The 50763-nt window shown below is 63.0% G+C and carries 56 protein-coding genes and 2 pseudogenes; 28 read left to right on the plus strand and 30 right to left on the minus strand.

Annotated features, from left to right (window positions below; translation table 11 throughout):
• Positions 1-10 precede the first annotated feature (10 nt).
• The 8 genes from CMO28_RS01690 to istA all read right to left on the minus strand — a co-directional run bounded on the left by CMO28_RS01690 (position 11) and on the right by istA (position 15116).
• On the minus strand, positions 11-1702 hold the full coding sequence (locus CMO28_RS01690; RefSeq protein WP_296708628.1) for an ATP-dependent nuclease: 1692 nt from the start codon (positions 1700-1702) through the stop codon (positions 11-13).
• Positions 1703-1809: 107 nt separating this feature from the next.
• The gene (locus CMO28_RS01695; protein WP_296708631.1) at positions 1810-3348 is read right to left on the minus strand and encodes a Fic family protein; all 1539 of its coding nucleotides are present in this window, start codon (positions 3346-3348) and stop codon (positions 1810-1812) included.
• 254 nt (positions 3349-3602) lie between these two features.
• Entirely contained in the window at positions 3603-6299 is a 2697-nt protein-coding gene (locus CMO28_RS01700) for an AAA family ATPase (RefSeq protein WP_296708634.1), read from the minus strand.
• 99 nt (positions 6300-6398) lie between these two features.
• Entirely contained in the window at positions 6399-9110 is a 2712-nt protein-coding gene (locus CMO28_RS01705; protein ID WP_296708636.1) for an AAA family ATPase, read from the minus strand.
• Positions 9107-10249 (minus strand): metallophosphoesterase family protein, encoded by a 1143-nt coding sequence (locus CMO28_RS01710; RefSeq protein WP_296708639.1) that lies wholly within the window; start codon positions 10247-10249, stop codon positions 9107-9109. The genes CMO28_RS01705 and CMO28_RS01710 overlap by 4 nt, the downstream gene beginning before the upstream one ends.
• Before the next feature lie 6 nt (positions 10250-10255).
• The gene (locus CMO28_RS01715) at positions 10256-12691 is read right to left on the minus strand and encodes a DEAD/DEAH box helicase family protein (RefSeq protein WP_296708642.1); all 2436 of its coding nucleotides are present in this window, start codon (positions 12689-12691) and stop codon (positions 10256-10258) included.
• 164 nt (positions 12692-12855) lie between these two features.
• A complete protein-coding gene (gene istB, locus CMO28_RS01720; protein WP_296707843.1) occupies positions 12856-13626 on the minus strand; it encodes an IS21-like element helper ATPase IstB in 771 nt (256 codons plus the stop codon).
• Complete coding sequence (gene istA / locus CMO28_RS01725) at positions 13623-15116, minus strand: IS21 family transposase (RefSeq protein WP_296708644.1); 1494 nt, start codon at positions 15114-15116, stop codon at positions 13623-13625. Before istA ends, istB begins: the two co-directional genes overlap by 4 nt.
• Positions 15117-15607: 491 nt before the next feature.
• On the opposite strand from istA, the gene CMO28_RS01730 reads away from it, so the two are divergent.
• Both CMO28_RS01730 and CMO28_RS29840 read left to right on the plus strand, forming a co-directional pair.
• Positions 15608-15931 carry a DUF736 domain-containing protein gene (locus tag CMO28_RS01730; RefSeq protein ID WP_296708647.1) on the plus strand — a complete coding sequence of 108 codons (324 nt, stop codon included), beginning with the start codon at positions 15608-15610 and terminating at the stop codon, positions 15929-15931.
• Positions 15932-16173: 242 nt separating this feature from the next.
• Positions 16174-16306, plus strand: a pseudogene (locus CMO28_RS29840) (glutaredoxin); the annotation flags it as partial.
• A 33-nt stretch (positions 16307-16339) separates the two neighbouring features.
• Here the strand turns inward: CMO28_RS29840 and CMO28_RS01735 are convergent.
• Complete coding sequence (locus CMO28_RS01735; protein ID WP_296708650.1) at positions 16340-16750, minus strand: c-type cytochrome; 411 nt, start codon at positions 16748-16750, stop codon at positions 16340-16342.
• 166 nt (positions 16751-16916) lie between these two features.
• Between CMO28_RS01735 and CMO28_RS01740 the strand changes: the two genes are divergently transcribed.
• From CMO28_RS01740 to CMO28_RS01775, 8 genes are all read left to right on the plus strand, one after another.
• Positions 16917-17282 (plus strand): hypothetical protein, encoded by a 366-nt coding sequence (locus tag CMO28_RS01740; protein ID WP_296708654.1) that lies wholly within the window; start codon positions 16917-16919, stop codon positions 17280-17282.
• A 72-nt stretch (positions 17283-17354) separates the two neighbouring features.
• Complete coding sequence (locus CMO28_RS01745; protein WP_296708655.1) at positions 17355-18881, plus strand: multicopper oxidase family protein; 1527 nt, start codon at positions 17355-17357, stop codon at positions 18879-18881.
• 123 nt (positions 18882-19004) lie between these two features.
• A complete protein-coding gene (locus CMO28_RS01750; protein WP_296708656.1) occupies positions 19005-19133 on the plus strand; it encodes a hypothetical protein in 129 nt (42 codons plus the stop codon).
• Positions 19134-19149: 16 nt separating this feature from the next.
• On the plus strand, positions 19150-19536 hold the full coding sequence (locus CMO28_RS01755) for a DUF302 domain-containing protein (RefSeq protein WP_296708659.1): 387 nt from the start codon (positions 19150-19152) through the stop codon (positions 19534-19536).
• A gap of 1 nt (position 19537) precedes the next feature.
• A complete protein-coding gene (locus CMO28_RS01760) occupies positions 19538-20212 on the plus strand; it encodes a TVP38/TMEM64 family protein (protein ID WP_296708662.1) in 675 nt (224 codons plus the stop codon).
• Positions 20209-21519, plus strand: coding sequence for an APC family permease (locus tag CMO28_RS01765; protein WP_296708667.1), 1311 nt, complete (start codon positions 20209-20211; stop codon positions 21517-21519). Before CMO28_RS01760 ends, CMO28_RS01765 begins: the two co-directional genes overlap by 4 nt.
• 67 nt (positions 21520-21586) lie before the next feature.
• The gene (locus tag CMO28_RS01770) at positions 21587-23920 is read left to right on the plus strand and encodes a heavy metal translocating P-type ATPase (protein ID WP_296708669.1); all 2334 of its coding nucleotides are present in this window, start codon (positions 21587-21589) and stop codon (positions 23918-23920) included.
• A 36-nt stretch (positions 23921-23956) separates the two neighbouring features.
• A complete protein-coding gene (locus CMO28_RS01775; protein WP_296708672.1) occupies positions 23957-24436 on the plus strand; it encodes a DUF411 domain-containing protein in 480 nt (159 codons plus the stop codon).
• Between the two features lie 405 nt (positions 24437-24841).
• Here the strand turns inward: CMO28_RS01775 and CMO28_RS01780 are convergent, their stop codons facing one another.
• Positions 24842-25060: a helix-turn-helix domain-containing protein gene (locus tag CMO28_RS01780; protein ID WP_296708675.1), complete on the minus strand. Its 219-nt coding sequence runs from the start codon at positions 25058-25060 to the stop codon at positions 24842-24844.
• A gap of 155 nt (positions 25061-25215) precedes the next feature.
• On the opposite strand from CMO28_RS01780, the pseudogene CMO28_RS01785 reads away from it, so the two are divergent.
• The 15 genes and pseudogenes from CMO28_RS01785 (at position 25216) to CMO28_RS01855 (ending at position 36004) form a co-directional block, all read left to right on the plus strand.
• Positions 25216-25474 (plus strand): annotated as a pseudogene (locus CMO28_RS01785) (hypothetical protein).
• A 125-nt stretch (positions 25475-25599) separates the two neighbouring features.
• On the plus strand, positions 25600-25863 hold the full coding sequence (locus CMO28_RS01790) for a DNA -binding domain-containing protein (protein ID WP_173189748.1): 264 nt from the start codon (positions 25600-25602) through the stop codon (positions 25861-25863).
• A 124-nt stretch (positions 25864-25987) separates the two neighbouring features.
• Positions 25988-26323 carry a transcriptional regulator domain-containing protein gene (locus CMO28_RS01795; protein WP_296708681.1) on the plus strand — a complete coding sequence of 112 codons (336 nt, stop codon included), beginning with the start codon at positions 25988-25990 and terminating at the stop codon, positions 26321-26323.
• Positions 26274-26744 (plus strand): DUF2285 domain-containing protein, encoded by a 471-nt coding sequence (locus CMO28_RS01800; RefSeq protein WP_296708684.1) that lies wholly within the window; start codon positions 26274-26276, stop codon positions 26742-26744. Before CMO28_RS01795 ends, CMO28_RS01800 begins: the two co-directional genes overlap by 50 nt.
• 193 nt (positions 26745-26937) lie before the next feature.
• Positions 26938-27219 carry a helix-turn-helix transcriptional regulator gene (locus CMO28_RS01805; protein WP_173189750.1) on the plus strand — a complete coding sequence of 94 codons (282 nt, stop codon included), beginning with the start codon at positions 26938-26940 and terminating at the stop codon, positions 27217-27219.
• An 18-nt stretch (positions 27220-27237) separates the two neighbouring features.
• Positions 27238-28365 carry a replication initiator protein A gene (locus CMO28_RS01810; protein ID WP_296708691.1) on the plus strand — a complete coding sequence of 376 codons (1128 nt, stop codon included), beginning with the start codon at positions 27238-27240 and terminating at the stop codon, positions 28363-28365.
• Entirely contained in the window at positions 28362-29015 is a 654-nt protein-coding gene (gene parA / locus CMO28_RS01815) for a ParA family partition ATPase (RefSeq protein WP_296708695.1), read from the plus strand. Before CMO28_RS01810 ends, parA begins: the two co-directional genes overlap by 4 nt.
• Positions 29012-29263: a hypothetical protein gene (locus CMO28_RS01820; RefSeq protein WP_296708697.1), complete on the plus strand. Its 252-nt coding sequence runs from the start codon at positions 29012-29014 to the stop codon at positions 29261-29263. Before parA ends, CMO28_RS01820 begins: the two co-directional genes overlap by 4 nt.
• Complete coding sequence (locus tag CMO28_RS01825; RefSeq protein WP_296708700.1) at positions 29260-29781, plus strand: DUF2840 domain-containing protein; 522 nt, start codon at positions 29260-29262, stop codon at positions 29779-29781. The genes CMO28_RS01820 and CMO28_RS01825 overlap by 4 nt, the downstream gene beginning before the upstream one ends.
• A complete protein-coding gene (locus CMO28_RS01830) occupies positions 29778-30323 on the plus strand; it encodes a S26 family signal peptidase (protein ID WP_296708702.1) in 546 nt (181 codons plus the stop codon). Before CMO28_RS01825 ends, CMO28_RS01830 begins: the two co-directional genes overlap by 4 nt.
• 47 nt (positions 30324-30370) lie before the next feature.
• A complete protein-coding gene (locus CMO28_RS01835; protein WP_296708705.1) occupies positions 30371-30706 on the plus strand; it encodes a DUF736 domain-containing protein in 336 nt (111 codons plus the stop codon).
• 3 nt (positions 30707-30709) lie between these two features.
• Entirely contained in the window at positions 30710-31477 is a 768-nt protein-coding gene (locus tag CMO28_RS01840) for a lytic transglycosylase domain-containing protein (RefSeq protein WP_296708707.1), read from the plus strand.
• 243 nt (positions 31478-31720) lie between these two features.
• On the plus strand, positions 31721-33460 hold the full coding sequence (locus tag CMO28_RS01845; RefSeq protein ID WP_296708708.1) for a relaxase/mobilization nuclease domain-containing protein: 1740 nt from the start codon (positions 31721-31723) through the stop codon (positions 33458-33460).
• A gap of 123 nt (positions 33461-33583) precedes the next feature.
• The gene (locus CMO28_RS01850; RefSeq protein WP_296708711.1) at positions 33584-35569 is read left to right on the plus strand and encodes a conjugal transfer protein TraG; all 1986 of its coding nucleotides are present in this window, start codon (positions 33584-33586) and stop codon (positions 35567-35569) included.
• 3 nt (positions 35570-35572) lie between these two features.
• Positions 35573-36004, plus strand: coding sequence for a CopG family transcriptional regulator (locus CMO28_RS01855; RefSeq protein ID WP_296708714.1), 432 nt, complete (start codon positions 35573-35575; stop codon positions 36002-36004).
• Between the two features lie 178 nt (positions 36005-36182).
• Here the strand turns inward: CMO28_RS01855 and merA are convergent, their stop codons facing one another.
• From merA to CMO28_RS01875, 4 genes are read right to left on the minus strand one after another with little or no spacing between them, the layout of a single operon-like run.
• Positions 36183-37613, minus strand: coding sequence for a mercury(II) reductase (gene merA / locus CMO28_RS01860; protein ID WP_296708717.1), 1431 nt, complete (start codon positions 37611-37613; stop codon positions 36183-36185).
• A 1-nt stretch (position 37614) separates the two neighbouring features.
• Positions 37615-37863: a mercury resistance system transport protein MerF gene (gene merF / locus CMO28_RS01865; protein WP_296708718.1), complete on the minus strand. Its 249-nt coding sequence runs from the start codon at positions 37861-37863 to the stop codon at positions 37615-37617.
• 5 nt (positions 37864-37868) lie between these two features.
• Entirely contained in the window at positions 37869-38201 is a 333-nt protein-coding gene (locus CMO28_RS01870; protein WP_296708721.1) for a heavy-metal-associated domain-containing protein, read from the minus strand.
• A gap of 10 nt (positions 38202-38211) precedes the next feature.
• Positions 38212-38610: a mercuric transporter MerT family protein gene (locus CMO28_RS01875; RefSeq protein WP_296708724.1), complete on the minus strand. Its 399-nt coding sequence runs from the start codon at positions 38608-38610 to the stop codon at positions 38212-38214.
• 76 nt (positions 38611-38686) lie between these two features.
• On the opposite strand from CMO28_RS01875, the gene CMO28_RS01880 reads away from it, so the two are divergent.
• Positions 38687-39100, plus strand: coding sequence for a MerR family transcriptional regulator (locus CMO28_RS01880; protein WP_296708727.1), 414 nt, complete (start codon positions 38687-38689; stop codon positions 39098-39100).
• Positions 39100-39426 (plus strand): YnfA family protein, encoded by a 327-nt coding sequence (locus CMO28_RS01885; RefSeq protein ID WP_296708770.1) that lies wholly within the window; start codon positions 39100-39102, stop codon positions 39424-39426. The genes CMO28_RS01880 and CMO28_RS01885 overlap by 1 nt, the downstream gene beginning before the upstream one ends.
• Positions 39427-39471: 45 nt before the next feature.
• Here CMO28_RS01885 and CMO28_RS01890 read toward each other — a convergent pair whose 3' ends face one another.
• The 16 genes from CMO28_RS01890 to CMO28_RS01965 all read right to left on the minus strand — a co-directional run bounded on the left by CMO28_RS01890 (position 39472) and on the right by CMO28_RS01965 (position 49235).
• Positions 39472-39675: a hypothetical protein gene (locus CMO28_RS01890; protein WP_296708729.1), complete on the minus strand. Its 204-nt coding sequence runs from the start codon at positions 39673-39675 to the stop codon at positions 39472-39474.
• An 84-nt stretch (positions 39676-39759) separates the two neighbouring features.
• Entirely contained in the window at positions 39760-40500 is a 741-nt protein-coding gene (locus tag CMO28_RS01895; RefSeq protein WP_296708732.1) for a cytochrome c biogenesis CcdA family protein, read from the minus strand.
• A 33-nt stretch (positions 40501-40533) separates the two neighbouring features.
• Positions 40534-41331 (minus strand): DsbA family protein, encoded by a 798-nt coding sequence (locus CMO28_RS01900; RefSeq protein ID WP_296708735.1) that lies wholly within the window; start codon positions 41329-41331, stop codon positions 40534-40536.
• 19 nt (positions 41332-41350) lie between these two features.
• A complete protein-coding gene (locus CMO28_RS01905; RefSeq protein WP_296708738.1) occupies positions 41351-41974 on the minus strand; it encodes a hypothetical protein in 624 nt (207 codons plus the stop codon).
• Positions 41971-42423 carry a copper chaperone PCu(A)C gene (locus CMO28_RS01910; protein ID WP_296708741.1) on the minus strand — a complete coding sequence of 151 codons (453 nt, stop codon included), beginning with the start codon at positions 42421-42423 and terminating at the stop codon, positions 41971-41973. The genes CMO28_RS01905 and CMO28_RS01910 overlap by 4 nt, the downstream gene beginning before the upstream one ends.
• A gap of 194 nt (positions 42424-42617) precedes the next feature.
• Positions 42618-42896, minus strand: a complete 279-nt coding sequence (locus CMO28_RS01915) for a hypothetical protein (RefSeq protein ID WP_296708744.1) — start codon at positions 42894-42896, stop codon at positions 42618-42620.
• Positions 42889-43314 (minus strand): hypothetical protein, encoded by a 426-nt coding sequence (locus CMO28_RS01920; protein ID WP_296708746.1) that lies wholly within the window; start codon positions 43312-43314, stop codon positions 42889-42891. Before CMO28_RS01920 ends, CMO28_RS01915 begins: the two co-directional genes overlap by 8 nt.
• A 13-nt stretch (positions 43315-43327) precedes the next feature.
• Positions 43328-43930 (minus strand): TlpA family protein disulfide reductase, encoded by a 603-nt coding sequence (locus tag CMO28_RS01925; protein WP_296708749.1) that lies wholly within the window; start codon positions 43928-43930, stop codon positions 43328-43330.
• Positions 43927-44532 (minus strand): DsbE family thiol:disulfide interchange protein, encoded by a 606-nt coding sequence (locus CMO28_RS01930; protein WP_296708752.1) that lies wholly within the window; start codon positions 44530-44532, stop codon positions 43927-43929. The genes CMO28_RS01925 and CMO28_RS01930 overlap by 4 nt, the downstream gene beginning before the upstream one ends.
• Entirely contained in the window at positions 44529-45014 is a 486-nt protein-coding gene (locus CMO28_RS01935; RefSeq protein WP_296708754.1) for a c-type cytochrome, read from the minus strand. The genes CMO28_RS01930 and CMO28_RS01935 overlap by 4 nt, the downstream gene beginning before the upstream one ends.
• On the minus strand, positions 45011-45145 hold the full coding sequence (locus CMO28_RS01940; protein WP_296708756.1) for a hypothetical protein: 135 nt from the start codon (positions 45143-45145) through the stop codon (positions 45011-45013). The genes CMO28_RS01935 and CMO28_RS01940 overlap by 4 nt, the downstream gene beginning before the upstream one ends.
• 4 nt (positions 45146-45149) lie before the next feature.
• On the minus strand, positions 45150-45635 hold the full coding sequence (locus CMO28_RS01945) for a DUF411 domain-containing protein (RefSeq protein ID WP_296708758.1): 486 nt from the start codon (positions 45633-45635) through the stop codon (positions 45150-45152).
• A gap of 11 nt (positions 45636-45646) precedes the next feature.
• Entirely contained in the window at positions 45647-46597 is a 951-nt protein-coding gene (locus CMO28_RS01950) for a WD40/YVTN/BNR-like repeat-containing protein (protein WP_296708760.1), read from the minus strand.
• A 2-nt stretch (positions 46598-46599) separates the two neighbouring features.
• Positions 46600-47310: a c-type cytochrome gene (locus CMO28_RS01955; protein ID WP_296708762.1), complete on the minus strand. Its 711-nt coding sequence runs from the start codon at positions 47308-47310 to the stop codon at positions 46600-46602.
• Positions 47307-48788 (minus strand): multicopper oxidase family protein, encoded by a 1482-nt coding sequence (locus CMO28_RS01960; protein WP_296708766.1) that lies wholly within the window; start codon positions 48786-48788, stop codon positions 47307-47309. Before CMO28_RS01960 ends, CMO28_RS01955 begins: the two co-directional genes overlap by 4 nt.
• Positions 48789-48920: 132 nt before the next feature.
• Positions 48921-49235: a hypothetical protein gene (locus CMO28_RS01965; RefSeq protein ID WP_296708769.1), complete on the minus strand. Its 315-nt coding sequence runs from the start codon at positions 49233-49235 to the stop codon at positions 48921-48923.
• A gap of 341 nt (positions 49236-49576) precedes the next feature.
• Here CMO28_RS01965 and trbB point away from each other — a divergent pair, with 341 nt between their 5' ends.
• Complete coding sequence (trbB, locus tag CMO28_RS01970) at positions 49577-50602, plus strand: P-type conjugative transfer ATPase TrbB (protein WP_296708772.1); 1026 nt, start codon at positions 49577-49579, stop codon at positions 50600-50602.
• Positions 50603-50763: the final 161 nt, after the last annotated feature.

Consider the following 50763-nt stretch of genomic DNA (forward strand, 5'->3'; position numbering starts at 1 on the left):
TCTGGTCGGGCTACGCCCTCCCGACGTTCCCCGAATGCGCCGCCAAGTGGCCTACTTTTGCGCCGCCCAATGGCCTGGTTTTGCTCCGCCGTTGACACTCGTGGGCCAGTTCGCCCATGACCTGCCTGAGAAGAGGGCTCTCCGGCCAGGCGGCCGGATCGGTGCCCAGGTCTTGAGCTATGACGCGTGGCTCTTTTATGACGCAATCGATGATCGTGGCGTGGTCAAGCGTCCTGTGACTGTCCGCGATGGTCGTCAGAAGACCGGGAATGTGCGTCCAGGGCAGATCATGGAAAAGCTGCCGTTCCGTCGAATTACCGGCGTCCCATTGGCAAACGTGGATTGCCGCCGCGCGCAATCGAGCCACTTCGGCACCGCTAAGTTGGTCCTGCGCGTCGTTATCGCAGAAGGCCGCTGTGCGGTAGCCGAGCGCGTGAAGCTTCGGACAAACGACCTTTATCTGGCCGCCGCTGCCGGCGTTGAAATACGAAGTGGCCAGGCTCCAGACAGGTGTGCTGCCGCCTTTGAAACGATACTGGTCGTAGGCACGGAGACAGCCCATTTCCGTAGGGCCTTCGCAGGCCACGATCTTGCTGCCGAGAAACGCTTCGGCATTGTTGCGGACCGGTCCCTGGATGGCGGGCACGACCGCAAGGCTGTCGAGACTGACCGTTCCAGCCGCATCGCGCCGGCAAACGTACAGTTCGTCCTTGGCAACATCCAGTTCCCTTATGACGACCGGTGAATGCGTGGTCGTGAAAATCTGCTGCCCCGTATTTTGCAGCCTGTAGATCAATCCCCTGATGCGGTGCGGCTCAAGGCCGACCTCGATTTCATCGATCAGCGAAATGTTCTTGCCGCCATGCAGCTTCATCTGCATGGCGGCAGCGACGAGCTTTTTGGTCCCGCTGCCTTTGTTGCGCACCGGGACATTGTCCTCGTGTAAAGAAAGAGCCCCGGCCGTCATGGACCGGCGCTGAATGTCGATCTTTGGCGAAAGCCCCGTCAGCTTGACGCCGGCATCACCGGATTCCTGCTTGATCGTGTCGGCCACGCCCTGGCACTCAGCGATACTCTCATGGCCCGAGATATCGCCCTGACGCATCTCGCGGGCCAAGCCGGAAAGCAAGGCGCCGAGATTGCCCTCGTTATCCGCGCTGAGGCGCGTCAGAATGGTGTTACGGCCCCACGTAAAGTGATAGTCGGAATACGTATCAAGGCGGCTCAGTCCCAAGGCACCGCGGTCGGCAGCATAAAGCGACTTTCTTTCAGTGGCCTCGCCTTCATCGCGTCCTTTGACGACAAACCACTTCGGTTCAAGGCTCCTGTCGACGCGCAGGGAAACAGAAACAGCGACTGGGCCGCCTTCCTGCGGCTCAGCCAGTGGCCCCGTATAATCGAGGCCGCACTTATACTGTGCGAATTTGCTTTCCTGAAAGAATTTGCGGATGCCGGGCTGCGTCTCGTCCCAATCCGTCAGCGTGACCTGGACAACAATGTCCTGATCGACATCCTGAGCGAAGAAGTCGGAGTCTTCGAATGACAGCGACGTGCGGGGCGAAAGAGCATAATCAAACGCTGTCAGGATCGTGGTTTTGCAGGTGTCGCCCGGCCCGATGATGCAGCAAAAATCACCCTTTACATGCCAGGAAAGGGATTTGATGCCGCGGAAGTTCCTGATCTCAATATGTCTGATTCTCAACGATCAGCCTTTCTTGTTAGGTCAACATACGCTCCTTAACACCTGCTGAATACGATCATTAGCGTGGTTACTTTACTCTTGTTTACCGCACGATTCTCACCACACATCTATGCCGCCTGCTCCAGTGACCACTGCACCCGCTCGGCCACGAACTGCGCGAACGGCGCGATATCCTGATCGATGCTGGCGCTCTCCAGCGCTGCCAAGTAGGCGTCCCGGTCCTCAACCCGGATGACGGTCCACGGATAACCGCCCGAGGCGAGCATCGCATTCATAACAAAGCGCGCCATACGGCCGTTGCCGTCCGGATACGGATGGATATAACCGAACAGCCAGTGCCCAAGCACCGCGCGCACGGCCGGTTCGCGCTCCTGCTCCAGCAGATCGAACAGGGCCGGCATGGCATCACGAACGGCTTCATGCCGCGGCGGCACATGACGCGAGCCCCGCAGATAGACCGCATCGTTGCGATAGCCGGCCAGGGCTGACGGCGCGATCAGGCCCGCCGCCACACAGGGCTGAAACAGCTCACCATACCAGTCGCGGTGCGCGGTGCGCACCAGCGCGCCCGCTGCGCCGCCGCCAATAATCTCGCCGACCGCCGACCGCACAAGCCGGAACGCCTGCCAGTAGCCGCGCGCGGCGAGCGCATCACGGCTCTGCCGGTCGGCGTCGTGATTTTCAGGGTCCCAGTCGCCCGCCCTCACCTGCTCAATCAGCTCCGGCGTAACGCGGTAACCCTCGATCGACAGCGAGTGATAGGCATCGTTCTGATAGATGTCGTCAACAAAGGACAGATACGCTTTGGTGTCTTTCGGCAGGCCGGGCGCGTCCGGAAACGCCGCCCGCACCGGCTCACGCATGGTTTCCCACAGCGATTGCAGCCGCCCGACAATCGGCGCCTGCGCCCGGCTCAGCGTGCCGAACGCCTGCTCCGCCTCGAATGGATCGGATTCACGCACGGCGTAACCGGCGCGTTTCATGACACGCACTATCTCGTCGGCTACCTCAGCGCGGCCGATCCGGCGAAAGGCGCCGGCCAGCCGACCGGCCACGACGGAATGCCCGCCGTCGAGCAGCCGACCCAGAATATCGGACGCATCGCGGATGCCGGAGAGTACGACCTGCGCCTCGACCGGATAGCGCTCAAAAAACGCTTCCGGCACGCGGACCAGGGCCGCTTCCGGCACGAAGAGCCGCAGCCCGTCCCGCGTCACAAGATCGGCATCCGGCGGCATCTCCTTCTGCCGCAGATCGTACAAAGACGTGCCGAACAACAGATCGACCGTGTTGTTGGCACCCTTGGGCGTATAGATGATGACCTGCTGCGGGATGACGGTGTTTTCGGCATGGAGTAGCAGGGACTGCTCGGGCGACAGGTGCCAGTCCGCCGCGAAACGAAAGCTGCAATAGGCCGCGCAGAACTCCCAGAACGAGGCGAACCACGGCGTCGTATCGCCGGGATCGGCATCCGGGCTGGACGAAATCAGCCAGCCCTTCATCACCTCGCGCAGGAAGCCGCTGCCGACCAGCCGCTCGCGGTGAACGCGCGTCAGCTCGCCGGAGCGGAAGACCCGCCGTCCGTCTTTCTGAAGCTTCTGAAGCTGCGCCAGCGACGCCGCGAGTTTCTCATTCGGTGTGACCATACCGGCCCATCCACGCACTGATACAAGTTAATCATGCCGCACGATCACAAGTATACAATGATTTACCATCACAAGTCAATGACGCTGTGCGATTACACGTAAATCGTGCCGTACCGTCGCAAGTCCATGACGCGAAAGCCAAAGGCATTACCGTACGCCCGAGCGGACCAAAACGGCTTGGGGGTTAGGTGGCGTTTGGGCCGCTGAAAGCTTGGCGAAGCCGTGGTTCGACACGACAGGCCGATCTGTTGCTCCTAAAGGAGGACCGGTTCCGGGCCTTCCTCATACGCCCGCGCTTTTCTCAGCTTTCTCCGGCGTTCGTTTGCCGCGTCGAAAAACCCTTTCAGTTCATCAAAGTCACCACGGATATGTTCCGGCTCGGGAAGTTCGGGGGGCAGGTCTTCTGCTGGATCATGGCCTGAATAGTGGGAACAGCGCTTCATGCCCTCAAAGATTACCGGATAGTCGGATTCAGGATTGATGCAGGCTTCTCCGAGGCGCTGCGTCATGATCTCCGGGCGAAAGCGCTGAACAACCCGATTGAACAGGATATCTTCTACGACGCGCTCCCATGTGTCGCGCATTTGCGTATAGAGGCCGACAACAGGCGAACGAAATTTTTCGTCGGCATGATCGTACCCGGCGTCGATCAATGCCTGAAGGTCCCGATCGATCTCTTGTAGCCGCTCAGGAACGCTTTTCATCTGACGCGGTTTGCGTGAATCGTCAATGATACCAAACTGGTCATTGCCTAAACTGCTCATCCACTCGTTGTGACAGGCAATCCGAGCACGCCGGGTTTCCGTCCGCAGCATGTGGTGAAAAAGTATGTTGTGCGTAAACACAATGACTTGCCGCCCCTTCGCTGCCTCTTCGGCCAGCCGTTCGGCAACGGCCTGCATGCGCGTATGGTCCAGGGAAGAAACGGGATCATCGACAATGATGCCGTGATTGTGACCGAGTTCTCCCAGCTCGGCTAGAAAACAGGCGAGCGCCAGGGCACGTTGCTCCCCTTCGCTCAGCACGTCGCTGTTATTGGCAATGCGCTGCTGCGCGGTCAGGGCGACCTCGACGACGCTCTCGGCGGCATCGCCGCGATCTGCCAGGTTCAGTGGAATATGCGTGAGCCGCAATGTCTTCAACTCGTTATCTAATGCGGTTTTGAGTGCGGGGGTCAGGATTTCGCGGCGCCGATCGGTGATACGGCGGGTGATAGCCGTAAGCCGGCATTCACTGCGGCATGTACCTAGGCGGTGGCGCTCTTCAAGCTTGTTCCGTCGTTCGACAATGATTTCGATTTCTTCGCTCAGACGTTTCTGGTCGGACAGTTCGGCGTGCCGCACCCTGAGCTTGGCGATGGCGTTCTCGTCCCGCTCTACGTCTTCTAATTGGGCTATTTCCTGCTCAAGACGGACGATGTCGTCATCAATGAGCTGCGCCGGGGAAGCGGGTAACGGCTCCAGGGTGTCCAACTCGTCATAGGTGCTCTCCCTCAGGATTCTTTTGACGGTTTCCAGCCTCTCCCCGGCCTTTTCAATAAAGGCAGAGATAACGGTCGCATTTTGCTTTGTGGCATCGCTCAAGTCTGCGTATCCGGCGAGCAGCGTGTCTATTTCACGTTTCCCTCTCAGGGTGAGCGCCAAAACCGTTCCTCGAAGATCCTCGAAGATGCGTGCGGCGGCGGCGCTTTCCTCAGCCGCGCGTCCTGCAATATAGCTGTCGAACGCGGTCATCCGCTGGACGGCTTCCTCGTCCAATTCTTGCTGGCACAGAACGCAAATTCCACCGGTCGCAAGCTGTGGCGGGTCCTTGTCGGTAAAGACCGATGTCGCGAAATCGCGGGCATATATAAGCATCTGCCGCCAAACTTCCGATCCCAGTTCGGGAATCGGCTGATCGCGAAACATGTCTTTTGCTGCCGCTTCGGCGGCCGTCGCCTTCGTTTGCGCGTCCTGCTGTTTGCTGCGGATATCCAGAATCGCGGGATCGCCAACATTATTGACGGCTTTCGAGACTTCTTCTTTGATGGTTTCAAGGGCTTGCTTCGCAGTAGTCCGCAGCCGCATCAAGGCAGCCGGATCATTGCTCAGCGTTTCCGCTACGCGGTCGAGTTCGGCCTGTTTTTCTTCCGTCCATGATCCGAGTGCACGCAACTCCTGTTCGCTTGGAAGCTGGTCGAGAGCGGTCGTTGTAACGAGCTTGGCAATGACCGCGTGAACGGTCGTTCCTTCCGTATAGCCGGTCGGCAAGGGCGTGTTGACAGCGGCATTTGCCGTCGCCTCCCGCTCTCTGAATCCTTGATCGAGGGCGCGGCACCCAAGCCCGAGCTTGTTCAACAGATCGAGTTCGTATGGCAGAAACTCGATCTTCCGCTTCTTGTCCACATAGACTCTGGCACTCGCCGTGTCGAAAACGGAGATACGGGCCAGTTCTGCCGGGGGCTGTGCGTCACCCGCCCAAATCATGTCCTGCTTTGGCTGATCGTCATCTCCGACGCGGAATGCCACTGCGATCTCTGGCGCTTCGCCCTGGTTCTCGTCATAAACATTGCCGCGGAGTTCGCCGGGACTTAATGAACGGCACAACTGCTTTGTGATACGGCAGTACCCGCTCTTTCCGGAAGCATTGGCACCGTAGATAAGTGTGACACCGTTAACGGCGAACCGCAGCGGCGGCTGGTCGCCGGCCAAACGATCAACACGTTGAACTGGGCCAAGTGAGGCGAGTACGGTTTTTGGCTGATTGCTGGCCGCCTCGCTTAGATGCCCTGCTGCAAGGGGGACCGGCGCGGGCACATTCTCAACAGGTAAGCCGGCAGAATTCTCGATCTGAAGCCGCAATTCCAAAAGGTCATTATCTGTGAGGTCGCCCGATTGTGCGAGCCGGCGCAAGGCATCCTGCTGCCATTCGGGCCGATTGGCCGTCCATTCAAGCAATTGCTCAAATGCCATCGGATCGCTCCCCATGTGCGGTGCATAATTCGACGACAAAAATCAGGTTTGGGGTAAAGACTGAAGAACTTTTCACGACTCAATACCCCTCTTTCATAATCACGCCGATACCAGTTCTTCGCTGGTTCCAGGCTGTAACGACAACTGGCGCCCCCCGAGCTCTTCAAACAGTTGCTCCCTGCACGTAAAAATAACCACCTGGACGTTCCGGGCCGCCATATTGAGGATGTCAAACATGCGGCTCATCCGCCGGTCGTCCGAGAACACAAGCGCATCATCGAGAATGACGGTTGCCGGATGACCCTGTTCGACCAGCATTTCTGCAAATGCGAGCCGGATCAGAACGGCAATCTGTTCTTGGGTTCCCATGCTGAGATGATGAAAGGCTTCCTCATAGCCCGCGTCTCTGACCACGCCGACGATGCGCAAATTTTCGTCAATTGTGATTTCCGCGCCCGGAAACAGAAGCTGCAGGTAGGGCCGGACGCGATTGAGCACCGGCGACAGATACCGTTCCTTGGCGTCCTGCTCAGCGGCGCGCAGCGTTGACAGCAAAAGGCTGAGAACCTGCACCTCGCATTCAGACCGGCGCCGTTCTTCCTCGCAAAATTCCAGCTCTCGCGCTTTTTGCTGAATGGCCTCATCAAGGCCGACGCCTTCCAGCGCTTCCACATGCGACCGGAGTCCGGCGATCTTCTCCTTGAGATTGCCGCGCTTTTCGCGCCTGTCCTGGATGGCCTTGTCAAGGCGGGCGATGCGGGCCTCCAACTGCGGAACTGTTTCGTCCGTACGCTGGGCCTCCAGCGTCGCGACGGCGGCCTCCTGTTCAGACAGCTCGGCCTGCGCAGCGTCTATGTTTTTCTGAAGCTGATCGTCAGAAAGCTCATTTTCCGCGCCCGTAAGCTGGCGGCGAAGCGTTTCGAGTCGTTCCGTGCCGTCATCATACCGTGCCTTGACAGTGCCGAGTTCGGTTTGAAGCTGGCCTAAATTGTCCTCCGGACCGCCAAGCGCAGCTCGCGCGCTATTTACAGAGCCGCGCGCCTCGTCGGCCTGCTCAACAGCGTCCCGTAGCGCGGATTCGGCTTCGGCATGCTCCGGCAATTCCTCGATGTCGAGTTCATCCATCTCCCGCGCCAGGATTTTTCGGAGACCATCGATATAGTCGGAAAGCGCCTGCGCTCCCGCATCATGATCGTCTGTGGCTGGGGCATGCAGTTCTGCCTCCTGCCGGGCTAACTCTGCCGCCTGCAATAGCTTTCCGCGCCGGGTGTATTGATTTTCAGCGTCATTCACATTCTTGGCGCCACCCGCCTGCAGCGCCTCCTTCAGCCTGGCTTTCGCGTCGCGCTGTTGATTGAGTAACTTGTTTCGATCCTGAATGACCGGCTCGATTGTAATCCGTCCACGGTCGGGAATCGCGATCGTCATCGGCTCAATGGCCTGCACCGAACGCTGCCCGGCCGGCAGCGCCCGGCCGTCGATTTCGATGCCCGACATTTCGTCCGGGCTCATATCGAAAGCGATCCGGGTGGCGGCGGCGCTCAGGCGGCTTTCGATTGTTCCAAGCCCTTTCGCCGCGCTACGGATCGCCTCTATGACATCGTCCGTAACCAGAATTGCGGCCGCGCTCTGCTGGGCTTCGCGCTGCCGCTTTTCGGCCGCCTGCGCTTTGGCGAGGCGGCTCTCCAGCTCACGAATCCGGACGTGCCTATCCACGGCATCCATCGTACGGCGCTGTCGTGAAACGACTTCATCAGCCGCAGTGACCGCGGCCTCGGCTTCACGCACTCCGGTCCGCGATGTCTCCAGTTGCGCACGGGCGTCCTTTTCCTGCCGGCGCACATCTTCCAGCCGCTGACGGGCCCGATCAACGGCCTCTTCTTCAGCGGCAATAGTGTCCTTCAGGCCGGCACGTTCCGTTTGCACCTTTTCGGCCTGTTCAAGATTACGCTTCTTCAGTTCCAGGTCACTGGCCGCCGCTGCAATGCGCCCTTCCAGCTCGGCGAGCTGCCCGTGCCTCTTGCGCGCTTTGGCAAGTTCGGTCTGATCGACCTGATCGCGGTCACCGGTCAACAGGCGCGTCAGCGTTTCCTGCGCTTCTTCAAGGTCATCAAGCGTTTTGGCCAGGTCCTGCCGGCGAGTGCTTAAGCCGTCAAGTTCGCTTTGAAGCGTTTCGGCGTTCTCGATTAGGTCCCTATACGCACCACGCGGGCGGCCGTTGCCCGCAGTGACCAGTTCGCCAAGCTGCTTCTCGATTGCCTGCGGCAAGGCCCGTCCGCGCCGGCCGCCGAGGACGGTGCCGACTTCCGCTTCAAGGGCGCTGTGCAGGTTCGATCGCGCACTTTCGGGAAGATCAAGCGCACCGAAGGACTGCCCCTGCTGGACCCACAGGACATTCCACATGCCGAGCGTTTCCGCCTTTGCACCCGTCTTGCCGGCTTCGTCAAAACCAAGGAGACTGCGCAGCATTTCCTCGGCGGCATCGCCTTCAAGCGTGCGCCCGTCCGGACATGACAGGCGGGCATAGGGCTTTTTCACAAACCGCTTCGTTACCCGGTACACGCCGTCATCCAGCTCAAATGCCAGTTCGACAACCGGCCCGGCCTGGTTGCGGTCATTCTGCAAAGCGACGATCGGTTGGGCCTTTGAGCTGTATTTCTCAAAGAGCGCCGCGCGCAACGCATCAAGCAAGGTCGATTTACCCATTTCATTAGGGCCGACCACGACATTCAAGTCGTCCTCGATATCGTCAAGCCGCGTCGGCACCGTGAATTTCTTGAACTGGTTGAGAGCAAGGGAGCGCAGTTTCATCGCTGCCCCGCATCAAGCTTCATGTGCTCGATATAGAGCCGTTGCAGCGCTTCGGCGGCGATGCCGCGCTCGGCGTCGTCACCCTCTTCGGTCAATCGCTGGAGTTCGTCGGCGGCGGCGCGGACAAATCCACCCCGATCAATCTGATCAAGGTCCTCGGGTGTGGGACGCGGGAACAGGCGGCGGTCATCAACACGCATAAAGCAGAACGCCGCCGAGACACCGTCAACGATTTGCTCCTGGAAATACCGGCGATCCTCAAGGGACAACGCGCCCTCAACCGCCAGATGGATCAGCACGCGGTCAAGGTCGCCATCGACGCCCCGCAGCTTTTCAGCAAGATGGTCGATATCGGCCCTACTGCCGATCTGCTCCGCGAGGCGCTCCCACGTATAGTGGCCGGTCGCCAGCGGGGTCACCTTCGGCGCCGTTCCCGGTCCCTCTATTTCAATAAGAAGGGCCTGACCGCCGTCGATCACATCAAAGGCGTCCGATTCCGGCGTGCCGCTGTACCAACAGCGGTCATTGATTTTCTTCTGCCCGTGCCAGTCGCCAAGGGCGAGATAAGACAGGCCGGCCCGCGCGGGGCGGTCCGGGGCGATATAGTTGGGCACATCCTTGTCGTCAGACCCGAAGCCGGTGATGGTGCCGTGGGCAAGCCCTACGCGCACCAACTCGTCAGACAGGTCCGCGTCATCCATATAAGCGGTTGGGTCTTCCAGCATGCGCCGATGGTGCAGTGGCGCCGGTAAAAGCGCGAACGAGTCATCCCCAAAGATTGCAGGCTCCGGCGCGGCATGAATATGCACATTGCCGGGCAGGCCCTTGCGCCGGAGCTGGTCCCAAAGCCCGTTCGGACGGTAATGATCGTGATTGCCCGGCATCAGGTGCCAGTGCACGCCGTCAAAATTGCGCATGCGTTCAAGGGGCTGGTTGAGCGAACGCGGCGACAAGGCTTCCATGTCATAGACATCGCCGGCGACGAGTACGTGCTGCGCGCCCTTCTCCGCAGCCAGTTCGCCAAGGCGCGTGATCGCCCGCAAACGCGCGTCCTGAAGCAGTCCCATCGTCACGTTATCGACAAAGCGGAACACCTTCCCGATTTGCCAGTCCGACGTATGTATGAGGCGCAGCGTCATTCCGTCTTATTCATCCTTGTACTGGCGGAAATTCGCGACAAGGTCGGCGAAGGATTTGGGGCTGTAGCTCGTGAAACCCTCTTCGTCCACGAAGACGAAGTCATAGTTCACGTCCGACTGCACCCGGTTGATATCCTCACACCATTGCCTGAGGCGCGCGGTCTTCAAAGGCACGTCGAGATCTTCCTGACCCTTGGTTTCGACAATGACGATGTTTTTGTCATCGAGCTTGACGAGAAAGTCGGGATAGTAATTCGAGATATTGCCGTCAGCGTTTACGTAGTCGAGTTTGAAGTGGACCGCGAGATAGTTCTTCGCGTAGGACACCACGTCGGGGCAGTTTTCCAGGAAGCTCGCGAACTGAAGCTCAAGATGGCTGTCGCCTATGACACGGTTGAACACGCTCTTTTTCGGAATGAGATAGCCCTGGTCCTTCACGACGAAAGGCCGCGTCTGGCGCAGCTTGATCGTGTCACGGATTTCGGCATCGCCCTTGTCCCGCACGGTCAGGGCGTTGATGGTCTTCTTGAAGGTTTCGATCAGTGTTTTGGTCGCTGCAAGTTCCGACAGATTGCGCAGCGTGTTGGGATGTTCAAGATCGACGGCCTGGTCGAATAATTCCGACTGCACGAACGTCTTGATCTTACCGAACAGTACGTCATAGCCACTGACCAGCCGCAGTTCCTTCATTACGGTCTGGGCAAAATAGCCAAGGACACTCCGGTAGTCGGCTGCGCCCGCCGTATCGAGGATCGTTGTGTGGGTGACCTCGCCGGTGGTGATGTCCTTGAAGACGATCTCCCGCTGCTCTTCCTCACTGAATTGCCGGTAGGGCACTCGCTCGTGCCCCATGGCGCTGATATCCAAATCGGCAAGATTCTTGTATTCACGGTAAATGCGGGGCGTAAGCACCGGTATCTCGATGTCCAGCGCGTCGAGGTCCTTCTTGTCGTTCTCGCTGTCGATCTCGACGACAAGCGGTGTCTTTGGCTTTGTCCCTTCACCCATCGCAGTGCGTTCAAGTTCCACGCCCTCGGCCTGGATAGATTCCACAAAATCCATGAACGCGTCCGTGCCGACGACGCTGACATATTCTTCCAGTCCGCCGGGATACATCTTGCGCAGACCGCGACCGAGAGTCTGTTCGGGCAGGATATTGCTCTTGGCTGAATAGGCACGCAGGCCGACAATGGTGGTGACGTTGCGCACGTCCCAGCCTTCCTTGAGCATAAGCACCGAGACGATCGCCTTGTAGGGGCTGTCGGGTTCGTCGATCCTGTTGGACTGCTCGCGCAGCTTATCCAGCTCTTCCTTCGCCTTGCCGGTCTGCGCCTCGGAAATCTCACCGTTGTTCTTGGTGTGGATGACCAGAACAGCGTCCTTCAGATCAGGATAGCCGCCTTCCAGATACTCGGCCACGTCGTCGCAGTTCTTGGTGTCGTCGGTCATCACGAACAGGATGGCTTTCTTGCCCAGCTTCTCATGCTCGGCATACGCCTTGCGCCACTCGATCACACCAAGATCGATATAGTCGGCGTACTTCTCGGTATATTTGGCGCTCTGCCGTTCGGACAATTTGGCCCGGCTGGCGGCGTCCGGCAGGACCGGGTGCTTGACCACATTCTGCGAGATCGCCTCGACCAGCGGATAGTCGGACACGGTCTGTACGAAGATGGCACCATTGTTATGCTTGGGCGTAGCCGTAACATCGACTTGCAGCGCAAGCGCCCCGCCCTTCTGCAAGAGCCTGTTGTGGATGTCCTCAATGGATTTGAACCAGGCCAGCTTCGAGTCATGGATGTGATGCGCCTCGTCGTTGAGCACCATCAGCTCGTCTATGTCGCGCACGATCATGCCAAGGTCCACGCTCGAATCCGTGGTCGCTCCCGTCGGACGCTTGCCGAAGAAATAATCCATTGTGTTCTCATCGTCAGGCGACGGCGGGATATCGTCGCCTGAATAGACGCGGTGGATATTGGTCAGGAATATGTTGCCGGTGGGCTGGGTGACGCGCACCTCATCCTGCTTGTGCAGGGTGAGCTGAAAATCATCCCGCCAGTTCTGCCCGTCAAAACCGTTGTCGGGCAAAACCGGATCGTCGAAGAAGATGCGCAACCCTTGAAAATCGTGATAGATGCGATCCAGCACGATGATGTTGGGGGCGATCACAAGGAAATTGCGCGAGAGCCTGGACTCCGGCTCATAGAGCTTGTGAAAGAAACTCCATGCCAGCGCGAGGCTCATCACCTTGGTTTTGCCGGTGCCGGTCGCCATCTTGAGGACAAAACGCCGCCACGTCTCATCGAACATGCCCGCCGACACTGCGCCGGAGCTGTCGAAGCGCATGAGGTCGAATTTGTCCTTCACGCCGACAACGTCATAAAGATAGATAATCGTCTCCAGCGCTTCGCGCTGTGCGAAGAAATACTGGAACTCGGCCATCGTGCCGTCGGTCTGCGGCAGCAGGTGCGGCTCCTTGAACCTGTCAACGGCGGAGCAAAACCAGGCCATTGGGCGGCGCAAAAGTAGGCCACTTGGCGGCGCATTCGGGGAACGTCGGGAGGGCGTAGCCCGACCAGAGTTTCCCGAATGCGGCGTCGGCGTTCTTATGGGGTGACGGCGTCGGTTTTTCGGGCCCTGCTTTGCGCGAGGCGATAGCTGTCGCCATTCATCTCGAGGATGCTGACGTGGTGGGTCAGGCGGTCAAGGAGCGCGCCTGTGAGGCGCTCGGACCCGAAGGTTTCGGTCCATTCGTCGAAGGGCAGATTGCTGGTGATCAGCGTCGATCCGCGTTCGTAACGCTGGGAGACCAGTTCGAACAGCAGCTCCGCTCCGGTCTTTGACAGCGGCACAAAGCCCAACTCGTCGATGATGAGCAGCTTGTAGCCGGCCATCTGCTTCTGGAAGCGCAGTAAGCGGCGTTCGTCGCGCGCCTCCATCATCTCGCTGACGAGCGCGGCGGCCGTGGTGAAGCCCACGGACAATCCCTTCTGGCAGGCCGCCAGCCCGAGACCGATCGCAACATGGGTCTTGCCCGTGCCGCTGGGCCCGAGCGCGATGACGTTCTCGCGCCTTTCGATCCATTCGCAGCGCGCCAGTTCCAGCACCAGCATCTTGTTGAGCTTCGGGATGGCGGCGAAGTCGAAGCTGTCGAGGCTCTTGGCGGCCGGGAACTTCGCAGCCTTGATGCGGCGCTCGACCATCCTGCGTTCCCGGTCGATCAGTTCCAGCTCGACCAGCCTGGCAAGATAGCGAACATGATCCACGCCCTCGACCGCGCATTGCCGGGCAAGCTTCTGGTGCTCGCGCAGGAAGGTCGGCAGCTTCAAGGTCTTGAGGTGATGAGCGAGCAGGAGTTCGGGAGCATCGCTGCTCATGCCGGTTCCTCCTCACGGTCCAGCAGGCGCATATAGGCCTTGGCCGACGTCTTCTCGACAGTGGCTCTGGGCAGATAGGGATAGATGTCGAGGTCCAGCCTGGGCGGCCTGCGCTCGGCCCGGCACAGGACGAGGTGCTTCACGGCATCGAAGCTGATGGCGCCCAGATGCAGCGCCTGCTTCACGGCTGCGTGCAGGTCGGCCAGATCGAAGCTTTCCATCAGGCGCAGCACCTGCACATAGGCGCGCCGGCCCTGTTTGCCCATCCGCGCCTCCATGAGACGGCGCAGTGTCGTGAACGCCTCCGGCAGTTCCCAGCCCTGCAAGGGGGCCGCCTGGTCGAGCGCGTTGATCTTCTGCTCGATCAGCGGCAGGTAATGCAGCGGATCGAAGACAACCTCTTCGCGCGCATAGCTGCGCGGATGGCGGGCAATGATCTCCCCGCCGCAGCCGATCACCACCGCGTCGACATAGCCACGGATCCAGACGTCCTGGTGGCCGAAGGCGACCGGAACGGAGTAGTCGTTGGTTCTGTAGCGCACCAGCGCCTGCGAAGTGACCCGACCGCTGGCCTGGTCGCAGGCCTCGAAGGGCGATGCCGGCAGCGGGCGCATCGCCGCCAGATCGCGCAGCAAGCGTTCGCCGATCGTCTCGCTCTCGCCGCGCAGCCGGTCACCCTGGCGCTTGCGGCACTGCTCCTCGAGCCACAGGTTGAACGCGTCCCACGATGCAAAGCGCGGGATCGGCACCATGAAGTTGCGCCGCGCATAGCCGACCAGTCCTTCGACGCTGCCCTTGTCATTGCCCTTGCCGGGCCGGCCATAGCGGTCCCGGATCAGGTAGTGGGACAGAAAGCCGCTGAACAGCGCCGCCCGCTTGCGCGTGCCGTCGGGCAGAATCTTCGCCACCAGGCAGCGGTCGTTGTCGTAGACGATCGACTGCGGCACAGCCCCGAAGAAGGCGAAGGCATGGATATGGCCGTCCACCCACGCTTCGGCCACCGCCGCAGGATAGGCGTGAACATAGCACGCATCGCTGTGCGGCAGATCGAGCACGAAGAAGTGCGCCTTCTGCTCCACGCCGCCGATCACCACAGTCGCCTCGCCGAAATCGGCCTGCGCATGGCCTGGCGGATGCGCCAGCGGCACGAACATCTCCTGGCCGCGCCGCGCCCGGTCGCGCATGTAGTCCTTGATGATCGTGTAGCCGCCGGTAAACCCATGTTCGTCACGAAGGCGATCAAAAACGCGCTTGGCCGTATGACGCTGCTTGCGCGGGACCGCACGGTCCGCCTCAAGCCACTGATCGATGATCGGGATGAACGCGTCCAGCTTCGGGCGTCGCACCGGAGCCTGCCGCCGATAGCCGGGCGGAACCGAATACGCCATCATCTTGCGAACCGTGTCGCGCGATATGCCAAAATGCCTTGCTGCCTCGCGTTGGCTCATGCCCCTGTCGCAAGCCACGCGAACCTTCAGATATAATTCCACGGTGTAGATCCCTCGTCCCTCCCTGCGCCACGCAGAAAAGGGAAAAGTGGACGACTTTTACGCCGCCCGCAGCGGGACTATCCCGCCGCTACCGTGGTCGACTTTCTCACCGCCGTTCTCATACGAAGCGAACTGGCCTGCAGGGCAGCAGACGATTTGTGTCCCTTCGCCGGCCAAGAGATTGAGCGCACGGTGTCGCCACTGTCTCCTTGAACGATCCCCGAGAGCCGACCGCTCCAAACGGCCTCTTCAATGGGCTGATCTGGCCGAAGACCGGCTGCGCCTCGATCGCCTATGGCGCAATGGCGCCCGTCNNGTTTCTTCCCCTGCCGGCTNCGCCGNCATTCCTCGCGAGNCAAGAANCCCGCCGGATCGCCATCCTNCGCTGACGCTGCGGTCGCANGCGATGCGCCGTCGATCGCCTCCGGCCTGCCGATCGCCATCGAGGCCGCATGGTGCGGGCTCGAACTCAAGATCAAGGAGACTGATTCATGGCGACCATCGGCACCTTCAAGAAGTCCGGCAACGAATACACCGGCGAAATCGTCACCCTCAACGTCCAGGCCAAGAACGTTCGCATCGTCCCGGAGACCAACCAGACCAGCGAGAACGCTCCCAGCCACCGGGTCCTGGTCGGCCGCGCCGAAATCGGGGCCGCCTGGTCCAAGCAGTCGAACGAGGGCCGCGATTATCTCGGCCTCAAGCTCGACGATCCGAGCTTCACCGCCCCGATCTACGCCAACCTCTTCAACGACGAGGACGGCGACGGCTACAGCCTCATCTGGTCCCGCCCCAGCCGCCGCAATGGCGACTGAACCCGCGCGAGTCCCGCCCGGCAACACCGGGCGGGGCCAACGCCGCCGAGAACGACTAGAATAGATCGGGTATTTGGCATGCTATTTCTGGCTGCCTTTGAACGGACGGACCTTGTAAGAGGGCCGGCGATTTCGCGAAACTTCTGCCGCTGCGCCTCTGGATCGCTTGAGGATGGCTTCCGCGACACAGTCGTCGGCACGATTCTGCAGGATAAGTACCTCCACTTGGGCCAAAGCGGAGTGCGGTTTCGGTCTTCAAGGCGGTCTACATCGAAAAGCGCGATGCGCCGGGTCGGCGGATCGAGCAACGTGCCGCTCGGCTTCTTCTCCCTGACCGAGAACCTGATTATGATTGCCATGACGATCTGGATCGCTCTGCCTAGGGTAGCTCGCCGGTCAAGGCGAGAGTCAGTTCGCCTGCGACACGTTCTCCTGGTAGGCCCGTTCGCGTTCCGGCCATGTGCTCTTGATGAAGTCGAGAACGGCGCGGATCTCCGCGTCGCTCAACACGTCTGCGAAGCCGGGCATGTCACTCTCGTATCCGCCACCGACGATGGCGGCGGTACCCTCCTTGACGATGCGGAACAGGACCTCGTCGGGATGGTGCCACGTATGGCCGGTCTCGTCATGCGGCGGTGCGGGCGATCGGCCGGAGGGAAGCTGTGTACGCCAGTCGGGCTGGCCCTCCAGATCAGCGCCGTGGCAGGCGGCGCACTGATCTGCATAGATCTGCCGTCCTTGCGCGATGACCTCTGCCGACGCGACGGAGTTGGATGCGGTACCGGCATGAAGCCAGCCGGTAAAGATCGCAAGGATCACGCCTCCGACAACCAGGCCGATCCCGGCAGTATTTCGGAGAGTTTTTCCCAAGACGTCTATCCCCGATCACTGCGAAATATCAGTCGCGTCCCGCCGAGACCACGTTGTGCCAGCGGTGAGGCGCGCCACGGCAATAGACATTCTCGTGAGCAATGCCTATCTTTGAATGATGATCGCCCGTCTCGTCACCATGCTAGCCATACTTGCGATCACCGTGGTGACAACGGTGGCCCCTGTGCATGCGGCGCGCATGAACATGAAATTCAGTCCGGAGCACGCGATCCATGTCGGCGAGATGATGCACTCTCCCGGCCTTGCCCAGCCGGTTTGTGAAGGTGAACAGCACTGTGGATCGGCCGATGCCGGGATGTGCGAGTTCGTCTGCGCGGGTCTTTCGGCCTTCCTGACATCGCCAGTCGGAGAAGCTGGACACGCCTACGGTCCCGTCAGCCATGACTTCCCGTTCGAGGCAAGCCACGTCGGCCATCCACCAGGACTGAACGAACGACCTCCCAAGTTCCGTCTCCTCTGATCGCGCCGGGGCCGACGCCCGCGGCGTCCCATCGGCATTGATGAACGGGACGGATGTCCCGAGGAGACGACCATGAACACCCTGTCGCGACGCGGCTTTCTCGCCGCAAGTGCTGCCGCCATTGGTGCGGCACATATGCCCCGTCTTGCCTTCGCGCAGACCGTGGCCCCAATCAGCCTCTCCGCTGCAACCCGGACGCTCGACATTAACGGGCGCGCGGCCACGGTCTTCGGTCTTGCCGGTCCCGGCGGTCAGGGGCTTGTCCTCGACCCCGGCCAGAAGTTCCGTGTCGATCTGACCAACGATCTCGACGTGGGCACGATAATCCACTGGCACGGCCAGATTCCGCCAAATGCTCAGGATGGTGTGCCCGACATGCCGATGCCGCTACTCGCGGCGGGCGAGACTCGATCCTATGATTTCGAGGCGCGGCCGGGCACACACTGGATGCACAGCCACGTACCTACCCAGGAAATGCAGCTGCTGGCCGCGCCGCTGATCGTGCGCTCGCAAGAGGATATCGTCGCCGACCGGCAAGAGGTCGTGATGTTCCTGCATGACTTCTCCTTCAGGGCCCCCGAGGAAGTGCTGGCGGAGATTAGCGGGGGTCATGTCGGCGATGGCGCCGGTCCCTCTGCGCTGCCCGATCAAGGTGCGCCCATGGAAGGCATGGGGGCGATGCAGGGCATGAATCATGGTGCCATGGGGCACGGCGCCATGGGCGGCATGCCGATGGGCAACATGTCCGGTATGGGCGGGATGATGGGCGGCATGGCCATGGACCTGAACGATTACGACTGGGACGCCTATCTCGCCAACGACCGGACCCTTTCGGACCCCGAGGTGGTGCAGGTCGAGCATGGCGGGGGCATCCTGCTTCGGGTCATCAATGCCGCCGCGGCGACAGCGTTCTGGATCGAAACCGGTGGAGTAGAGGCGCGACTGGTCGCGGTGGACGGGCACGCCGTCCAGCCTGTCCCGGGCACGCGGTTCGGGCTGGCGATGGGCCAGCGGCTGGACATCGAGATCGACCTGCCGAACGAAGGTGGCGCCTGGCCGATCCTCGCCCTGCGCGAAGGCGCGCGGGAGCGCACCGGCCTGATCCTTGCCTCGCGGGGTGCCGAGGTCCGGCGCCTGGATGCCGTGGCGGAGTCCGAAGCACCCGCTTTCGACGCCGGTCTTGCGCAGGAGGCACGCCTCATTGCGCTGGATGCCTTGCCGGATCGACCTGTGGAACGCAGCCATGTTCTGATGCTTGGCGGCTCGATGCAGCCCTATGTCTGGACGATCAATGGGGCGATCTGGGGCCAGCACCAGCCGATCATCGCGCGCAGCGGCGAGCGGGTCGTTCTGTCGTTCCACAACATGTCGATGATGGCCCACCCGATGCATCTGCACGGGCATGTGTTCCAGGTCGTCGGCCTGAACGGGCGCCGCGTCGCCGGGGCCCTGCGCGACACGGTTCACGTGCCGCCGATGGCGATGGTCGATGTCGCCCTCGACGCCGGCGAGGCTGCGCGCTGGATGCTGCATTGCCATCACATGCCGCACCTTGCGACCGGCATGATGACCGAGTTCGCGGTCACGGCATCAGCCTGACCCAGGTGGGGCGTCCGGACAGGGCGCCCCGACGTGCCGGAACCGACCCCAGCTGTCCTGCCCCATGTTGTCGTGAGGGCCGATCAAAAGGCGTACCCTACGGGTGAAAATCAGGAGGATGAGATGATGAACTGGAACGACATGGGCTCCGGAATGGGTTTCGGAATGGGATTTGGCTGGCTCTTCGGCCTGCTGATCCTTGCACTGGTGGTTTTGGCGATAGCAGCGCTGGTCAAATATCTTCGGAAATAGAAGAAAGGACTTCTCAATGGCTTACACAATCAATCGCATGATCCCGGACACCGGCATCGACGATGTCGATGAGCGCGCGCGAGCAGCTCTGGCGGACCATGGCTTCGGTGTCCTGACCGAAATCGACGTCAAGGCGACGATGAAGAAGAAGCTCGATGTCGAGATGCCTGCCTATCGCATCCTCGGCGTCTGCAATCCGAAGATGGCGCATCAGGCCATCGGGATCGAGCCGCGTGTGGGCGCGATGCTGCCCTGCAACGTGATCCTGCGCGAAGTCGAGGGCGGCGTGGAGGTCAGCGCCATCGACCCGGTGGCATCGATGCAGGCGATCGACAACGCCGAACTGGCGGCGGTCGCCGGTGAGGTGCGCGACCTTCTGGCGAAGGCCGTCGCGGCCGTCTGAGATGGGCCTGCGCGCAATCATTCTCGTGGCGATGGCGATCCTCGGGATCGCCATGCTCGGTATCTGGCAGTTCGCGCCTGCAGTATTCGCCGATCTGCACGGCCTGATGGACGGCGAGCGCCTGGACATGCTTGTCGCGCGCGCGGGTCTCTGGGGGCCGATCCTTGTCGTCGCGCTCATGACCCTGGCGGTCGTCGCCAGCCCAATCCCGAGCGCGCCCATCGCGTTGGCCGCCGGGGCGGCCTACGGGCATCTATGGGGGACGGTGCAGGTCGTGATCGGCGCGGAACTCGGTGCGCTGATCGCGTTCGGCCTCGCGCGGGTTCTGGGGCATGATGTCCTGCGGCGCGTATTCGGTGACCGTGTCGATGGCGGGCTGCTCGGATCGCAGACCGCGTTGACCGCGACGGTGTTCGCCAGTCGCCTGATGCCCTTCGTGTCCTTCGACATGATCAGCTACGCCGCCGGGCTCAGCCGCCTGCACGCGTGGCGGTTCGCCCTCGCGACACTGGCCGGCATTGTCCCGGCAAGCTTCCTGCTCGCCCATTTCGGAGGGGAAGCGGTGAGCGGAGACCTCGGCCGGGCGACTTGGGCAGTTCTCGGCCTCGGCCTTGTGACGGGCTTGCCGCTGCTCTGGGTGGCGATGAGGAAAAGGCCGGAAAAGGAAAATCCATGACGAAAAGCGATTACGAGAGGAACAGCATTACCCTTCCTGGCGCGGTGGCCATGGGAACGGGTGTGATGATCGGCGCGGGCATCTTCGCCTTGACCGGACAGATCGCCGAGCTTGCCGGACCGCTCTTCCCGCTCTCATTCGTCGTGGGCGCCATCGTGACCGCCTTCAGCGCCTATACCTACATCAAGATGTCGAACGCCTATCCCTCTGCCGGCGGCATCGGGATGATCCTGAAGAAGGCCTACGGACCGACGACGGTCGCGGCGGGCGCCGCCCTACTGATGGCGCTGTCGATGGTCATCAACGAAAGCCTCGTCGCGCGTACCTTCGGCACCTACACGCTGCGGGCGTTCGGCAGCGATCCGGACAGCGTGCTGGTGCCAATCCTCGGCGTCGGGCTGATCGTCCTCGCCTGGCTCGTGAACGTCTCGGGCAGCCGGTCGGTCGGGCTGTTCTCCATCGTTATGGCTGTTCTCAAGGTGGGCGGCATCGCGCTGTTCGGGGCGGCCGGTCTGTGGGCCAGCGGCATCTCGTTCGAGGCGTCGGCCGGAGATTCTAGCGCAAGCGGGTTCGTCGCGTCGCTCGCGCTGTCCATCCTCGCCTTCAAGGGGTTCACGACCATCACCAACAGCGGCGCCGAGGTCACCGACCCGCACCGCAATGTGGGCCGGGCCATCGTCCTCGCCATCGCCATCTGCGTCGTCGTCTATCTGCTGGTCGCCTTCGCCGTCGGCTCCAGCCTGCCGCTCGACCGCATCGTGGCGGCGAAGGACTATGCGCTGGCTGAAGCGGCCCAGCCCGCCCTCGGGCAGACCGGCTTCTACCTGACGGTGGCGCTGGCGCTGGTGGCCACTGCCTCGGGTCTGATCGCCAGCGTGTTCGCAGTCTCGCGGATGCTGGCGATGCTGACGGACATGAAGATGATCCCACACAGCCATTTCGGGATGCCAGGCACGATCAAGGACCACACGCTGGTCTATACCGTCGTGATTGCGGGCTTCCTGACGATCTTCTTCGATCTCAGCCGCATCGCCTCGCTCGGAGCTTTCTTCTACCTCGTGATGGACATCATCATTCACTGGGGGGTCTACAGGCATCTCCGCCACGACATCGGGGCGCGGGGCTGGGTCCTGTTGACGGCGATTACGCTCGACGCTGTGGTTCTGAGCGCATTCGCCGCCATGAAGTGGCGGTCCGATCCGCTGATCGTCGTTCTTGCCCTCATCGGCATGGCGCTGGTGTTCCTTTTCGTGGGGGTGTTCCTGGCGCACAATCCGGTCCGGGAAGGCGCTCACGACCATCACTAAAATGGGCTTGAGCTTCCAACGAGTGGAAGCAGCAAGCTGAAACGAGAGACCGAAAGGCTGGCAGACCATGGAGCACGATCATCATCACGGGGCGCCTGACATCCCGGCGGGGACGGAGACGACGAAGGATCCGGTCTGCGGGATGACGGTCGCGGTCAAGCCGGACGGACGTCACGCCGAGTTCCAGGGCGAGACCTTCCATTTCTGCTCGGAGAAGTGCCAGACGAAGTTCAAGGCGGATCCGTGGTTCTATGCTTCCGGCCGCGCCGCCGGACAGAAGAAGGCTGTTCCGGCCAACGTCCAGTACACCTGTCCGATGCATCCCGAGATCGTTCGCGATGCGCCGGGTTCCTGCCCGATCTGCGGCATGGCGCTCGAGCCGATGGTGCCCTCGGACGAGCCCAGCGAGGAATTGACCGACTTCACCCGCCGAATGTGGATCTCGGCTGCCGCGGCGGTGCCGCTCATCATCCTGACGATGGGCGAACTGGTGGCGCTGCCGGTGCGCGACTGGATCGGGCACCAGACGGCCAGCTATCTGGAATTCGTGCTGGCCACGCCGATCATCCTCTGGGCGGCGCTGCCATTCTTCCGGCGCGGCTGGGATTCGATCGTGAACCGCAGTCCAAACATGTGGACCCTGATCAGCATCGGCGTTGCGGCGGCCTACCTTTACTCGATCGTCGCCACCTTCCTGCCGGGCGTGTTTCCGGAACAGTACCGGATGGGCCATGGCGTCGGCACCTACTTCGAGGCGGCGGTCGTGATCGTGGCGCTGGTCTTCGTGGGCCAGGTTCTCGAGCTGCGCGCCCGCGAGCGCACCGGCGACGCGATCCGCGCGCTTCTGGACCTCGCGCCGAAGACTGCGCGACGGATCCTGCCGGACGGCACCGAATACGACGCGCCGCTCGAGAACATCATGGAGGGCGATCGGCTTCGCGTGCGCCCGGGCGATGCCGTCCCTGTCGACGGCACCGTGATCGAGGGCCGCTCATCGCTCGATGAAAGCATGCTGACCGGCGAGTCTATGCCGGTCGAAAAAGGCCCGGGCGATGCAGTGACCGGCGCCACGATCAACAAGAACGGCTCCCTCGTGATCGAGGCCGGCAAAGTCGGGTCCGATACCGTGCTGGCGCAGATCGTGGCGATGGTGTCGAACGCGCGCCGGTCCCGCGCACCTATCCAGGGTTTGGCCGACCGGGTGTCGGCGGTGTTCGTGCCGACTGTGGTGGCCATCGCCATTGTCGCTTTCGTCGTCTGGCTGACCGTTGGCCCCGAGCCCGCGCTTGTCTTCGCCATCGCGTCTGCTGTGTCGGTGTTGATCATCGCCTGCCCCTGTGCGCTCGGGCTGGCTACGCCGATCTCGATCACCACGGCAGCGGGGCGCGGCGCACAAGCGGGTGTGCTGATCAAGGACGCCGAGGCGCTGGAACGCATGGCGGGGGTCGACACGCTGATCGTGGACAAGACCGGCACACTGACCATGGGCAAGCCGAAACTGACGGATACGGTCGCGCTTGGAGATCTGACCGAGACGGATCTGCTGTCGCTGGCCGCAGCTCTGGAGCGCGGCTCTGAACACCCGCTCGCCGAGGCGATCGTCGAGGGCGCCGAGGCGCAGGGTGCGCCGCGTCAAGAGGCCAAGGACTTCGAAGCAGTCACAGGCAAGGGCGTGCACGGCAGGGTTGGCGGCCGTGCCGTGGCGCTCGGCAATACGGCAATGATGAAGGAGATGGGGCTCGACTCCACGCAGGCCGAGGCAGAGGCCGACATCCTGCGGGCCGAGGGCAAGACGGCGATGTTCATCGCGCTCGATGGCGCGCTCGTCGGCATCGTGGCGGTCGCCGACCCGATAAAGGACTCGACGGCTCAGGCTATCCGCGAACTGCACGCGCAGGGGCTACGGGTGATCATGGCCACGGGCGACAATGAACGCACGGCGCAGGCGGTGGCGGGCAAGCTCGGCATCGACGAAGTGCGGGCGGGCATCCTGCCCGAGGCCAAGAAGGACCTGATCGACCAGTTGCGCCGCGACGGCCACAAGATCGCCATGGCGGGCGACGGGGTGAACGACGCGCCCGCGCTAGCCGCCGCCGATGTCGGCATCGCCATGGGCACCGGGGCCGATGTTGCGATGGAAAGCGCAGGCATCACCCTGCTGGGCGGTGACCTGATGGGCATCGTCCGCGCTCGGAAACTGGCCCGCGCCACCCTGCGCAACATCAAGCAGAACCTTTTCTTCGCCTTCGCCTACAACGCGCTTGGCGTCCCCATCGCGGCCGGGCTGCTCTACCCCGTTACCGGCCTTCTGCTTTCGCCGATGATCGCGGCGGCGGCGATGAGCCTGTCCTCCGTCTCGGTGATCACCAACGCCTTGCGGCTCAGACGGGTCGATCTCTGACTTGCCACACACATGCAATCTCGAAAGGAAAATCAGATGATCCAAGACAGTTTTTCCCGCCGCACGCTCCTGATCGGCGGAGCGGCAATGCTGGCTGCATCGCCCTTGGCGGCGCTGGCGCAAGGCGCCGGACCGGCAATCCATGTGATGAAGGATCCGAATTGTGGCTGCTGCTCGGCCTGGATCGAGATCCTGGAAAGTGATGGTTTCGCGGTCACGACCGAGCAGAGTGCCGGGACCGCGCTCATGCGCTACAAGCTGGACAGTGGCATCCCGCAGGAGATGGCCTCCTGCCATACTGCGCGGGTCGAGGGCTACATGATCGAGGGTCACGTCCCTGTGGCCGACATTCGCCGCCTGCTGGGCGAGCGCCCTGACGCAGTGGGCCTCGCGGTGCCCGGTATGCCCTATGGATCGCCCGGCATGGGGCCCGAGAACGAGCGCGAGGCCTACGACGTGTTCCTGATCCGTCGGAATGGCAGCACGGACGTCTTCTCCCACTACGCCGCCGCTTGAGTCCTGGGTCCGCCGGCTGGCCAGCGAAGGTTGCACAACGGCACAATGTCGTCGTTGTGCAACGAAGAACGACTGAAAGAGTCAACAATCCTGCGAAGTTGATCGCAACGGACGGATCTCGGGGCGCCGAGGCCACAAGAAGGCGATCACCGCGTTGGCGCGCAAAATCGCCGTGATCCTCCATCGCATGTGGATCGACGAAACGGACTTCGACTGGGTTCAATTCAGGTCGAGGCACCTCCCCGCAAGGGGACGGGGAACGGCGAGCGCGCATATACGACTTGACCGCCGAGGCCGAGGCCGAGGTGATGTCGCAAGTTAAATTGTCCCGCCGCTTCCGCTGATCCCATCCTGTGGCGGTCTTGTGCCGACACGAAGAGAAGCTGATCCTCGCGGGTGTGCCGCTCAAACCTTGTCGCCGGGCTCGACCAGATCGACGTGGCTGACGCCGAGGGCTTGGGCCAGTTCGTATAACGTGATCACAGTCGGATTCCTACGGCCGCGTTCCAGGCTGCTCAGGTACTGCTGGCTGAAACCGGAACGTGCTTCGACATCTTCCTGGGTCAGGCCTTTCTCCCGACGCAGGCGGGCGAAGTTCCGGCCGACCAGTTTGCGCATATCCATGCGCAGGAAGATCGCGATTTACATACTTTGAGTTTATCAACTATAGTATGTAAATGAACCGCTGGGGAGTGTGGGAAACCACGCTATCCGGTTGGTCCGAATAGAGAAGTCGTAGTTCTGGCGTGCGTATTCGTGACTGTAGGAGGTGATGATGCATGATCACCGCCCGACAGTCGCGGGCCGCGCGCGCTACTGGGTTGGACGCAGGAGACGCTCGCTGACAAGGCCCGAGTATCGCTGACCGCTTCCAAGCGCCTCGAATCGGAAAACGATCTGAGGGTGTACGAGAGCACGCGTGATCAGGTCCGCCGGGCCCTCGAAGCCAATGGCGTCGTTCTCCTCAACTCCGCCCGGGGCGAAGGGGTGATGATCGTTCATGCCGCGGCGAAGCAGGATCAGGAAACGACGGCCTGAAAAGAACCTGCCGAATGGTGTGGCGCCTGTCCCTCACAGCGATTTCGCGGTGCCTCTGCACAATCCTGGTGAGTTTGCGTTAACCATAGCCGGTTGCGGCGCCGCGCCGAGACACAGGAGTACACATGGGCAAAGTCGATTTCCTGGATGAGCCACCGAAGAGTGAGCACGTGACCGACTATGATCGCGACCATGTCGTGACCTACCTGCGATTGCTCGACGCCGAAGCGGACGCTGCACACTGGCGTGAAGTCGTTCGCGTCGTCTTCGGTCTCGACCCCGACAACCAACCCGAACGCGCCCTGCGGGTTCACGAATCCCATCTCGCTCGTGCGCGGTGGATGACGGAGAACGGTTACCGCGACCTCCTGCGGTCTGCCTACCACTAGACGCCCGAGGTGATGCACAGAGCGCATCGCCATATGCCGGTTGCCCCGCTATCCAGACGTCAACTTTGCCGCGATCTTCCATGGACATGCGGACCCACTGCACGGAGTCGGGGAGGAAATCGGCATGGTGGCGCAGGGGAATTGGCGGGACGCCGAAAAAAAATATCGATATCTGAAAGACCTGAACGCGGCTGAACTCGCTTGGGAATTTCTCCGGCGCAATTCCGACTACCAAAAGGAAGTCGCGGCCTCGGATCCATTGGATGATCGAGCCGTAGCGGCGCTGAACGCGCACTGGGGGTTGCGCTTTCCCGATACCTCCGGACCTGCCCGCCACGAACGCCGACATCTTCTGGAGCCCCGCTGTCGATCCGGCCGCAATCATTCTGACGCCGATAGTCGTACCCGGCTTGATTACGGCAACGATCTCCGTCGATCCGATCAGTGCCAGATCGGCTGAGGAAGGCCTCTATCTCCGCTTCGTCCTCGCCGGTGAGCGCTTCGCTGCCATTGCGCTCGACGGCAAAGCACCTCGCGGCCCCGTAGCCGTCCTCACGCCCGTCGATCCGCTTCTTCGTGATCGCGTCGACGCGCTGTACCGCTTCCGGGACGCTCTCGTTCATCATCGGGCGGCACCTGACGATCGCCTCACCGCCCAGCGCAAGCGCCATCTCATCGAAATGCTCCGGGCGATCGATGGTCGACGGGCAGGCGCCACATATCAGGACATCGCTGAGGACGTGTTCGGCGCAGAGCGCGACATCGCGATTTCGTGGAAGTCGATGCCGCTGCGCGACGTCGTGATGCGCCGGGTACGCACCGGCTTCGACCTTGTGGCTGGCGGCTATCGCACACTGCTCCACAAGCACCGAGCCCGATGACGCCAAAGTCCGGCGTAGCTTCCCGATAGGTCGAGCCTTGCCCCCGTTCCCTCCGACTTGATGCGACGTTCGAGAGGGTGTGAATCTTTTTCGACATCTTCGCACTCCCTCGCGCCGTTCCTCCTCCGCCACCGTGATCGCCATTCGCCGCTGAACCGCAGCGGTCACCGACTACCCCACGGAGGCCTTATCCATGCGAACCAATCACGCCGCACTGCCGCCGCGCTTCCTGCGCACCAAGGAAGCTGCTCAATTTCTCAGCCTCTCCGCCCGCACCCTGGAAAAGCACCGCACCTACGGAACCGGTCCAGCGTACCGAAAACTCGGTGGCCGCGTCGTCTATTCGGTCGATGACCTCGAAGCCTGGGCGGCGCGCGGCGCCGTGACGTCCACATCGGACCCGCGCGGGCGCGTGCTGCCCGCCAAGCCCCAGACGCTCCCCGACAGTCCGCAACCCGGCCGCCACGCGCGCTGAGCGCGAGCAGGTTCGTGAATGATGGCGCGACGCCGATCCCTGTCGGAGCGTGGACAGCTCGATCTGTTTCGGGCGCTTCCAGGTGACTTCGCGCCACGAGACGCGCAGGATCTCATGGCCTATCCCTTCTTCTCTCTGTCCAAGTCCCATCGCATCGCGCCGATCGATTTCACCGCCGGCGGCGTCACGATCCGCGTCGAGGCGGTGCCGGACCACGGCATGGCGACCATCTGGGATGCGGACATCCTCATCTGGGCCGCAAGTCAGATCGTCGAAGCCCGCGACGGTGGTTTCCGCACGTCGCGCCTGATGGCGGCGACGCCCTATGAAATCCTGACCTTCGTCGGCCGCGGCACCTCGATGCGCGACTACCAGCGTCTCAAGGCCGCGCTCGACCGTCTCCAGTCCACCACCGTTTCCACCTCGATCCGTCAGCCGAGCGAAGGCCGGCGTCATCGGTTCTCCTGGATCAACGAATGGCAGGAGCGCACCGACCGCCAAGGCCGACCGGACGGCATCGAGCTGATCGTGCCGGACTGGTTCTATCGCGCCGTGCTCGACGACGGGCTCGTGCTCACCATCGACCGCGCCTATTTCGGCCTGACGGGCGGGCTCGATCGCTGGCTCTATCGCCTGGTGCGCAAGCATGGTGGTCGCCAGCGCCGTGGCTGGCGCTTCGACTTCCGCCATCTCCACCATAAATCGGGCAGCCTGTCGCCCTACAAGCGCTTCGCCTTCGAGCTGCGCCATATCATCCGCCGCCAGCCGCTGCCGGGCTACACGCTCTTTCTCGAGGTCGAGGCGGGTGGTCGCACGCTGCTCGCCTTCGAGCCGACCCCGGCCTGTGGAAAGCCTGTGGACGGCGTCGTGCTATCGGGAACCCGCACTATCGTGCCATCAGGAACCCGAGGCCCGTGCTATCGGGAACCCAAACCCGATCTAAAGCACGGAGAGAAAACGGGAAATTGCCCCCGTAACTTAGAGTCTAACAAAGAATCTAACTCTGTAGAGGGCGCGCGCGATGTGGAAAACATCGCTCAAGACCCTGTGCCAGGTGCCTCGAAAGGGCGTGGCCCGAACGCTTCCGCGACGTCCTCAGGAACACCGACGCTGCCTCTCGACGATGGCTCGGGAGGCAAGCGATGATCGTCGCCTTGCTCAACCAGAAGGGCGGCACCGGTAAAACGACGCTCGCCCTGCATCTCGCCGGTGAATGGGCACGGCGCGGGAATCGCGTCACGCTGATCGACGCCGACCCGCAAGGCTCGGCCCTCGACTGGTCCGAGCAGCGCGCCCGTGAACACCTTCCGCGCCGCTTCGGCGTCGTCGGCCTGGCGCGCGACACGCTCCATCGCGAAGCGCCGGATCTGGCGCGCAACGCCGATCATGTCGTCATCGACGGCCCGCCGCGCGTAGCCGGATTGATGCGCTCGGCCTTGCTCGCCGCCGATCTCGTTCTCATTCCCGTGCAGCCGTCGCCGCTCGATGGCTGGGCGTCGGCGGAGATGCTGGCGCTCGTCAACGAGGCGCGCATCTATCGGCCCGAACTCGTCGCCCGCTTCGTCCTCAATCGCTGCGCGGCGCGCACCGTGCTCGCACGCGACACGGCTGAGGCGCTGGCCGATCACGATCCGCCGGTTCTCTCCGCCACCGTCGGACAGCGCATCGCCTTCGCAGCCGCCGCGCAGACCGGGCGCCTCGTCTCTGAAATCGACAATGCGGCAGCGGCCGCACGCGAGATCACCGCCCTGACCGATCAGATCGTCCGCATCGTCGCCGGAAAGGCGTCGCCATGAGCGACCGTCCGAACCGCCGCGCCTTCGCCGCCAGACCCGCCGATCCCGAGCAGTGGATCAAATCCGCCGATGCCGCCTCCCGCGATGGCAGGCCATCCGGCTACACCGCGCGCCTGACCATCGACATCACGCCCGAGCTGCGCGGCCGCATCAAGATCGCTGCGTTCCAGCGCGGCGTCACGGTCGCTGACATGCTGCGCGACCTGCTCGCGCGGGAATTTCCAGAAGACGAAGGAGACCCTTCATGACCGGCACCGCGGCCCCCCGCGTTGGCGGCGGCCCGATGCCGTCCGCCGACAGCCCCGATGCGCTCACCCATGTCGAACTGACCTGGATCGAGAAGCGGATCGAATACTGGATTCGCTTCGGTCGTGCGGCCGGCAAGCGGATCATCGACCGACGCCGGCGCGTCGTGTCCTTCCGGCCCGGCGCCATTTTCGCCTTCGTGCGATGGGCGGCCAACGACTACGGCACCGTCATCTCGCGCATTGACATCGTGCGTGCCATTGAGCCCGGCGCCGCCTATCAGACGCTGCCTTTCGTCCGCCCTGGCGGCGAAATCCTTCTCAAGATCGAAGGCTGGCCCAAGGTCGAAAAGGTGCTCCAGCACATCGACGCGGTGGAAGCCGCAGGGATCGATCCCTGCAACGCCGCCCCCGATCACTGGCTTCATGTCGCGCACCGGATGAGCGCCGGCCAGGAGCCGCGCGCCTACACGCAGCAGCGCCATCAGGCATGGCTCAAGCGGCGGAAGATCGAGCAATGACTCGCGTCGGCTATGTCAAGGCGACCTGTTTCGCTGTGGTGGCCGTTGCCGCGGCTGCCCTCGTTCCGACATCGCTCAAACTCGTCTGGAACGTGTCGGCCAGCGCGCCGATCGGGCTCTATCGGATCGAGCACGTCGAACGCCTCGAAGTGCCCGATCTAGTTGCGGTGATACCGCCCGAGCCGCTCGAGGACTTCATGGTCGAGCGCGGCTATATCGGCCGCGACGTGCCCATCCTGAAGCACGTCCTCGGCCTGCCGGGACAGCGCGTGTGCCGCACCGGCCGCACCATCACGGTCGACGGAATCGCAATGGGCGAGGCGCTCGACCGAGATCGGCGCGACCGCCCGCTGCCGGTCTGGAGCGGCTGCCGCGTCGTCGCGGCCGACGAGCTCTTCCTCATGAACTGGCAAGTCCCCGACAGTCTCGACGGTCGCTACTTCGGCCCGCTTCCGGCCACGACCGTCATCGGTCGGGCCATCCCCCTCTACACCGACGAGGACGGCCAAGGCCGCTTCGTCTGGCGCGCGCCGACGCGGTGACGACGCACGCCTTCCTGCAACCTCATCGCATCCAGAAGGAGGTTTTCATGCCCCAGATCGGTCAATTCACCCGCACGCCAACCGGCTATATCGGACGTATCCGCTCCTTGTCGTTCGACTGCGAACTCACCTTTGTCAGCGCCGACAGTCCCGACAGCGAGAATGCGCCCGCCTATCGGGTTCATCTCGGCGATGAGGACGGACCCGAGGTCGGCGCCGGCTGGAAACATACCGGCGAGCGCGCCGGGACCTTCATCTCCGTCGTCCTCGATGACCCCGCCTTTCCGTTCCCCGTGCGAGCCCGGCTGTTCCAATCGGACGAGGACGGACGTGACTGGGGCCTGCACTGGACTCGCCCGAAAAAGCGCGACGAGCAGGACTGATCGATGTCCCTCATCGGTCCGTCAGCAACATTGCGGCCGTGCGGCCCCTGCGGCCGCATTGCCCTCCTTCTCCTTTCCGGCCTGGTCATCACCACCCTCGACATCGGCGGCGCATCCGCACAACCGGCACCGGCCAGACGACACGAAGTCCGCGATCCCATTGCCGCACATATTGCGGAGGCGGCGCAGCGCTTCGGCATTCCCGAACGCTGGATCGTCGCCGTCCTGGGCGCCGAAAGCGCCGGCGATACGCACGCAGTCTCACATGCCGGTGCGAGAGGCCTCATGCAGGTCATGCCCAGTACCTGGGATGCCTTGCGCGCCCGTTATCGGCTCGGTCTCGACCCATTCGATCCGCGCGACAACATCCTCGCGGGCGCGGCCTATCTGCGCGAAATGTACGACCGCTATGGCACCATCCCGGCGATGCTGGCGGCCTACAATGCGGGACCTGACCGCTATGACGAATACCTCGCCACAGGTCGACCGCTGCCCGCCGAAACACGCGCCTATGTCGATCAGCTTGCGCCAGCCCTGGGCGTTGCAACGCAGTCGGTGGATGCCCCGGCCGCACCGCCGCTGCCACCAGACTGGCGCGAAGCACCGCTGTTCGTCCCGCGCTCGAACGACCGCCGGACGGCCGCAGACCGCACCGCCGACAAGCCATCGGCGCGCAGCTCTGCTTCCGTGCCGGTGCAACGCGACGCCGAGGACTCTTCCGATCCGAAGACGATGTTCGTCGTACGGAACGCGCCGAGGGACGCTCCATGACGCCTACAATCCCTTTTCGTGCGATTTCGGGCTCTGGCGTATCATGGCGGGCGCGAGTGGGAGCGGCAGGCACCACAACCGCACGATGGCAGGATAAAAGGGCGCACATTGCGTGCCGGTCGGTCGGTTGTTTTGCTTGGATTTTCTGGCGCGTTCCGCACATTGCCGGGCCTTGGCGCAATGTGCGCGGACCGCTCAAGGGCCTGTGTCTACGTGGGTTTTCGCACATTGCGGAGCGATGCCATGGCCGATGATCGCGAGTTCCGCATCCGTCCCGGCCGCATCCGCTCGACGCGTGCACAGGCCGCGCGCCCCTTCGTCGCCCAGGCGCTCGCGGCCGCGAAGAAGGCGGGCGGAGGCGTGTCGCGCTCCGGCCGCGTCGTTTCCCGCAACCGCTCGCGCTTCGGGCACGGCCAGCGCGCCAGCATCCAGGCCAACCGGCTCATCACGGCGCGCTCGCGCGGCGCGGTGATCAAGGCGCGTGTGGTCCGGCATTCCGCGCGCGCCGCGCCGCTCGGCACGCATCTCGATTATCTGCGCCGCGACGGCGTGACCCGCGATGGCGAGAAGGCGCGGCTGTTCGGGCCGGGAGAGGAGGATGCGGATGGACGCGCCTTCGCCGAGCGCTGCGAGGACGACCGCCACCATTTCCGCTTCATCGTCTCGCCCGACGACGCGTTGGAAATGTCTGACCTCAAATCCTTCACCCGCGACCTGGTTGGCCAGATGGAGAAGGATCTCGGCACTGAGATCGATTGGGTGGCCGTCGATCACTGGAACACGGAACATCCGCATGTCCATCTGATCGTGCGCGGTGTGCGCGAAGACGGCCAGGACCTCGTCATCTCGCGCGACTATATCAAGGAGGGCATGCGCGATCGGGCGCGCGACCTGATCACCCAGGAGCTCGGACCGCGCACCGACCTCGATATCCGGCGCAGCCTAGAGAACCAGATCGCCTCCGAGCGCTGGACGCAGCTCGATCGCCAGCTCGTTCGCGACAGCCGGCGCACCGGCATCATCGACCTCGCGCCGACACCGGGCGAGCAGCCCGACGAATTCCACGCGCTCAAGGTCGGGCGGCTGCGCAAGCTGGAGACGCTCGGCCTGGCCGAGCAGGTCGGCCCCGGCCAATGGATGATCGACGACAAGGCCGAGGCGACGCTGCGCGAACTTGGCGAACGCGGCGACATCATCAGGCGCATGCACCGGGCGCTGACCGAGCGCGGCATCGGGCGCGGATCGGCGGATTACGTGCTGGCCGCCGAAAGTCTCGACACGCCGATCGTCGGCCGCCTGGTCGAACGTGGACTCGACGACGAACTGAAGGGCACGGCCTATGCCGTGGTCGACGGCGTCGACGGGCGGACCCATCATATCAAGCTCGCCAATCTCGACGCCGCCGGCGACAGCGCGCCGGGCTCGATCGTCGAGCTGCGCGCCTATGACGATTCCCGCGGACAGCGCCGGGTCGCGCTCGCGGTGCGTTCCGATTTCGACATCGAACGGCAGGTGACCGCATCGGGCGCGACCTGGCTCGATCGGCAAAACATCGCGCGCGATCCCGCAGCTCTGTCGGAAGGCGGGTTCGGCGCCGAAGTCCACGATGCCCTGGACCGGCGTGCAGTTCGCCTGATCGAGCAAGGCTTCGCCGAACGGCAGGGCCGGCGGATCATCTTCAGTCGCAATCTCCTCAACGCGCTCCGCCGGCGCGAAGTGGACACACTCGGCGAGAAGCTCGCGGCTCAGACCGGCCAGCCCTTCCAGCGTGCGACCAACGGCGAGTACGTCGCCGGCGCATACCGCCAGCGTTTCACGCTCGCCTCCGGCCGCTTCGCGATGATCGAGGATGGTCTCGGCTTCCAGCTTGTTCCCTGGACGCCCTCTCTCGAAAAGCACCTTGGTCGCCATGTTTCCGGCGTCGCGCGCGGCGACGGCGGCGTCGACTGGAGATTCGGACGCAAGCGGGGCCTGGGTCGGTGACGCCTCCGCTAGAAGCCCTCCGATTTCTAACCGGCGGCCGCCGTTTCTGCGACGAGCGGAGAATAAGCTTGAGAGCGGCAGGCATGGCCCGCAGCGTGCAGATATTTGCGCGGAACATAGACCATGTCGGGAACGAAAATTCTCTGGGGCCAGATCCTTATCGTCTTCACGATTGTCCTCGCCACCACCTGGACGGCGACGCAATGGACGGCCTGGCGCCTCGGCTTCCAGTCCCAGCTCGGCCAACCCTGGTTCGAGATCGGCGGCTGGCCGGTCTACTATCCGCCATCCTTCTTCTGGTGGTGGTACTTCTACGATGCCTATGCCCCGCCTATCTTCATCGAGGGCGCGATCATCGCTGCCTCTGGCGGCTTCATCGCGATCGCGGTGGCGATCCTGATGTCCGTCTGGCGGGCGCGCGAGGCACAGAGTGTCGATACCTACGGGTCGGCGCGCTGGGCGCGGCCCAATGAGGTCAAGGCGGCCGGCCTGCTCGGACCCGATGGCGTCGTTCTCGGCAAGCTCCATGACCATTATCTGCGCCATGAAGGACCGGAACATGTCCTGTGCTTCGCGCCGACCCGTTCGGGCAAGGGTGTCGGTCTGGTCGTCCCGTCGTTGCTGACCTGGCCCGGCTCCGCCATCGTCCATGACATCAAGGGCGAGAACTGGCAGCTCACCGCCGGCTTCCGCGCTCGATACGGGCGAGTGTTGCTGTTCGATCTGACCAATCCGAATTCGTCGGCATACAATCCGCTTCTGGAAGTCCGGCGTGGCGAATGGGAGGTCCGCGACGTCCAGAATATCGCCGATATCCTCGTTGATCCGGAAGGCTCCCTCGAAAAGCGCAATCACTGGGAAAAGACCAGCCACGCGCTGCTGGTCGGTGCCATCCTCCACGTCCTCTATGCCGAGAAGGATAAGACGCTCGCCGGCGTCGCCGCCTTCCTCTCCGATCCGAAACGCCCAATCGAGTCGACGCTCGCTGCGATGATGAAGACGGCGCATCTGGGCGAATCCGGCCCACATCCGGTCATCGCCAGCGCCGCGCGCGAACTCTTGAACAAGTCGGACAACGAACGCTCCGGTGTGCTCTCCACCGCCATGTCCTTCCTCGGCCTCTACCGCGACCCTGTCGTTGCAACGGTGACGCGCCGCTGCGACTGGCGCATTGCCGATCTCGTCGGCGGCAAGCATCCGACGACGCTCTACCTTGTCGTGCCTCCCTCCGATATCAACCGCACAAAGCCGCTGATCCGCCTGATCCTCAATCAGGTAGGTCGGCGATTGACCGAGGACCTGCACGCCAAGTCAGGACGGCACAGATTGTTGCTGATGCTGGACGAGTTTCCGGCGCTCGGCCGCCTCGACTTCTTCGAGAGCGCGCTCGCTTTCATGGCGGGCTACGGGCTCAAGAGCTTTCTCATCGCCCAGTCGCTCAACCAGATCGAGAAGGCCTACGGGCCGAACAACTCCATCCTCGACAACTGCCATGTGCGCGTGAGCTTCGCGACCAATGACGAGCGCACGGCCAAGCGAGTTTCCGACGCGCTCGGCACTGCGACCGAGATGCGGGCGATGAAGAACTACGCCGGGCACAGACTCTCGCCCTGGCTTGGCCACCTGATGGTGTCGCGGCAGGAAACCGCGCGACCACTGCTCACGCCCGGCGAGGTCATGCAGCTTCCGCCAGCCGACGAGATTGTCATGGTCGCCGGGACACCGCCTATTCGAGCGAAGAAGGTCCGCTACTTCGAGGACGGACGTTTCCAAGAACGCATCCTGCCGCCGCCGTCGAACACCAAACCCGTGCATACGAAGGCTGATGACTGGACGAGTCTGCCATTGCCGGCGAGCCCGTTGGAAACCGCTCACATGTCTGCCAGCGCTGCATCGGAGGAGGACGCGACCGATTCAGAACAGCGCCGCCGGCCTGAGTTGAGCCGTACCAAACCCGTCGAGAAGAAGGCCCCGCTTGAAAACGAGTTTGAGATTGATCCCGCCGATGACGCCCAAGAGGAGACTGCGCGCACGAGCGGGATGAACCGCATGATGCAGCGTATGGCGCGGCAGATCTCACTGGACCCTAACGACGGCATGGAGCTCTAAGCTATGTCCAGCCGCAAGAAGAAGACGCAGATCTCCGTCTATATCGACCCGGACATCATGACGATGCTGGCGGACTATGCCGCCCGTCGCGAGCAATCGCAGTCCATGATCGCTGAAGCCGCGATCGCCTCCTTCCTGTCGCCGGATGACGCTGAAAGGCGCGAGGCCGCGATCGCCAAACGCCTCGACCAGCTCGACCGCCGCATGAACCGCTTGGAGCGCGATATCGGGATTTCTGTCGAGACCCTTGCCATCTTCGTCCGGTTCTGGCTCGCGACGACACCGGCTTTGCCGGAGCCGGCTGCACAGGCCGCGCGTGCCAAAGCCGGCGAGCGCTATGAGGCGTTCATTACCGCTCTCGGCCGGCGCCTCGCCAAAGGGCCGAAGCTCAGACAGGAGGTTTCCGAGGATGTCAGCGGTTCAGCCGGTCAATAGCGCCGATGCTGGCATAGCGATGGCTTAGTTCGAATCTCGCACGGTCCGCCAAACACCGCCGATTGCTGTACAAATTTCCCATTATCTCCTAACTTTCAACATGAGAATCGAGCGTTTCCGGTGCGATTGAAACTGAGATTCATGCACCCTCCGGCACTTCCTAAGAGCCGCGGCTCTTTCACCCGGCGCAGCAGGACAGTTTCGCCACATCCTTTACAAAGCCCTGCGCGGCAAGTTTCAGCCCTTCCACCGTGGTGAGGTAAGGAAAGATCGCCTCGCTCAGCTCCTTCGTGGTCATTCCGAACTTGATCGCCAGCACCATGGTCTGGATGCAGTCCGCGCCTTCCGGCGCCAGGATTTGCGCGCCGAGCAGGCGATCGGTCTCAGCGTCCGCAACCAGCTTGATGAGCCCACGCGTGTCACGCGCTGCAAGCGCCCGCGGCACCTGGTCAAGGGGAGCAATCGAGGTCTTGGTCTCGAAGCCCGCGACTCTTGCCGCGGCGTTGCTCAAGCCCACACCTGCGACCTGCGGATCGGTGAATACGACCCAGGGCATGGCGGTGTTGTCATAGGCGAGACTGTCGCCATTGAGCGCGTTAAGCGCGGCGAGCTTTGCGCCGTAAGCCGCCATGTAGACGAACTGGTCGCGGCCGGTGACGTCGCCCGCCGCATAGATACCAGACTTCGAGGTGCGCATACGGTCATCGACGACGATGCCGCCATTCGGGGAAAGCTTCACCCCCGCTTCCTCAAGCCCGAGACCGGCCGAATTGGGCCTGCGGCCGGTCGCGACGAGAACATGTTGCGCCGTGAGAGATTCCGGACGGCCCTCGCGCTCGATGGTCAGTTCGACGCCATTCTCAACAGTTTCGATGGCCCGATAGGAGAGCCCGGTCAGAACCGAGATCCCGTCGTCTGTTAGATACCGGGTCAATGATTCGGAGATTTCCGGCTCGGCCTCGGGCAACAGGCGGGAGCGGGTGACGAGGGTGACCTTCGTTCCCGCCCGCGCGAACATCTGCGCCAGTTCGCAGCCGATATAGCCGCCGCCAATGACCACCACCGACGCGGGCTGATCGGTCAGCTCCAGGGCAGTGGTGCTGGTGAGATAAGGAACATCCGCGATGCCGGGAATGTCCGGTAGACCCGGCGCAGACCCCGTCGCCACGATGATCTTGTCCGCCGCGATGGCAGCGCCGTTGACGACAACGCCTCGGCCGCTCAAGCGCGCCGCGCCTTCGAGATAGGCAACGCCGTTATATTCGGGCAGCAGGTCGATATATTTCTTCTGGCGAAGCGTCGTCACCAGATCATCCTTAGCCCCGATCAGCCGGCCCCAGTTTACGACATTCGCCTCGCCCGTAAGACCGGGAAAGCGGCCGGCTGCGCGGGCGCCGTGCAGCGCTTCCGCCGCGCGGATCATGGTCTTGGATGGCACGCAGCCGACATTAACGCAGGTGCCGCCGATCAGTCCATGTCCGATGAGGGCGACATTCGCGCCTTGTTCGGCTGCCGTGATGGCGGCGGAGAAGCCGGCCGAACCAGCACCAATGACGGCGAGGTCATAGCCATTCTTACCTTTGTCGTTCGTCAAGCAGCAATCGGACATGTCAGGCACTTTCCTTATTGGGATGAGCCTCGCTTGAGCAGCACGCAGCAGCGCGCTGCCGCCGCCACAGGCCGTAGGCGGTTACGCTGAGGAAGATTGCGAGAGCGGGGAAAAGCACATAGTCGATCCAGCCTAGCCAAGCGGAAAGGCCGACAGCCCCAAGCAGAATGACGAGCGCAGGCGTAAAGCAGCAGACTGCGGCGATAATCGAGCCGGCGACACCGGTCTTGAGGATGATTGTGTCTTTCACCGGACTCAGCCTCTCACCAGCGCCGGGTATCCGGCATTGGCTGAAGCGGCGGCGATGGCCTCGGTCGTCGTCTTGGCCGGATCGAACACCACGGTCGCCGTCCTGGCATCGAAATCAACCGTCACAGACTTGACGCCTGCAACGCCCTCCATCGCCTTTCTGACCGTGACGGGGCAGAGCGCACAGGTCATGCCCGGCACGTCGAAGGTGGCGATCCGTTCGGCCTCCGCGGCTCGCGCGGCCGAAACGGCGACCGGCGCGGGGAGCGAAGCGACAAGGGCAAGGCTGGACCCGCCGATAGCCAGCACTCCCGCCGCGGCGATGAGAAGTCGTTTCATGTCGGTTCTCCTAATAGAAAAACGGCGCCCACCAGTTGATCGTCAGCGCCAGCACGACCAGCACGGTCGAAAGCCAGAGGGCGGACTTGGTGATCAGGGCGGATTCGGGACGGGCGCAATAGGATCCGTCCTCGCAGACCGGCTGGACCTTGAAATAGATCTGCCGGAACCCGAGGCCGATGAAGACGAGCGCCACGCCGGCGAAGATCGGCTTGTAGGGCTCGAGCGCGGTAAGGTTGCCGATCCACGCGCCCGATACGCCGAGCATCAGCAGTAGGAGCGGCGCAATGCAGCAGGTCGAAGCCAGGATGGCGCCGACGACACCGCCGGCGGCAAACCAACCCTTCTTCCGATCCGGCACTTGCGTCGGCTCGTCCAGCGCCACGGCTTCGATTTTTGTCTCGCTCATGCGGTTCGCCCTCGAATTTCAGTCGAAAGCAAGCTACAGTCTGTAGCAACTACAGACTCAAGGAGAAATTCGAGCCATGGCCGATCACGTTTCCGGGAAGCGATTGCAGCGCGCCGAACTGGCAAGGCGCACGGGCTGCAACCTCGAAACCATTCGCTATTACGAGAAGATCGGCATGATGCCCGACCCGCCGCGCACGGCGTCCGGCTACCGCGTCTATGACGAAGCCCATGTGTCCCGGCTGCGTTTCATCCTGCGCGCCCGCGAGCTCGGCTTTTCCATCGAGCATATCCGTGGCCTGCTCGATCTCGTCGATGGCGGCACGCAGACCTGCGCCGAGGTGAAGGAGCGGACCGAGCGGCACCTCGCCGATGTCCGGGCCAAGATCGCCGACCTCAAGCGGATTGAGAAGGTGCTGGCGGCGACCGCCGCACAATGTTCCGGCGAGGACGTACCGGATTGCCCGGTCCTGGAGGCGCTGGCATCATGATGGCGACACTCACAATCTATATCGGCGCAGCGCTGGCGGAAATTGCCGGCTGCTTCGCCTTCTGGGCCTGGCTACGTCTGGACCGCTCGCCGCTCTGGCTCGTTCCCGGCATGGCCAGCCTTGCTCTCTTTGCCTGGCTGCTGACGCGCATCGACAGCGATTTCGCGGGCCGCGCCTACGCTGCCTATGGCGGCATTTACATCGCGGCTTCACTGTTCTGGCTTTGGGCGGCGGAATCCCAACGCCCTGACCGCTGGGACGTGAGCGGTGCTGCGGTTTGTCTGGTCGGCGCCGCTATCATTCTATGGGGGCCGCGATCCATTTGATGGATGGAAACCGTATCGATAAGCAATGCAGCCAGTCGGCCGAATTCATGACTTTCCAGACTGGCAGGTCCCGATCAGATCGCGATAGGCATCGATCAGCGGACGATTGCTTGCGGTAGGATTCGCTTCGCAGTCCAATTTCTCGAGCGCGGAGAGCAGGAATTCGGCTATGTCCGGCCGGTCTTGCTGGCAGGCACATCTGAATACGCGTAGGATATCCCGCTCCAATGTTTCGGTTTTCGGGATCATCACAGCTACCTCCCTATAGAGGACAAGCCTGCGCCTTCCAGCGCAGGGAAGGTCAAATCACAGTCTCTTCAACGAGCGTCGAACTCAGCCGATCGAAGATAGCACCGGAAACGTCTCCAGCAGCCAGAAGGCGAAGGACGACAGATAACCCGTCATCATGGCGACACCCATCGCGATCATGACGACTCCAGCCAATACTCGCAGACTGCGTCCGAGGCGCCCGAATGCCTTCAACCTGGCGGACAGCGTGTTGGTGAACAGCGCGGCAAGCAGGAACGGCACACCGAGGCCCAGTGAATAGATCGTGAGCAGCGCAATACCGTCGGCGAGCGTCGCCGACGCGGCGCCGACCGTCAGGATGGCACCGAGGATCGGACCGATGCACGGTGTCCAGCCAAAGGCGAAGGCTAGACCGAGGACATAGGCCGAGACGGTTCGTCCGCCGGGCAGATCGAGGTGGAAGCGTGCCTCGCGCATCATCCATGCCGGGCGGATCGTTCCGAGCATGAACAGCCCGAACAGCGTGACGATTCCACCCCCGACGATGTTCAACTCGAACCGGTAGCTGAGCAGCAATTGGCCAAGCGCCGAGGCGCTGGCTCCGAGGATCACGAAAACCGTGGTGAAGCCGAGCACGAAGCAGAGGCTGAGACCGAGCGTCGTGCTTCGGGCGACAACGATCTCACCGGACGGCGAAGCAAAGGTCGATCGGCCGGCGACATAGGAAACATATCCCGGCACCAGCGGCAGCACGCAGGGCGACAGGAACGAGATAATGCCGGCCACGAACGCGCTGAGGATACCGATATTGGAGAGTTCAGGCATTTGGACAAACTTTCAGATGCGGCTCCGGCTTCATCAATTCAGACCCTTCCGGGCCTGGTCGATCAGCCGCTGCATGGTCTGCAGGTCGGTAGCGCCGCGCAGGATCTCGTCTCCGATGACGAAGCCCGGTGTTCCGTTGATCCGCAGCGCCCGGGCGAGCGCGAGATTGCGCTCGATCTCGGCGTCGATGGCGGGATCCTGCATGTCGGTCCGGAGTTGTCCGACATTGAGGCCGATCTCTTCAGCGACAGCGATGACCTGCGCTTCGTCGGCGGAACCCGACACCTGCATCATCGCCTTGTGGAACTGCGGGTAGAGGTTCTGCCTTCGGGCCGCGAGCGCTGCCCTTGCCGCGAACACGGAATTCGGACCCAGAATGGGAAACTCCTTGTAGACGATCCGCAATTGGGGATCGTCTTCTTCGGCCGCCACCATCGCCGGCGCGACCTGTCGGCAATAGGGGCAATTGTAGTCGAAGAACTCGACCAGGGTCACGTCGCCTTGCGGATTTCCGCCGACCGGGCTTTCGGGGCTGTTGAGCAGTTCGTCACTGTGCGCGGCAAGGGCCGCCTGCGATTCAGTCTGTTCCGCCTGCCGTTGCTTGCGTTCGAGGTTCTGCATGGCCTCGACGATGACTTCCGGGTTGGCGACAAGATAGTCGCGCACCCGCCGCTCGAAAGCATCCTGCGGCAGGCTCTCCGACGCGGTTGTGGGTTGCCGGCCTGCCCTGAACCCTGGATCGAGCAGATACCAGGCGCCTGCCGCGATGATCAGCAGCAGGGGCAGGAGGAGAAAGCCGAGGCGCCGACCCGTGAAATTCAAATGGTGCATGTTTCTGTTCTCCCGCCGTTCAGAACCAGCCTGTCAGCCATTCCCACCACCCCTTTTCGGCAGGCGGCTTTGGCGCATGCGCGTTGTTGATGAGCTGGTTGATGTAGAGGGTCAGATTTGTCTTGCTGAAATCGGAACCATGGAAAATACCGGCATGCCGCCCGTTGCGGTCGATGACATGCGCCATCGGCAGCTCCTGCCCGCGGCTACTCAGCGCGGTAAAGCGATCCGCGGCGGCAGTTGTCTCGTCGTCCGATGGGATCACCAGCCGCCAGTTCGCCTCGTTCCACGGAGCCTCGATCGAGGCATCTGCGTCGTGAACGGTTACGAACGTGACCATTTCCTTCATGGGCGAAACATTCACCTGTCCTTGCACGCCTGCGAGAACAGCCTGCTGTTCGACGCATGGACCGCCACAGTCCGTTGGCACAAAGCTCAGCACGATGATCTGATCATGGAGATCGCCGAGGCGCAGGACGCTGCCGCCTGGTTCTTCGACATCCAGATTGGGCGTGGAAGGGCGATCCGCGACCTCGAAGGCCGGTTCCTGTTCGGCCATCACCTCGTCGATGCGCTCACCTGGATGGTTTGCAAATGCCGGCTGTGCGACCAGCAGGAGGGCTAGGATCAGCGAGCGCTTCATTCTGCGATCTCCTGTGGCCCCTCGGCAGCTATTCCGAGCACGGAGACGTCTACCGTGATCTCTCCGGCCTTTTCGAAGTTGAGCGTCATCGGAAACGCCGTGCCCTCGCTGAGTTTGTCTTGCAGCCCCATCAGCATCAGGTGCATGCCGCCGGGCGCGTGCGTGACCTGCTCGCCCGCCGGCAACTCAAGCGTTTCGATGTGTTTCATGCGGCTTACGTCGCCGTCCTTCTCGACTGCGTGAATCATGACTTGGCCGGCGACAGGCGTGGTCACATCGAGGAGCCGATCTTCCGCGGCACTCTCGATGGTGACATAGGCGGCGCCGGGACGGGAGGCGAGGACGCAGGCCCGCGCCCACGCATCGAAGACGCGGACGCTCTCCTGCGCAAGTGCCGGCGATACGATCGCCCAAACCGCGACGCTCGCTGCAATCAGTGTTCTCATCATTGTTTGCCGTCCATTTTTGAAAGGACATTGGGTGACCAGTCCGCGGAGGAAATGGCCGCCATCAGTCTTCCTCGAAAGGCCCTGCCCAAGCGCGGCCCATCGCGATATGGCCCCTCGATTTTCTGGGCACGTCGCGATGCCAGGCTGTGACCGGCCCACCCTCCGGGATGGAGGGCGGGCCGGGATTGGGCGGTTTAGCCGTTCGTCGCTGGGGCGCCGTTGTTGTCGGGCGATTTCTCACGCCACTGCTCGTTGGGCCGTCCGGAGCCGTCATGGCTCATGGACTGCATCATCCTGTTGCAGCCCTCCATCATCTCGCTCATCTGGCCCATCATGTTCATCATGCCCATCATGCCGGAGCCCATCATGGCGTCGCCGGACTCCTCTGAGTCATGGGCGTAGAGCGCGGGTGCAACCGCGAGGCTCGCGATAACGGCGGAAGCAATGGCAAGCGCTTTGATCGATTTACGCATCGGTCGGTCTCTTTTCCTTGGAGGGTTGCGGTTCGGGGCTTGCAAGAAGGGCGGCGTCGCCGCTCATGGGAGCCGCGCGGTCAGGCGATGCGTCGAGAGCAACGGCCTGCGTGACTGGCTTTGCGTCCTCGATCTCCGCTGCGTCGGAGTTACTCGCGGCGGTCGAGCAGGACTTGCCGCCTGATCGGTTCATGCACAGACCGAGCGCGCACATGGCGAGGCAGGGCAACACGCTGATCAGGATCGGCGCGATGCCGGCAGCGGCCAACCAGCTCCAGTTCAACGCCAGGCCCATCGCGATCGCCAGTCCGGCGAGCACGAGCAGACCGCGTCGGCTGCCGAGGTAATAGCGAAGGGCATAGAGCAGGTCGCGACCCAGCGAGCCGTCTTGAGATTGTGACTGTTGTGTATCTGCCATGGAGGCTTCCTTCTCAGTTTGACGTCAGATGGTTTTTGAGAAATGCGATCATCTCGGGCGTGTCCCACTCGGCCGGACCGACAAGCCTTCCCAATTCTCGGCCCTCGCTGTCGATCAGAAGCGTCGTCGGCAGTCCTGGCGCCTGGAGGTCGAACGAAGCCCGCATGGAGGCGTCGATGTAGAGGCCAAGATGCTCAATGCCGATTTCGGCGTAGAACTTCCGAACCACCTCCGCCCCGGCCCGGTCGACCGAGAGCGGCACCACCTCGAAGCCAGGGCCACCGAGGTCCGCTTCAAGTGCATCGAGCGTCGGCATCTCCTCGCGGCAGGGCACGCACCACGTCGCCCAGATGTTGAGCAACACGGTCTTGCCCCGCAAATCGGCCAGCGTAAGAGCCTCACCGTTCCCGTCCTCAAACGTGATTTCGGGGAGCGGCCGCGGCGCCTCGTGCATCACGAAGGAGCGGGGCGAGGCCGTCTCAGCCTTTGCTCCGCCTTGAGGCGCACGCACTGGCGTGCCCCCGCTGAAATAGATCACGCCAACGATCGCCACCAGAGCGAGCGTGCCTGCCGCCAGAAATGCGATCGTGCGCCGACCCCGCAGGAGGTTCCTCATCGGCCGTCTCCCAGGGTGCTATCGCCTTCCGCCTGACGGCGCAGTTCCCCCACGAGCGGCAGGATGGTGCCGGTGAGTGTCGCTTCGCTCACCGGGCCTATATGCTTGTAGGCAACACGTCCGTCGGCGCCGATGACGAACGTCTCGGGCACGCCGTAGACGCCCCAATCGATCGCCACGCGTCCGCTGATGTCGGCTCCGGTGCGCGTGTAGGGATCGCCAAGGCTGTCCAGCCATTGCGCCGCATCGTCCGGCTGATCCTTGTAGTTGAGGCCGTGCAGCGGCACGGTGCCTTGCGCCGCAAGCTTCATGAACAGGGGGTGCTCCTCCCGGCAGGCAACGCACCAGGACGCGAAAACATTGACCAGCGAGACCTCGCCCTTGAGATCGGTGCTCGATAGGCCAAGGGTCCGACCCTTGACCGGCGGCAGCGCGAACTCGGGCACCGCCTTGCCGATCAGCGTGGACGGGAGTGTGCTCGGATCGCGGGTTAATCCCCAGGCCAGCACCACGGCAAGCATTGCGGCGAGAGCAAGCGGCAGGAAGGCCAGGACATTGCGGCGGCGCATTGGGGCCGTGGGGTATTCATCAGCCCTGCTCATGAGCCGTCCCCGTCACTGGCCGTTATTCGAGCCTGGACGTCCCGCTGGCGCTCGGGCCATGTGCTCTTGATAAAGGCGAGCACGGCGGTGATGTCCTCGTCGCTTAGGATGTCCCCGAAGGCGAGCATGTCGCTCTCATAGCCCGGGACGACGCCGCCGACGCCGAGCTTGGTGATGGCGAACAGGTCCTGGTCCGAGTGGTGCCAGGTGTGACCGCTTTCATCGTGCGGCGGCGCCGGCATGCGGCCGTTCTCCAGCCTGCGCTTCCAGTCCGGTTGGCCTTCAAGGTTTGCGCCGTGGCAGGAGGCACAGTTTTGCGCATAGATCTCCTTGCCACGGACAATTTGCAGGCGCGTCACTGGCTGGCCAAGAAAGGTCACGTCCTCCGCTCGCACATTCCCACCCTGCGCTTGCGCAAACGCGGCGATGGCTGCCAGGGCCGAGACAGCGATAGCGGAAAGGAAGATCGCGTTGCGTCTCATTGCGGGCCCCGCAGATATTTCACCAGCGCGACGAGGCCGAGGATCAGGACAGCGAGGACCAGAAGCGCCACGAGACCACCGCCGACCATCATCACTCCCATCATGGTCCCATCCATCATCGTTCCACCCATGGGATCACTCCTCGGAGTAGACGGTGACGCCGTTCTCACCGAAGGCGTAGGTCTTAAGCGTGCCGGTTTTTGCCGGCGCCATCCCGGGCGCATTACCAGGCATACCGGGCAGCGTGATCCCGGTGATATCCGGTCGTTCACTGACCAGCCGCTCGATGATCTCGACGGGCACGAGGCCGCTCACGACATAGCCGTCGATCTCGGCCAGGTGGCACCCGATACCCCGCTCGGGAACGCCCATGTCAACCGAGCGCTTGTCGAAATCGCGATCGTCGACGCGCGTCACCGTATAGCCGTTGCCCTCCAGATAGTCGGCATAGGCATCGCAGCACCCGCAGCCCGGATCGCGCCAGATCGTGATCGCCTTGTTGCCCGAGGCTGCCGCGACGGCGGAACCGTGAGGCGAGTTCGCCGAACCCAGCGACCAGTAGGCGATACCGGCAGCGGCAACCACGGCGACCACGGCTATGGCAATTGTTTTCTTATTCATCACATTCTCCGTTATGCCCGCGCGAGCGCGGTCCAGTTCGCGCCGCCATCGCGGCTCTCAATGAGGCCATCGCCGGTGACGGCGACGACATGATCGGCATTGGCGGGGGGAACAGCGACGGCCAGCGCGCTTGTGCTCAACCGTTGCGACCACACCACTCCGGCGTCCTGCGATTCCCAGATGCCCGAAGGCAAAGCGGCGTAAAGCCGAGTGGGTTGTGAAGCCGCACTGACCAACGCGTTGATCGTCTCGCCTTCGGGAAGGGGCGCCTCAGACGGAGCAGGTTTCCCCGAGACAAGCGCGTCCATCGCATCGCCCGGCTGCACGTCCTGCCAGCGGCAGAAGCAATCGGGCACGCGGGTGAGACCGGTTTCCGTCCCGGCATAGATCCAGATGCCGCCCATGCCTGTGGCGAGATCGACCGAGGCCAATGCCGTCAGGTCGCGCTCGGCGTCTGCAAGCCACGGCCGATCCATTGCGAGGCCCCATGATCGACCGGCATCCTCGCTTTTCCATAGGCCATCACCGCGGATGGCCGCATAGATGGTATCCGGTTCAGCCGCTGCCACGGTGACCGCCGTGACCGGGGCGTAGGGCAAGCCCTGGCTTCTCGCCTCCCATCGGTGTCCGCCATCTTCGGAGATGGCGACGCCGCCGCCCGCAAGACCCGCCGCTATCCGGCCGGGGCGGCCCGGATGCGTCGCAAGCGAGAGGATGCTGCCTACCGCCGGAGCGGAAAGCTCTTTCCAGCCTCCAGCGCCATCGCGGCGGGACAGAATGTCTTTAGCGAGGATCAACGCATCGCCATCGAAGGCGATTGCGGGACCGGTTGCTCCGGGTGCGGCGCGAAGCCTGACCGGCAGGCCGATCAGCCCGACGCCCGCCGCCATCGCGCCGAGGAAGGCGCGTCTGGAAAGACGCGTGGAATGTCTGGCCGTGGTCGTCATGTTGGTGCCTTTCATGCTCAGCGCGCCTCGCAGCTTTCCGTAACGAGATGATCGAGGTCGGCGAGGCTGGAGAAAATCACCGAGAAGCGGTCACCACCCATGCCGGCTCCAAGGATCAAGGCGACGCCAGACGGCGGGCCGGTCTCGACACTGTCGATCTTGAGCCGGATGTTCTTCTCCCAATAGGGCGTCTCGCGGCCGTCATCTGTGGTAATGAAATAGCTGTCGCCGCAATGGCGGATCGCCGTGACACGCATTTCAGGCGGCGGATCGCCGATCGGCTCCGGCGCTCCGGCCCGCAGCCAGCCTGCCGGGATAAGACCTTCGTCGACGACCTTCCTGCCGCCGCCGGGCTGGCCGGCGATTTCAAGAAATGCGACGAGGTCTGCGCGCGCCTGAGGATCGTCGATCCCGCGGAACATCATGTAGGTGCCGGGGATCATGCCCATTGGGTCTTTCAGCCAGCCGTCGAGCGCCGCGGCGTTCCAGGAGAAGCCCGCGTCCTTCAGTCCGGGCGAAAAGCGCACGAACCCCTCGGCCGTGCCTGCCATGCGTCCCATGAAGCCGTCGAGGCTCGGGCCGCTGAGGTGCAGGCTGGGCTCGAGGGCGTGACAGGCGACGCAGGCGCGATAGGCCTGCGCACCGCGTCTGGCGTCTCCTTCGGCAAATGCGTCCACACCGAACGACAGCAAAGTCAGTGCGGCGAGGGCGAGAACGCTCCGGCTCATATCCGCTCCCCCTTCCCGGAAACGCGGATCACCCCCATCATCCCGGCGGCCTGATGCTCGAGGATGTGACAGTGGAACATCCAGTCGCCCGGATTGTCGGCGACGAAGGCGATCTCGACCTTCTCGCGCGGCGCCATCAGCACCGTGTCCTGCCACTCGCGGTGCGCCGTCGGCTGCCCGTTCCGCGACAGGACGCGGAAGGAGTGTCCGTGCAGGTGGATGGGGTGATGCCAAGCCGTCGCGTTGGTCATTGTCAGGACGCAGGTGCGGCCGCGCGGGAGCGTCAGCAGCGGATCCATGACATGGCCGGTGGCGGCCTTACCGTTGATGAACCAGATGCCCTGGCCATGCATCATGTTCATCATGTTGCCCATCATGCCGCCGGACGCCCCGTCCCCCATGCTGCCGCCCATTTCGGCCATGACCATCTGGCCCATCATGCCGCCGTTAAACGTGACCTCGTGGCGGATCGCGTCGCGCAGGTCCGGCTCGGCAAGCGGATTGGCCGGCAGTTCCACCGGCCAGTCCGGAGCACCTTCCCTCAGGGCCGTTTCCGCATAGGCGAGTTCGACCAGGCGGTACTCCAGCCCCTGGTAGAACCGGTCCACCACAGTGGTCCGGTTTCCCGGCCGGTCGGTCATGTCAAGGATCATATCCATCCGCATGGCCGGACCGAGCGTGACGAGCCCGTCCGCCGGCGCATGGGGCGTGACCGGCTGTCCGTCGAGAGCGATCACGACCGGCTCGAGCCCGGAGAAATCGAGTCCGAAGATGCGGGCATTGGCAGCATTGATCAGACGCAGCCGGATGCGTTCGCCCGCGCGAACCGCAATGCTCTCCGGCACCCGGCCATTGATGGTGACCGTGTTGCCGACGCGGCCGTTGTGCATCAGGTCATGCCGGTTGCCGAAATCGTCGCTGATCGCAACGGCCTGGGTCAGCCGCCAGTCGTCCAGTACCCAGGTCAATTCGCGGTCGACACGAACAGGTGCTGCTTCCTCGATGATCAGGGGGCCGTAGAGACCACGCCCCACCTGCACCGTGCTGTTCTGATGCGGGTGATACCAGAAGGTGCCGGCATCAACGGCGTCGAACTCGTAGGTGAAGCTCTCGCCCGGCGCGATCGGCACCTGTGTCAGATGCGGCACGCCATCCATGGCGTTGGGCGTGCGCACGCCGTGCCAGTGGACGGTTGTTTCCTCATCAATACCGTTGTCGATCACGACGCGCATACGATCGCCCTGACGGACGCGGATTTCCGGGCCGGGCACCGCATCGTTGTAGGCCCAGACCGGCGTTTCTCCGTAAGGCTCCGGAACGAGATGCGTTCTTCCCGGTGCCGCCCTCAACCGGAACTCCTTGACGGAAGCGGCCCGAGCGTTCCGGAGTCCGGAAACCGGAAGCACCGTACTGGCTGCAAGAGCCGCGGCGGATGTGAGAAAAGCCCGACGCGTTGGCGTCGGCAGATACAAGACCATGATGTCCAACCATCCTGAGAGGGCGCTTGAGTCCGCAGCGCGCTAACCGCGCGAAGCGAAGCGGGGTCACGGGCGGCCAGGTTGACCGCGCATGATTTCAGGCGCCGCGAACCGGAGGAACTCCGGGCGGCGTCAACTCAGAATGGTGGATCGTGGGGGGTAAGGGTCCGGCGGTCCGGTGCGCCCGGTCACGCTCTGGAGAACCTGGCTTTCGGAAGTCGTCTCAGCCCCGGGCAGGCTTGGCTGGCCCGACGGCACGACAGCCAGGATCGGCGATACGCAGACATTGTCGCACGGAGGCATGTTGTCGTTACCGTCCGAGCAATCCTGGCAGTCGCCCATGTCCGCGCCATCGATCACGGCAAGCGTCATCTTCGCGCTCATGGTGGCGGCATTCGCGGCATGCATGACCGTTCCCGCCGCGAAAGCAGCGAGCATCATGATCATGAAAATGCGAACATACCTTGCCATACTTTATAGAATACCCCGGATATTGCGTGCTGTCGATGTGCGTTCCGTCGCAGATCCTGCACGGCCTCCACCCGGTGCAGATGATGCAAACGTCATTTAGGCGAACTTTAGAATGCTATAGCGTAGCCGTAGTTCTCATCCGGTTCCTGCATGGCCCGCCGTAACCAGTCGGCAAAGGAAACCGCCGCCGTTCTCCTGTCTTTGCACGCCACACTACGACGACGCTAATTCCTTGTTGAATCGGCCCTAAATCAGGCCCTTTTAATCATCCCCGCATGGGGACCATCTGGTTTGTCCCCGTCGAAATCGGGGATCAGATGGCGGCTTCGCATCACAATTCGGAACGTATCGCACGCGGCGCGCGAATGTTGCGCACCGCGCTCGGTCCGGCCATCGCCCGCTTTCTCGAAGACGCAGGCGTCGTCGAGGTGATGCTGAACCCGGATGGGCGGCTTTGGATCGACCGCCTCTCCGAAGGCCTGTCCGATACGGGTGAACGCCTGGCGCCGGAGGATGGCGAGCGGATCATCCGCCTCGTCGCCCATCATGTCGGCGCGGAGGTCCATACCGGGAGCCCGCGCGTTTCGGCAGAGCTGCCCGGGACAGGAGAGCGGTTCGAGGGGCTTCTGCCTCCGGTCGTTGCGGCGCCAGCCTTCGCGATCCGCAAGCCCGCCGTCGCGGTGTTCACCCTCGACGACTACGTCACGACCGGGATCATGACGGCCGAACAGGCCACCGCGTTGCGCGACGGAGTCGCGGCCCGAGCCAACATCCTCGTCGCCGGCGGCACCTCCACAGGCAAAACGACGCTGACCAATGCACTCCTCGCCGAGGTCGCGAAGACCTCCGATCGCGTCGTCATCATCGAGGACACACGCGAGTTGCAATGTGCCGCGCCGAATCTTGTTGCTATGCGGACGAAGGACGGCGTGGCCTCTCTCTCCGATCTCGTCCGCTCCTCATTGCGCCTGCGTCCCGACCGCATTCCCATCGGCGAGGTCCGTGGTAGCGAGGCGCTTGATCTCCTGAAGGCCTGGGGCACCGGCCATCCGGGCGGTGTGGGCACGATCCATGCGGGCTCGGCCCTCGGTGCGCTGCGCCGTCTCGAACAGCTCATCCAAGAAGCCGTCGTCACCGTTCCGCGCGCGCTGATCGCCGAGACCATCGATCTCGTGGCGGTGCTGTCAGGCCGTGGCACGGCCCGCCGTCTTTCCGAACTCGTTCGCGTGGAAGGCCTCGGGCCGGATGGCGATTACCGCGTCGTGACAACCGTCGTCGCGCCCGGTGCATCTCTTCTCACACCAGCCGCAAAGGAAAGTCCACATGCACCAGACCCTGCGTAACGCCTACCATCGCCTGGCTGCGGCGGCTTCGGTCGCGCTCATCGCCCTGATGACCACGCCTACCGCTTGTATGAATTCCACTCATCGGGCCGTCTCCTGGTAGGATGTTTGGCCTGATAGCCGGGAGAGGGTCGCCGCGTTGCGCTCGAAGGATGATCTTC

The organism is Tistrella sp. (assembly GCF_002684955.1).
GTDB lineage: Bacteria > Pseudomonadota > Alphaproteobacteria > Tistrellales > Tistrellaceae > Tistrella > Tistrella mobilis.

Coding starts and splice junctions, on each gene's coding strand:
- CMO28_RS01695 (WP_296708631.1), bottom strand. CDS start 3,348: ATGGTCACACCGAATGAGAAACTCGCGGCGTCGCTGGCGCAGCTTCAG.
- CMO28_RS01700 (WP_296708634.1), bottom strand. CDS start 6,299: ATGGCATTTGAGCAATTGCTTGAATGGACGGCCAATCGGCCCGAATGG.
- CMO28_RS01705 (WP_296708636.1), bottom strand. CDS start 9,110: ATGAAACTGCGCTCCCTTGCTCTCAACCAGTTCAAGAAATTCACGGTG.
- CMO28_RS01710 (WP_296708639.1), bottom strand. CDS start 10,249: ATGACGCTGCGCCTCATACATACGTCGGACTGGCAAATCGGGAAGGTG.
- CMO28_RS01715 (WP_296708642.1), bottom strand. CDS start 12,691: ATGGCCGAGTTCCAGTATTTCTTCGCACAGCGCGAAGCGCTGGAGACG.
- istB (WP_296707843.1), bottom strand. CDS start 13,626: ATGAGCAGCGATGCTCCCGAACTCCTGCTCGCTCATCACCTCAAGACC.
- CMO28_RS01730 (WP_296708647.1), top strand. CDS start 15,608: ATGGCGACCATCGGCACCTTCAAGAAGTCCGGCAACGAATACACCGGC.
- CMO28_RS01740 (WP_296708654.1), top strand. CDS start 16,917: ATGATGATCGCCCGTCTCGTCACCATGCTAGCCATACTTGCGATCACC.
- CMO28_RS01745 (WP_296708655.1), top strand. CDS start 17,355: ATGAACACCCTGTCGCGACGCGGCTTTCTCGCCGCAAGTGCTGCCGCC.
- CMO28_RS01750 (WP_296708656.1), top strand. CDS start 19,005: ATGATGAACTGGAACGACATGGGCTCCGGAATGGGTTTCGGAATGGGA.
- CMO28_RS01755 (WP_296708659.1), top strand. CDS start 19,150: ATGGCTTACACAATCAATCGCATGATCCCGGACACCGGCATCGACGAT.
- CMO28_RS01760 (WP_296708662.1), top strand. CDS start 19,538: ATGGGCCTGCGCGCAATCATTCTCGTGGCGATGGCGATCCTCGGGATC.
- CMO28_RS01765 (WP_296708667.1), top strand. CDS start 20,209: ATGACGAAAAGCGATTACGAGAGGAACAGCATTACCCTTCCTGGCGCG.
- CMO28_RS01770 (WP_296708669.1), top strand. CDS start 21,587: ATGGAGCACGATCATCATCACGGGGCGCCTGACATCCCGGCGGGGACG.
- CMO28_RS01775 (WP_296708672.1), top strand. CDS start 23,957: ATGATCCAAGACAGTTTTTCCCGCCGCACGCTCCTGATCGGCGGAGCG.
- CMO28_RS01780 (WP_296708675.1), bottom strand. CDS start 25,060: ATGGATATGCGCAAACTGGTCGGCCGGAACTTCGCCCGCCTGCGTCGG.
- CMO28_RS01790 (WP_173189748.1), top strand. CDS start 25,600: ATGGGCAAAGTCGATTTCCTGGATGAGCCACCGAAGAGTGAGCACGTG.
- CMO28_RS01795 (WP_296708681.1), top strand. CDS start 25,988: ATGGTGGCGCAGGGGAATTGGCGGGACGCCGAAAAAAAATATCGATAT.
- CMO28_RS01805 (WP_173189750.1), top strand. CDS start 26,938: ATGCGAACCAATCACGCCGCACTGCCGCCGCGCTTCCTGCGCACCAAG.
- CMO28_RS01810 (WP_296708691.1), top strand. CDS start 27,238: ATGATGGCGCGACGCCGATCCCTGTCGGAGCGTGGACAGCTCGATCTG.
- parA (WP_296708695.1), top strand. CDS start 28,362: ATGATCGTCGCCTTGCTCAACCAGAAGGGCGGCACCGGTAAAACGACG.
- CMO28_RS01820 (WP_296708697.1), top strand. CDS start 29,012: ATGAGCGACCGTCCGAACCGCCGCGCCTTCGCCGCCAGACCCGCCGAT.
- CMO28_RS01825 (WP_296708700.1), top strand. CDS start 29,260: ATGACCGGCACCGCGGCCCCCCGCGTTGGCGGCGGCCCGATGCCGTCC.
- CMO28_RS01830 (WP_296708702.1), top strand. CDS start 29,778: ATGACTCGCGTCGGCTATGTCAAGGCGACCTGTTTCGCTGTGGTGGCC.
- CMO28_RS01835 (WP_296708705.1), top strand. CDS start 30,371: ATGCCCCAGATCGGTCAATTCACCCGCACGCCAACCGGCTATATCGGA.
- CMO28_RS01840 (WP_296708707.1), top strand. CDS start 30,710: ATGTCCCTCATCGGTCCGTCAGCAACATTGCGGCCGTGCGGCCCCTGC.
- CMO28_RS01845 (WP_296708708.1), top strand. CDS start 31,721: ATGGCCGATGATCGCGAGTTCCGCATCCGTCCCGGCCGCATCCGCTCG.
- CMO28_RS01850 (WP_296708711.1), top strand. CDS start 33,584: ATGTCGGGAACGAAAATTCTCTGGGGCCAGATCCTTATCGTCTTCACG.
- CMO28_RS01855 (WP_296708714.1), top strand. CDS start 35,573: ATGTCCAGCCGCAAGAAGAAGACGCAGATCTCCGTCTATATCGACCCG.
- merA (WP_296708717.1), bottom strand. CDS start 37,613: ATGTCCGATTGCTGCTTGACGAACGACAAAGGTAAGAATGGCTATGAC.
- CMO28_RS01870 (WP_296708721.1), bottom strand. CDS start 38,201: ATGAAACGACTTCTCATCGCCGCGGCGGGAGTGCTGGCTATCGGCGGG.
- CMO28_RS01875 (WP_296708724.1), bottom strand. CDS start 38,610: ATGAGCGAGACAAAAATCGAAGCCGTGGCGCTGGACGAGCCGACGCAA.
- CMO28_RS01880 (WP_296708727.1), top strand. CDS start 38,687: ATGGCCGATCACGTTTCCGGGAAGCGATTGCAGCGCGCCGAACTGGCA.
- CMO28_RS01885 (WP_296708770.1), top strand. CDS start 39,100: ATGGCGACACTCACAATCTATATCGGCGCAGCGCTGGCGGAAATTGCC.
- CMO28_RS01890 (WP_296708729.1), bottom strand. CDS start 39,675: ATGATCCCGAAAACCGAAACATTGGAGCGGGATATCCTACGCGTATTC.
- CMO28_RS01895 (WP_296708732.1), bottom strand. CDS start 40,500: ATGCCTGAACTCTCCAATATCGGTATCCTCAGCGCGTTCGTGGCCGGC.
- CMO28_RS01900 (WP_296708735.1), bottom strand. CDS start 41,331: ATGCACCATTTGAATTTCACGGGTCGGCGCCTCGGCTTTCTCCTCCTG.
- CMO28_RS01905 (WP_296708738.1), bottom strand. CDS start 41,974: ATGAAGCGCTCGCTGATCCTAGCCCTCCTGCTGGTCGCACAGCCGGCA.
- CMO28_RS01910 (WP_296708741.1), bottom strand. CDS start 42,423: ATGATGAGAACACTGATTGCAGCGAGCGTCGCGGTTTGGGCGATCGTA.
- CMO28_RS01915 (WP_296708744.1), bottom strand. CDS start 42,896: ATGCGTAAATCGATCAAAGCGCTTGCCATTGCTTCCGCCGTTATCGCG.
- CMO28_RS01920 (WP_296708746.1), bottom strand. CDS start 43,314: ATGGCAGATACACAACAGTCACAATCTCAAGACGGCTCGCTGGGTCGC.
- CMO28_RS01925 (WP_296708749.1), bottom strand. CDS start 43,930: ATGAGGAACCTCCTGCGGGGTCGGCGCACGATCGCATTTCTGGCGGCA.
- CMO28_RS01930 (WP_296708752.1), bottom strand. CDS start 44,532: ATGAGCAGGGCTGATGAATACCCCACGGCCCCAATGCGCCGCCGCAAT.
- CMO28_RS01935 (WP_296708754.1), bottom strand. CDS start 45,014: ATGAGACGCAACGCGATCTTCCTTTCCGCTATCGCTGTCTCGGCCCTG.
- CMO28_RS01940 (WP_296708756.1), bottom strand. CDS start 45,145: ATGGGTGGAACGATGATGGATGGGACCATGATGGGAGTGATGATGGTC.
- CMO28_RS01945 (WP_296708758.1), bottom strand. CDS start 45,635: ATGAATAAGAAAACAATTGCCATAGCCGTGGTCGCCGTGGTTGCCGCT.
- CMO28_RS01950 (WP_296708760.1), bottom strand. CDS start 46,597: ATGAAAGGCACCAACATGACGACCACGGCCAGACATTCCACGCGTCTT.
- CMO28_RS01955 (WP_296708762.1), bottom strand. CDS start 47,310: ATGAGCCGGAGCGTTCTCGCCCTCGCCGCACTGACTTTGCTGTCGTTC.
- CMO28_RS01960 (WP_296708766.1), bottom strand. CDS start 48,788: ATGGTCTTGTATCTGCCGACGCCAACGCGTCGGGCTTTTCTCACATCC.
- CMO28_RS01965 (WP_296708769.1), bottom strand. CDS start 49,235: ATGATCATGATGCTCGCTGCTTTCGCGGCGGGAACGGTCATGCATGCC.
- trbB (WP_296708772.1), top strand. CDS start 49,577: ATGGCGGCTTCGCATCACAATTCGGAACGTATCGCACGCGGCGCGCGA.